The organism is Okeanomitos corallinicola TIOX110 (assembly GCF_038050375.1).
Taxonomy (GTDB): Bacteria; Cyanobacteriota; Cyanobacteriia; order Cyanobacteriales; family Nostocaceae; genus Okeanomitos; species Okeanomitos corallinicola.
Genome location: NZ_CP150887.1, coordinates 57,672 through 115,342, shown reverse-complemented (window position 1 = coordinate 115,342; position 57,671 = coordinate 57,672). Strand labels below are relative to the sequence as shown.

General features: G+C 36.5%; 48 protein-coding genes and 2 CRISPR repeat arrays (2 of these 50 cut by a window edge). Of the genes, 25 read left to right on the top strand and 23 right to left on the bottom strand.

What is annotated here, in order from left to right:
- Both WJM97_RS23350 and WJM97_RS23345 read right to left on the bottom strand, forming a co-directional pair.
- A protein-coding gene (locus WJM97_RS23350) for a CRISPR-associated protein (protein ID WP_353933272.1) crosses the window boundary here: on the bottom strand, positions 1–193 show its start. Its footprint begins 899 nt before the window's first position; only the first 193 of its 1,092 coding nucleotides appear in the window; its start codon is at positions 191–193; its stop codon lies beyond the left edge, outside the window.
- Positions 178–1,815 (bottom strand): type III-B CRISPR-associated protein Cas10/Cmr2, encoded by a 1,638-nt coding sequence (locus tag WJM97_RS23345; RefSeq protein ID WP_353933271.1) that lies wholly within the window; start codon positions 1,813–1,815, stop codon positions 178–180. Before WJM97_RS23345 ends, WJM97_RS23350 begins: the two co-directional genes overlap by 16 nt.
- A gap of 796 nt (positions 1,816–2,611) precedes the next feature.
- On the opposite strand from WJM97_RS23345, the gene WJM97_RS23340 reads away from it, so the two are divergent.
- Together WJM97_RS23340 and WJM97_RS23335 are read left to right on the top strand one after the other, a co-directional pair.
- Positions 2,612–3,277 carry a hypothetical protein gene (locus tag WJM97_RS23340; RefSeq protein WP_353933270.1) on the top strand — a complete coding sequence of 222 codons (666 nt, stop codon included), beginning with the start codon at positions 2,612–2,614 and terminating at the stop codon, positions 3,275–3,277.
- 363 nt (positions 3,278–3,640) lie between these two features.
- A complete protein-coding gene (locus WJM97_RS23335) occupies positions 3,641–4,501 on the top strand; it encodes an Rpn family recombination-promoting nuclease/putative transposase (protein ID WP_353933269.1) in 861 nt (286 codons plus the stop codon).
- Positions 4,502–4,639: 138 nt separating this feature from the next.
- Here WJM97_RS23335 and WJM97_RS23330 read toward each other — a convergent pair whose 3' ends face one another.
- On the bottom strand, positions 4,640–4,999 hold the full coding sequence (locus WJM97_RS23330; RefSeq protein ID WP_353933268.1) for a hypothetical protein: 360 nt from the start codon (positions 4,997–4,999) through the stop codon (positions 4,640–4,642).
- Positions 5,000–5,005: 6 nt separating this feature from the next.
- A CRISPR array of direct repeats spans positions 5,006–5,710; the repeat unit is 36 nt; unit sequence GTTTCCAATTATTCCGAATTAACCCAATCGGTGGGG.
- Positions 5,711–6,210: 500 nt separating this feature from the next.
- Here WJM97_RS23330 and WJM97_RS23325 point away from each other — a divergent pair.
- The gene (locus tag WJM97_RS23325; RefSeq protein ID WP_353933267.1) at positions 6,211–8,460 is read left to right on the top strand and encodes a WYL domain-containing protein; all 2,250 of its coding nucleotides are present in this window, start codon (positions 6,211–6,213) and stop codon (positions 8,458–8,460) included.
- A gap of 750 nt (positions 8,461–9,210) precedes the next feature.
- On the opposite strand, the gene WJM97_RS23320 is transcribed toward WJM97_RS23325, so the two are convergent.
- On the bottom strand, positions 9,211–10,176 hold the full coding sequence (locus tag WJM97_RS23320; RefSeq protein WP_353933266.1) for a tyrosine-type recombinase/integrase: 966 nt from the start codon (positions 10,174–10,176) through the stop codon (positions 9,211–9,213).
- A 170-nt stretch (positions 10,177–10,346) separates the two neighbouring features.
- Between WJM97_RS23320 and WJM97_RS23315 the strand changes: the two genes are divergently transcribed.
- The 9 genes from WJM97_RS23315 to WJM97_RS23275 all read left to right on the top strand — a co-directional run bounded on the left by WJM97_RS23315 (position 10,347) and on the right by WJM97_RS23275 (position 24,345).
- Entirely contained in the window at positions 10,347–10,757 is a 411-nt protein-coding gene (locus WJM97_RS23315; protein ID WP_353933265.1) for a four helix bundle protein, read from the top strand.
- Between the two features lie 320 nt (positions 10,758–11,077).
- Positions 11,078–11,626 (top strand): hypothetical protein, encoded by a 549-nt coding sequence (locus tag WJM97_RS23310; protein ID WP_353933264.1) that lies wholly within the window; start codon positions 11,078–11,080, stop codon positions 11,624–11,626.
- A gap of 48 nt (positions 11,627–11,674) precedes the next feature.
- Positions 11,675–12,325, top strand: a complete 651-nt coding sequence (locus tag WJM97_RS23305; protein ID WP_353933263.1) for a site-specific integrase — start codon at positions 11,675–11,677, stop codon at positions 12,323–12,325.
- Positions 12,326–13,035: 710 nt separating this feature from the next.
- On the top strand, positions 13,036–15,006 hold the full coding sequence (locus WJM97_RS23300; RefSeq protein WP_353933262.1) for a hypothetical protein: 1,971 nt from the start codon (positions 13,036–13,038) through the stop codon (positions 15,004–15,006).
- A 208-nt stretch (positions 15,007–15,214) separates the two neighbouring features.
- Complete coding sequence (locus tag WJM97_RS23295; RefSeq protein ID WP_353933261.1) at positions 15,215–16,075, top strand: hypothetical protein; 861 nt, start codon at positions 15,215–15,217, stop codon at positions 16,073–16,075.
- 8 nt (positions 16,076–16,083) lie between these two features.
- Positions 16,084–21,819, top strand: a complete 5,736-nt coding sequence (locus WJM97_RS23290; protein ID WP_353933260.1) for a DEAD/DEAH box helicase — start codon at positions 16,084–16,086, stop codon at positions 21,817–21,819.
- 439 nt (positions 21,820–22,258) lie between these two features.
- Positions 22,259–22,738, top strand: a complete 480-nt coding sequence (locus WJM97_RS23285) for a type II toxin-antitoxin system antitoxin SocA domain-containing protein (protein ID WP_168645796.1) — start codon at positions 22,259–22,261, stop codon at positions 22,736–22,738.
- Between the two features lies 1 nt (position 22,739).
- Positions 22,740–23,342, top strand: a complete 603-nt coding sequence (locus WJM97_RS23280; protein WP_353933259.1) for a type II toxin-antitoxin system PemK/MazF family toxin — start codon at positions 22,740–22,742, stop codon at positions 23,340–23,342.
- A 55-nt stretch (positions 23,343–23,397) separates the two neighbouring features.
- The gene (locus WJM97_RS23275; RefSeq protein ID WP_353929831.1) at positions 23,398–24,345 is read left to right on the top strand and encodes an IS630 family transposase; all 948 of its coding nucleotides are present in this window, start codon (positions 23,398–23,400) and stop codon (positions 24,343–24,345) included.
- On the opposite strand, the gene WJM97_RS23270 is transcribed toward WJM97_RS23275, so the two are convergent.
- Complete coding sequence (locus WJM97_RS23270; protein ID WP_353933258.1) at positions 24,340–25,476, bottom strand: DEAD/DEAH box helicase family protein; 1,137 nt, start codon at positions 25,474–25,476, stop codon at positions 24,340–24,342. The genes WJM97_RS23275 and WJM97_RS23270 overlap by 6 nt on opposite strands.
- A gap of 294 nt (positions 25,477–25,770) precedes the next feature.
- On the opposite strand from WJM97_RS23270, the gene WJM97_RS23265 reads away from it, so the two are divergent.
- From WJM97_RS23265 to WJM97_RS23250, 4 genes are read left to right on the top strand one after another with little or no spacing between them, the layout of a single operon-like run.
- The gene (locus WJM97_RS23265; RefSeq protein WP_353933390.1) at positions 25,771–26,685 is read left to right on the top strand and encodes a PD-(D/E)XK nuclease family protein; all 915 of its coding nucleotides are present in this window, start codon (positions 25,771–25,773) and stop codon (positions 26,683–26,685) included.
- Positions 26,682–29,066, top strand: a complete 2,385-nt coding sequence (locus tag WJM97_RS23260; RefSeq protein ID WP_353933389.1) for a hypothetical protein — start codon at positions 26,682–26,684, stop codon at positions 29,064–29,066. The genes WJM97_RS23265 and WJM97_RS23260 overlap by 4 nt, the downstream gene beginning before the upstream one ends.
- 20 nt (positions 29,067–29,086) lie before the next feature.
- Positions 29,087–29,524, top strand: a complete 438-nt coding sequence (locus WJM97_RS23255; RefSeq protein ID WP_353933388.1) for a hypothetical protein — start codon at positions 29,087–29,089, stop codon at positions 29,522–29,524.
- A gap of 9 nt (positions 29,525–29,533) precedes the next feature.
- Positions 29,534–30,679, top strand: coding sequence for a hypothetical protein (locus WJM97_RS23250; RefSeq protein WP_353933387.1), 1,146 nt, complete (start codon positions 29,534–29,536; stop codon positions 30,677–30,679).
- Positions 30,680–30,950: 271 nt separating this feature from the next.
- On the opposite strand, the gene WJM97_RS23245 is transcribed toward WJM97_RS23250, so the two are convergent.
- The 5 genes from WJM97_RS23245 to WJM97_RS23225 form a co-directional block, all read right to left on the bottom strand.
- The gene (locus tag WJM97_RS23245; protein ID WP_353933386.1) at positions 30,951–31,088 is read right to left on the bottom strand and encodes a hypothetical protein; all 138 of its coding nucleotides are present in this window, start codon (positions 31,086–31,088) and stop codon (positions 30,951–30,953) included.
- Between the two features lie 211 nt (positions 31,089–31,299).
- The gene (locus WJM97_RS23240) at positions 31,300–32,169 is read right to left on the bottom strand and encodes a tyrosine-type recombinase/integrase (protein WP_353933385.1); all 870 of its coding nucleotides are present in this window, start codon (positions 32,167–32,169) and stop codon (positions 31,300–31,302) included.
- A 405-nt stretch (positions 32,170–32,574) separates the two neighbouring features.
- A complete protein-coding gene (locus WJM97_RS23235; protein WP_353933384.1) occupies positions 32,575–32,865 on the bottom strand; it encodes an HNH endonuclease in 291 nt (96 codons plus the stop codon).
- Positions 32,866–33,110: 245 nt separating this feature from the next.
- Entirely contained in the window at positions 33,111–33,608 is a 498-nt protein-coding gene (locus tag WJM97_RS23230) for a hypothetical protein (protein ID WP_353933383.1), read from the bottom strand.
- A gap of 71 nt (positions 33,609–33,679) precedes the next feature.
- Complete coding sequence (locus WJM97_RS23225; protein WP_353933382.1) at positions 33,680–34,342, bottom strand: acetoacetate decarboxylase family protein; 663 nt, start codon at positions 34,340–34,342, stop codon at positions 33,680–33,682.
- Positions 34,343–34,901: 559 nt separating this feature from the next.
- Here WJM97_RS23225 and WJM97_RS23220 point away from each other — a divergent pair.
- A complete protein-coding gene (locus WJM97_RS23220; RefSeq protein ID WP_353933381.1) occupies positions 34,902–36,299 on the top strand; it encodes an AAA family ATPase in 1,398 nt (465 codons plus the stop codon).
- Between the two features lie 444 nt (positions 36,300–36,743).
- On the opposite strand, the gene WJM97_RS23215 is transcribed toward WJM97_RS23220, so the two are convergent.
- Positions 36,744–37,418: an SAM-dependent methyltransferase gene (locus tag WJM97_RS23215; protein WP_353933380.1), complete on the bottom strand. Its 675-nt coding sequence runs from the start codon at positions 37,416–37,418 to the stop codon at positions 36,744–36,746.
- A gap of 568 nt (positions 37,419–37,986) precedes the next feature.
- Here WJM97_RS23215 and dnaN point away from each other — a divergent pair.
- Positions 37,987–39,807 carry a DNA polymerase III subunit beta gene (gene dnaN / locus WJM97_RS23210; protein ID WP_353933379.1) on the top strand — a complete coding sequence of 607 codons (1,821 nt, stop codon included), beginning with the start codon at positions 37,987–37,989 and terminating at the stop codon, positions 39,805–39,807.
- A 135-nt stretch (positions 39,808–39,942) separates the two neighbouring features.
- On the opposite strand, the gene WJM97_RS23205 is transcribed toward dnaN, so the two are convergent.
- From WJM97_RS23205 to WJM97_RS23190, 4 genes are all read right to left on the bottom strand, one after another.
- Positions 39,943–40,737: an Rpn family recombination-promoting nuclease/putative transposase gene (locus tag WJM97_RS23205; RefSeq protein WP_353933378.1), complete on the bottom strand. Its 795-nt coding sequence runs from the start codon at positions 40,735–40,737 to the stop codon at positions 39,943–39,945.
- A 223-nt stretch (positions 40,738–40,960) separates the two neighbouring features.
- On the bottom strand, positions 40,961–41,635 hold the full coding sequence (locus WJM97_RS23200) for a hypothetical protein (protein ID WP_353933377.1): 675 nt from the start codon (positions 41,633–41,635) through the stop codon (positions 40,961–40,963).
- On the bottom strand, positions 41,625–41,789 hold the full coding sequence (locus tag WJM97_RS23195) for a hypothetical protein (protein WP_353933376.1): 165 nt from the start codon (positions 41,787–41,789) through the stop codon (positions 41,625–41,627). Before WJM97_RS23195 ends, WJM97_RS23200 begins: the two co-directional genes overlap by 11 nt.
- The gene (locus WJM97_RS23190) at positions 41,782–42,006 is read right to left on the bottom strand and encodes a helix-turn-helix transcriptional regulator (RefSeq protein ID WP_353933375.1); all 225 of its coding nucleotides are present in this window, start codon (positions 42,004–42,006) and stop codon (positions 41,782–41,784) included. Before WJM97_RS23190 ends, WJM97_RS23195 begins: the two co-directional genes overlap by 8 nt.
- A gap of 703 nt (positions 42,007–42,709) precedes the next feature.
- On the opposite strand from WJM97_RS23190, the gene dnaX reads away from it, so the two are divergent.
- Together dnaX and holA are read left to right on the top strand one after the other, a co-directional pair.
- Positions 42,710–44,260, top strand: a complete 1,551-nt coding sequence (gene dnaX, locus WJM97_RS23185; protein ID WP_353933374.1) for a DNA polymerase III subunit gamma/tau — start codon at positions 42,710–42,712, stop codon at positions 44,258–44,260.
- Positions 44,257–45,252 (top strand): DNA polymerase III subunit delta, encoded by a 996-nt coding sequence (gene holA, locus WJM97_RS23180; RefSeq protein WP_353933373.1) that lies wholly within the window; start codon positions 44,257–44,259, stop codon positions 45,250–45,252. The genes dnaX and holA overlap by 4 nt, the downstream gene beginning before the upstream one ends.
- Positions 45,253–45,657: 405 nt before the next feature.
- Here the strand turns inward: holA and WJM97_RS23175 are convergent, their stop codons facing one another.
- The 8 genes from WJM97_RS23175 to cas2 form a co-directional block, all read right to left on the bottom strand.
- A complete protein-coding gene (locus WJM97_RS23175) occupies positions 45,658–46,830 on the bottom strand; it encodes a type III-B CRISPR module-associated Cmr3 family protein (protein ID WP_353933372.1) in 1,173 nt (390 codons plus the stop codon).
- Positions 46,831–46,951: 121 nt separating this feature from the next.
- Entirely contained in the window at positions 46,952–48,739 is a 1,788-nt protein-coding gene (locus tag WJM97_RS23170) for a type III-B CRISPR-associated protein Cas10/Cmr2 (RefSeq protein ID WP_353933371.1), read from the bottom strand.
- A gap of 369 nt (positions 48,740–49,108) precedes the next feature.
- Positions 49,109–50,458 (bottom strand): ThiF family adenylyltransferase, encoded by a 1,350-nt coding sequence (locus WJM97_RS23165; protein ID WP_353933370.1) that lies wholly within the window; start codon positions 50,456–50,458, stop codon positions 49,109–49,111.
- Positions 50,459–50,762: 304 nt separating this feature from the next.
- Positions 50,763–51,248 carry a hypothetical protein gene (locus WJM97_RS23160; protein WP_353933369.1) on the bottom strand — a complete coding sequence of 162 codons (486 nt, stop codon included), beginning with the start codon at positions 51,246–51,248 and terminating at the stop codon, positions 50,763–50,765.
- Between the two features lie 94 nt (positions 51,249–51,342).
- Positions 51,343–51,540: a hypothetical protein gene (locus WJM97_RS23155; protein WP_353933368.1), complete on the bottom strand. Its 198-nt coding sequence runs from the start codon at positions 51,538–51,540 to the stop codon at positions 51,343–51,345.
- A gap of 155 nt (positions 51,541–51,695) precedes the next feature.
- The gene (locus tag WJM97_RS23150) at positions 51,696–52,160 is read right to left on the bottom strand and encodes a hypothetical protein (protein ID WP_353933367.1); all 465 of its coding nucleotides are present in this window, start codon (positions 52,158–52,160) and stop codon (positions 51,696–51,698) included.
- Between the two features lie 125 nt (positions 52,161–52,285).
- A complete protein-coding gene (locus tag WJM97_RS23145; protein ID WP_353933366.1) occupies positions 52,286–52,858 on the bottom strand; it encodes an NYN domain-containing protein in 573 nt (190 codons plus the stop codon).
- A gap of 239 nt (positions 52,859–53,097) precedes the next feature.
- Positions 53,098–53,491: a CRISPR direct-repeat array (repeat unit 36 nt; unit sequence GTTTCCAACTAATCCGATTTGAGTTAATCGGTAAAG).
- Positions 53,492–53,698: 207 nt separating this feature from the next.
- A complete protein-coding gene (gene cas2, locus WJM97_RS23140) occupies positions 53,699–53,974 on the bottom strand; it encodes a CRISPR-associated endonuclease Cas2 (RefSeq protein WP_353933365.1) in 276 nt (91 codons plus the stop codon).
- 199 nt (positions 53,975–54,173) lie between these two features.
- Between cas2 and WJM97_RS23135 the strand changes: the two genes are divergently transcribed.
- The 5 genes from WJM97_RS23135 to WJM97_RS23115 form a co-directional block, all read left to right on the top strand.
- Positions 54,174–55,249, top strand: a protein-coding gene (locus tag WJM97_RS23135) for an ISKra4 family transposase (protein WP_353933364.1) whose coding sequence is annotated in 2 segments (ribosomal slippage) — positions 54,174–54,329 and positions 54,332–55,249 — 1,074 coding nt in all. Because the reading frame shifts where the segments join, the coding sequence is not laid out codon by codon here.
- Positions 55,250–55,323: 74 nt separating this feature from the next.
- The gene (locus WJM97_RS23130) at positions 55,324–55,734 is read left to right on the top strand and encodes a transposase (protein ID WP_353933363.1); all 411 of its coding nucleotides are present in this window, start codon (positions 55,324–55,326) and stop codon (positions 55,732–55,734) included.
- 67 nt (positions 55,735–55,801) lie between these two features.
- Entirely contained in the window at positions 55,802–56,218 is a 417-nt protein-coding gene (locus WJM97_RS23125; protein ID WP_353933362.1) for a hypothetical protein, read from the top strand.
- A 220-nt stretch (positions 56,219–56,438) separates the two neighbouring features.
- A complete protein-coding gene (locus WJM97_RS23120) occupies positions 56,439–57,053 on the top strand; it encodes a hypothetical protein (RefSeq protein ID WP_353933361.1) in 615 nt (204 codons plus the stop codon).
- Positions 57,054–57,276: 223 nt separating this feature from the next.
- Positions 57,277–57,671, top strand: the 5' portion of a protein-coding gene (locus WJM97_RS23115) for a hypothetical protein (RefSeq protein WP_353933360.1). The gene runs 178 nt beyond the window's last position; only the first 395 of its 573 coding nucleotides appear in the window; the start codon lies at positions 57,277–57,279; its stop codon lies beyond the right edge, outside the window.

Below are 57,671 nucleotides of genomic sequence, written 5' to 3'. Positions count from 1 at the left end.
GTAATTTTTTTAATTCTTCATGGTCAATAAAAGGTTCGGTTTTATTAGCAGCAAAAAACAAACCAGATAATGTATAAGCATCAGGAGGAAATTTCGCTCCAGAACGTCCTACTAAATTGTCTGGTGATAAAAATGCACCTGCACTACCATACAGAAATCCGAGAGGATTAATAATTATTAAATATCTGTACATAATTTCCAACCTACATTAATTAAATCATTAATCCAAGAAACTATCTCTAAAGATGAATCATTATTAACAATATGTAAGGCATTCATTGTTAAAAAATCGCCTTGGTCAAAATAAATATTAAACAAAGCTATAGCGATATCATATATGTCATTAACTTTGCCTCCTTGAGATTTAACATCAATGTTCAAATCAATAGCATGACGGGCTTTTAGTTGAGATAAATCGCTATAAATATGATTCCAATTGGGTTTATATTTTTCATTTCTACCACTACTTTCCCACTTTTCGTAGGTATTACCATTTCTGTCTTGGTATTTTTTCAAAATATGCAAATAGTTCCAAGGACAAGTCCATTGCACATATTGACCACTGTTGAATAAAACTCGAATTGTAATGCGATCGCGTCCCAGAGATTTTGCTAATTTTTCAGCTTCCCGACAATGTTGTAATACATCTCGTTGAGGAACACTCCCCGCAACCCAGACAAATCCTACACTGAGAGTTATCGGTTGTTGGTGTTGTTCCCATCTCTCATTCAATGTCATCAACCACTCATAAGCAGTAAAAGCAGGAATTCGATATTCTGGTTTTTCCGGTTTAGGACTGTAAATAACTCCCAGAAAATCATCACCTCCCGCATAAATAACTCGTCCCCTTATTTTGGGAACATTATTAGTGAAATTGTCGGTAAAATCATGTCCCCAATTCCGCATTGCTTCGCTAAATAGTTTCAGTCCAATGTCACCTTGAGTTTCTGCAATAGTTTGGAGATGTTTTCCAACTTTATCTCCATCCCCCATAAACCAACCTGTCCACTGTCCAGGTGTATTTGTTTCTGGTTCTGGTTTACGCTGGATTTCCTGAAATCCTTTAGTTAAAGAAGACATCCCAAAACGTTTAGCAATATCGGGATGAGTGACTAAACGTTTAGTCAGTTCAGGAATACTCAGTTTTTCCTTTGGGTCAATAAATTTACCTTCAACTTCTGGTGTTGTCGTGCTTTCGGTTATTTTTGCTAGTTCTGTATAAAATTCTTCAATTTTTTCTTTTTCATCTCTATAACTAATATTCATGGGGTTGCGTTCTATTCCACCCAATCCCGGAAATGCTATCCCATCAGTACCTGTCAGACTGGAACTTTCACCAATCCAATTGATCGCCATCCAATCACGAGCAAGTTTATTATTTTCTAATTCTCTCATTACAGATGTAGGAGAATCTGCTTGCGCCCAAAATATTTCCCAACTATGATTAGCCCAACGATTCCAGTCATCATCCCAATAATAAGGCCCCAAATGTCGTAGATTATCATTTAGCCATTGTTTACAGTGGTCAATTACTTGTTTCCAAGCTAATAAAATAGTGTCTCTTACTTGCTTTTCTGGGAAATTACCTTTGAGAAGAATCCGATTAGGTGTTCCCTGTTCAATATTAGGACTACCAGGTGAAATCACTTCTTCTACACCAGGTATTTCCTTTGCAGCATCAATTATTTTTTTACTTAAATAAGAAAGAAGTTCCGACGCACCATATAAATCCCGCAACTTCCGTGATTTTTCGATAAATCCCTGTACAGGTGCAAAGGTAATAGCTGTGTATATGTCTTTTGTTTCATCAATCATACTTTTATTTCAAAATGTAAATAATTTGACCTATAGCCACAACTACCGAGATTAGAACTTAAACATCGTACAGCCGTTTTGAGGTAAATGAGGTACAAATCAGAATCATAAAAACCTTGTGGGATGGGTATCTTACCCGCTAAAAGTGTACCTTATTCAAATCAAATATGCTGTAATTCGTAGGGATTTGGATTTTGCTTTACCCTTAACAATCGTTACAACAATGGATTATCTCCTAACTATTTGGACTACAGCTATACAATAGCTGGCACTAAACAATCGTATAATGAGCAACTTAAAAGCTACCCAAAATAACTGATTTTCTTTATCTATGTAACAATACGTAACTTAACAAGGCTTATGTGTTCATCCTCAATCAAACTCTCACAGTACCAAGTGTTACATACATAACTTAGATATCAACCTTATTTCATGCGAACGACGAAAAACCTAGTGGGAGATTGCTTCCTTGCGTCGCAATGACAGAAGGGAAGAGTAGGTTGTGTGTCAATCCTGAGATTTATATGAGTAGGTGAACAGAAAAAAACGAAGTATGTAACGAAAAGTAAAATATCCCAAAATCTCTTCTCTGTTCCCTGTTCCCTGTTCCCTGTCTTCACGACAAGACTTTTTCAGCAACCCCTACTTAGATAAAGATTTGGTCGTTCGCATCTTATGTATTGTTCTTCATTTTCATCAGTGTTATTTCTAGTGTAGACAAAAAAATATCACATCTAGATAACAGTCTTAACTGGAATATCTTGATTAATTATCCTAACTTTAAGGACATAAAAAAATGAAGAAATTACTTGCAGGGATTACAGCAATCGGCCTATTTTTAGCTTCTCCAGGAATGGCAAAAGCGCAAGAATTTACAGAGTTTGAACATGAAAATGATACGTATTTTTATCAAACTCTCCAATCCCAAGGCGTTGCTTATTACAAATATAAGATTCCTGCTTTTAGCTTTGGTGTTTTCACACTAAAAAATCACAGTCGTCAATCAGATTTTGATATTTATGTCTATGACAATACCAGAGGTTGGCAATTATTAAATAAAGGAGAAAAGACGGGAATTGCGACAGAGTTAGTGACTACATCAATGATTTCCCAAAACAGATATGCCTATATTAAAATAGTCAATTATGGTTCACAATCATCTCAATATCATTTTTATGCAAATCATGTAACTCCTGCCATGAATTTTGCAATTGCTTTAGCTGAGACTGTTATTATATGTGGTCTGGAGGGAAAAAATATTAACCCTGATATATCTTCTCGCGGAGTTACAGCAGTTTCTTCAATACTTCAAGGTAATAATCTGAAAGGTTTAACTGTAGATATGGCAATTAATGAAGTAACTAACAAAATGAGAGAAGAATTGGGTTATGGTTGTGCAGGTGATTTTGTAGTCAATTTGGCTGCCTCCACAATCAAAGATATTTTCAGAAACTATCCTTAAATTGTAGTTTCTTCAATATCAATACCTGTACCTAAATCAAAAATATCTTGATTTTTAGGTTGGGTTAAGGAACGCAACCCAACAAATACTATGAGTTGACGTTGGGTTTCACTTTGTACCCTACAAGAAGCAAGCTAACCAACCTATGGAAAAATGGTTAAGGTAAGTAAGCTGTTGTGCAAAATAAATTTTATATTTGGGAGAGGGAACAGGGAACTCTTAACAGGGAACAGCTAAGGAATACAGACGTTTTTGTTTTCACTCAATATGTTAAATTAATTTTGCTTGGGTACTTATTATGTTATGTAACTCTGTTTTTAATACCGACTTACTTAACATCTAAACAAAAGTGCATCTCGAAAAATGCCGAAACCAGCAGACACCAGCACCAAAAAACTAATCAGTCTTGCACCAGACAATTGGGTAAGATGGGTGACAGATATTCCTGATATTAAAGCCCTGGAAATTTTATCCAGTGAATTTCAATGGATAAGTAGAGAAAGTGATGTATTAATCCGTGCCACCAGTCCGGAAAATGGAGAATTTTTAGTATTAAATGAACTGCAATTGCGCTATAACTCCAAAATGCCCAGACGAATGCGTTGTTATGCAGCACTAGCAGAAGAAAAATATCAATTACCTACTTATCCGGTACTGATTAATATTTTGCCAACCAATGATGTAGAAATACCCAGGAAATTTACATCTAATGTTTCTGGATTAACAGCAACCCAAGATTACCGTGTAATTAATTTGTGGGAAGTTGATGCAAGTATTCCTTTTCAACAATCTTTACCTTCATTACTTCCCTTTGTGCCAATTCTCAAAGGTGGAGGAAATGAGTCTACAATTAGGGAAGCATTGCAAATCTTACGTCGGGATGACGACTTAAATCAACTGGAGACAGTTCTAGCCTTTTTTGCTACTTTTGTATTAGAAAGTGCGTTAATTAAAGAGATTATGAGGTGGGATATGACAGTTTTAAGAGAGTCGCCTTGGTATCAGGAAATACTTAAAGAGGGAGAAATAAAAGGAGAAGCACGGGGAGAAGTACAGGGAATTATATCGAGTATACGGACGAGTTTGGAGGCGAAGTTTGGCAATGAAGCTTTGGAGTTAATGCCTCAAATTTCTCAGATTAATGATTTGTCACAGTTACAAGGGATTTTACGAACTGTGGTTTTAGCTAATAGTTTGGAGGAGTTACGGCAATCTTTTTTATGATTTTTTCTCACGCAGAGTCGCTCCAGTCGCAGAGAGTAGGAGTTTAATTTTCGCAATTTTTCAATTTCATATTTCGATAATGCAAAAAATAATAAGCCCTCATAATTATGGGGGCTTTTTTGTTTCCAATTATTCCAATTAATCAAAGGGTTGGTTTTTTTTATCAAATTCTACTTCTGTAAGTCCTCGAAAGTCCACTGTATTAATACCACCTTCATTATTGGCTTTTACATAACCTACTGTAATAGCTTTTTTTTGGGTAGACTTTAAGCTATTAAAAACTAGGTATCCCCCAACAGAGAAGGGAGTTTTCAGGAAACAATTGTTGTCTACAAAACTATTGTGCTTTACGCGATTACGTTTCCAGGTGATACTAACTGTGGAAAAATTGTCTTTGGTGCAATATATTCGCACTTCTTGAGTTTTTTCTTCTTCTAGTAATGCTGAACAAGAACAAGATAAACAAATAACAGCAAAAAAGAAAATTAAACGCATCATTTTTTGATTTTCTAATTATTCCGAATTAACCCAATCGGTGGGGGCCAACTCATCTCGTCTGGTCGCATTGTGCAGTTTCCAATTATTCCGAATTAACCCAATCGGTGGGGAGTTACGTGTAAAAATCACTTAAGGACTGAACTCATGAAATGCGGTTTCCAATTATTCCGAATTAACCCAATCGGTGGGGAGACAGAGTCCACTAGGACTTGGTTTGATTTTATAAGTTTCCAATTATTCCGAATTAACCCAATCGGTGGGGTGGTTGCGTTTCAAAAGGACAAAACTGGAGAACAAATTTTGTTTCCAATTATTCCGAATTAACCCAATCGGTGGGGCTGACAAAAACGAAAGTTTTCTGTTGCAACTTTTTCAAGTTTCCAATTATTCCGAATTAACCCAATCGGTGGGGCAACAGTCCACGTCCGTGGATTCGAACCGTCAGCAGAATGAAAAGTTTCCAATTATTCCGAATTAACCCAATCGGTGGGGGCGATACAAATCCCACTAGGTGGGTCGTCAAAAAATAGTTTCCAATTATTCCGAATTAACCCAATCGGTGGGGCCAGACGATGAAACGTCACAGATAATAGTTGTAAAGTTTCCAATTATTCCGAATTAACCCAATCGGTGGGGTATAAACTCCCACTCATGGGAGTACGGAAGCAAAGAAAAGTTTCCAATTATTCCGAATTAACCCAATCGGTGGGGAGTTCGTCTAGCAGCCCTTACCCAGTAAGGGTTTTGGACTACAAATCGACACCACTCGTAAAATAGTAACACATTTAGCGAAAAACCGAAACATACACATACCTCAAACCCTTACACAGTAAGCAATCGACACCACTCAACGAAAGAATAGGGGTTTTGGGGATTCTCTGACTGGTGTCGAAAGTCATGATACAAAAACCTCCTCAAATAACCTCAAACCTAAATACAGAAAGACTTTGATAGAAACTTAGATTGACAAAATATCTTCAATTAGTCATTCGCACCAGCAAAGTAAAATTATCATCTATACCCAACTAAGATTAAACACATAAGTAGGTAGACGTTAAAATTTATCGTTATGGCAAGGCAAGAGGCTTTCAGTAATTTTATATTTTGTAACATATCTTGGTTTTTCCAAGTCTACTTACATACCTTAAACATTTAACTCGATTTGCATCCTTAAATAAATTAGTAAAACCACCATAAAATTATACCTGAATATGTCAACATCCCGACGCAAAACTCAACAGGCAGCTAAAACCGACTCCAAAACAATCATCGCTCATTTTCTCATCGGCACACCAGGAAGCGGTAAATCAACCTTTGCAAAACTCCTATCCAGCACAGAAAATTGCCAAATAATATCCACTGACGACATCCGCCAAGAATTGTACAGTGATGCAGCAATTCAAGGAGAATGGCACAAAATCGAAACCACCGCCATTAACCGTATTTGTACTGCTATTAGTCTACAAAAAAGTGTTATTTACGACGCTACTAATTGTAAACGTTCCTTTCGCATGGACTTTTTACTCAAAGTCAACACTCAATTAGCAGAATGGAAATTAACCCAACCTAATTGGATTGGTTGGTACTTACAAACTCCTTTATCAACTTGCATTCAGTGGAATCAACAACGCCAACGCCAAGTTCCTACTCCTATTATTGAGAGTATGTATAAAATAGTGCAGAATTTCCCGCCTATAACTGGGGAAGGATTCGCCGCTATCCATAAAATTGATGTGACTGCACCTAAATTTACCGGAGATAAAATTGCTAAATTGATTACGGATATTCCCCGTAAAATTGTCAGTTCCCAAAATCGTCGTGCAAATATCACACCCCATCCTTACAGTAATTTACTGGATTTTGAGCGGTTGATGTATTTGATATTTTTAATTATTAATTATCCTGGAATTGGTGAATTTCATATCAACAACCCGAAGTTATTAGAAAATATCCTGGGTTATCTTCCTAATGTGACTAATTCCCTAGCAGAAATTACTGCTATTATGGCTAAACTGCGGGGTGGGGTTTATGCAAATAAAGATGCCATAGCGGCTGATTTAGAATGGCTGGAAACTCAAGGAATTATCAATGCAACTTTCCCTATAATTAATCAAAATACTCAAGAATTTAAAAATGATGAATTGATATCAAATCCAGACAATCACTTATCACATAAATCATTGGTTAGTCTTTTTCCAATTACCAATCACCAATCACCAATTACCAGCCTCAACAGATATGATGAGTATGCAACTGGACATGAATTGATATCTTTAACTGGATTCCACTCTTATTCAGATAAACAAGTTTTTGAGCGGTTAATTGGCACGATTCGCTTTATTATCCACTATCCTTTTTTAGCTAACGCAGGTGGTGGTAGTTTGGAAACTCTGACTAAATCTTTAGCACAAGTTGGGGTAATTTACAACCCGAATAGTGAGAAAGCTACAATTCGTAAAGATATCGAAAAAGTTTTGAAACCCTATCAAATTTTATCTGATTTTCCTATGCGTAATGGTTATTTTGCTGGTACTGGCATTCTTTCTAAACCAGAATTAATCAAAGTGTTTGATATGATTCAATCCCAGGCTAAAAGTTTAAATGATCCCCAGGCTTTAGCAATTTATGAAATGTTTAGAGAACGATTGTTACAAACACATACAATTGAAAATACCGAAAAAATTTATCCGGTGAGGGCGATCGCTAATACTTCTATTGTAGACCCCAAATATCTCCATAGTAGTGCTTTAACTAATAATCTCACTCAGCTAGAAACAGCTATTTTAGAAGGCAGACTTTTAGAGTTACAAAAGTTTACAGGTGTAGGGAGATACACAGGAGATGAAAAAGACTTTTTCTTAGCCTATCCATTACAGATAGTATTTTCTAACTTTGCTTGGTATTTGGGTTATGAATGTGTGAGTGGTGAAACATCTGGTTTATTGCGGTTTGAACGTCTGGATAGACTATTTTTAGGTAGGCCACAAAGCCAACAACGCAACCCAGAATTACAAGAAAAGTCACTACAAAAGTTACAGCAATTATTTCAAGCTGGTGCGGGAATGCACTTAGGAATTAGCTATGCTGATCAAAAAATGTTTCTCAGTACAGATCCAAAAAAACGAATGCAAGTTTGTGTGGTGATGGAACTGTGGTTTAATGACCAGATTTATCCCTTTATTACTGAGGGAACAAAACGGTTTGCACAGATGAAAATGTCGCCACCAATTCAGAAGACAACGAGTAATTTACCCAAGTCGCTATTTTGTTTGGATAGGACTGATGATATTCATTTTCCCCATCGTTTTCAAGCTACTTTTCCCCAGTGGACTTTAAATGATTTTGATTTGTTGAGATGGATTGTTGGTTTTGGTGGAAGTGTGAAGGTGGTAACACCGCAAAAGTTGGTAGATAGGATTAGAGAAATAGGTGAAGGAATTGTAGGTAATTATGAAATTTAGAATTTAGGAGTCATATCGTTTCCGGGTGCATCGGTATTATTTATTGAATATCTCCCGTTGCAATATCAATAGCTTTGGGGAAAACATATCATTCCGATGCTACCGGATTTGATATCAGGAGTCAGGAGTAAAACTGGCTTGATGTCTAGGTTTCACTTTTGATTTTGTACCTTGTTTACATGGTTGGGGCATCAACCATTGGGTTAGGTGATGTGAGACTGGCAACAGCCAGCAATTGCTGTTTGATCCCAGAATCCCTGCCCTTGTAGGGCGGGGAGTATGTCAAACCAAATCTGCTGTAAATGTCCCCAATAGACATCTCCGAAAAAGAATCTGAAACTTTTAACCTGTCTAGCTGAAAACCTGGGAGCATCCCAATTTTGCAAAAATAACCGCAGCAACACCAGAAACTCTCTTCTTCCTTCTTACCTACCCTGCGGGAACACCTCCGGTGAACGTGTCCTTCGCTCCTACCCTGCGGGAACACCTACTCTATCCCTATGGTCCCGTAAGGGATACGAGAACAGCTTCGCTGAACGGTGAACTTGGTTCATTCATTTCGCGTCTTTACCTCGCAAAAATAAACTTACACATTTGGGATGCTCCCGAAAACCTAATTTCCGGAGAGGTCTAATAAGTACCCAAGCAAAATTAATTTAACATATTGAGTGAAAACAAAAACGTCTGTATTCCTTAGCTGTTCCCTCTCCCAAATATAAAATTTATTTTGCACGACTACTTAAATATAATTCAAACCAAATCTTCCAACAAAGCAGTAATTTTCCCCTGGGCTTTAGTTCTGTTATCATCATAAATCATCAAAGTATTCAGATTGGCATGACGGCTCAACTTCTGCACACTCCTGACATCTCCACCACTAGCATCCAAAGCCGCCGTCACCGATGAATGTCTAATTTTATGGGGACTAACAACTTTAGAAATCCCCGCCACACTAGCAATCTTCACCACAATCTTGCGAATACCATCCCCCGTCAGCCGATGTCCGTAGTGAGGCCGCAGAGAAATAAACAATGGTTGCTTGATATCTAATTCATTCCTTGTCCACAACCAATCTTGTAAAGCATCGCAAGTTTTGGGATGCAAATCAACATTTTCCTTTTGCGTCCCCTTACCCTTACCCAAAATACTCAAAGTCCGTAATTCCAGATCCAAATCCTCAATATTACAGTGAGAAACTTCCTCCCGTCGCAGAGCATTAGCCCACAATAACCGCAGCAGTGCATAATCCCGTTTACCTTTAATAGTTTCCCGGTCTGGTATCGACAGCATTTTTCTAAAAGCTTCAGGAGTAATACCCGAAGTATCTCGGTAAGGTTGAATTTTCTCGCTCTTGATATCAGCTAACGTCCACTCACACTTACCCACCTTATAAGCATAGTTAACTAACGCCTTAATTGCAGCCAAGCGGCGGTTAACAGTAGCTTCCTTCAAACCCAAATCAACCAACTCTGCCTTGTACCGCAAAACCAAAGTCACAGCCGAGTACCTATCCATTTGTAGAAACTGCCCCACCAAAAGAGGTGTTGGTTGTTGACCGCACACAGACAGGAAAAATTTATTTAAATCTTTAGCGTATTCATGACGGGTATTTTTATTACGCTTGCCCACCAACAATTCTGCCAACAAATCGCGTTCAGCGGTAATGGCAAAGGGGTTTACCTTAGCGAGTGAATTTGACTCTTGGGGTGGCTGCATATAATTATCGAAAATGAGTCTTTTCGATAATTACTTTAGCATTGATCTGCACCACCTGACCGCCCAGCCAGTTTCCCCAACCTGGCGTGGGAAGTAACGCAAAAAAGTGAGATGATGGTGAAGAGAGCAGGGGAGGCAGGGGAGGCAGGGGAGGCAGGGGAGGTAAAACAATGAATAAAGAAGCAATCAAAGATCATAAAGATTTGGGAATTTACAAAATTGCCTTTGAAGCAGCAATGAAAATTTTTGAGCTATCAAAGAAGTTCCCTGTAGAGGAGAGATATTCGTTAACTGATCAAATTCGTAGATCCTCACGTTCTGTTTGTGCCAATTTAGCTGAAGCATGGAGAAAAAGGCGTTATGAAGCAGCTTTCATTGCTAAACTAAATGACTGTGTTCGCGTAGCGTCTCCGAAGGAGTTAGCTGAAGCCGCCGAAACACAGACTTGGATTGAATTTGCTGTCAAATGCAACTACATGAATGTAGAAGTAGGACGAGAAATTTATTCAAGCTACAACCAAGTTTTATCAGGTTTGGTGAATATGATTAATAATCCATCACCTTGGTTGCGAAATCACTAATCCCCCCCTGCATCCCCTGCATCCCCTGCATCCCCTGCTCCCCCTGCTCCCCCTGCTGTCTTAGCATCAGCTGTTAAGCAGCTTTTATAATTCTCATGTCGAGAGCGGGCATCTTTCCGCTAGGTTTATACAAATTAAATGCACAACAGCTTCAACTTAGTACAGCAGAAAAATTTACGTTGGCAAAATGTCGGTTCGCAGACTAATTGAAAAAATTTCAACGGAATAATCAGGGTTCTAACTTACCTTGTCGCAGACAAAAATACAAGCAAAGAAATTTACCATTTCCGTTACAATATTCGATATCAAGCACAGATATCATGACTATCAATAAAACCCCGCCCAGCGAGATGATCCGCGTGCCTACTGTACTAATTTCTGTAGTACGGCAACTATCAAAAATCCACCGCAAAGGACACACAACGGCGTTACTGCAAGGACTTCAGGAAGTGATAGCGCAGTTTGATAGCAGTGTGGAATTACCAGTTACCGAGTTACAGGAAGTGGAGAAGAAGCTAGAATCACTCTCTACTCACCTTTCTCAACAAGATGAACTGCTGGCCAGTAAATTAGAAACTTTAGCTAGGCACTTGGAGAAAATAGAGCGATCGCTTGCTTCTGGCAGATACAGTGGTGGTAACTCTAGACCCCGGCGTTCAGCGTATCCATACCAATATCAGCAAGCAGTAGAAATCAAAGAATTTGCACCGGAGAACTTAGCCATGCGGTTAGGGGTGACACAACAGAGTTTAATGAATGAATGGGAAACCAAGAGCGAAAAAGAATTTATTAGCTGGTCCAGGAATCGTGACCCCAGTAGTTTAGGGTGGAAATTTCAAGATGGCTTGTATTATCCAGTGAGGCAGTAGGGGAATAAAAAGTGCTACGATGATCAACCATCGGGGGTAGACACAAATGTGAAAATTGACCGCCACGGCAAAGCCAAAGTTCTTACCCAACAAGAAATTCAGCGATTATTTACAGAAGGATTAACCACTGCTAGAGATCGCACCCTTTGTGCTGTCATGCTCTACACAGGTTGCCGTGTTAACGAAGCTGTCACCCTAAAAATAGCCGATGTCTACGACAAAAAAGGCAGAATTCGCCCAGAACTCATCCTCCGCAAAGGTAACACCAAGGGGAAACTAGCTACCCGCACTATTCCCGTTCTAGATGACTTAAGGCACTTCCTAGAACAGTATAATCCTCCAACTACCAGTGACGGGTTTCTGTTTCCCGGTCGCTGGGGACGGGGACATCTGCACTCGGACTCAGCCAGTATTATCTTTAGAGAAGGTTGTCAGCAAGTTGATATCGAAGGAGCAAGTACCCACAGCTTCCGCCGCACTGCTCTAACATTGATGAGCAACGCTGGTATCCCCCTGCGGGTAATTCAAGAAATTTCCGGTCATCGTAATTTGGAGCAATTGCAAAACTACCTTGAGGTAGAAACGTCACAAGTTCGCGGAGCGATCGCCTCCTTGTCCATGCTCACCCCAGTAGCAGCAGAGAGTCATACCACCCTAGACATAAGTAGCACCAGTGACATGGTGAAAACTGACGGATAGAGCGACTCCTAGATCGGTAAATAGGGTTATTCCGATCTATGGACGATAGTAGACACGTCAACAGTTTTGACTCTCAAGAGGGTTTTTATGCTGTTAAGCTTTTAGGGGCATCTCCCTCATCCTTACTAGAATGCAAAGTATACAGTTACAGATCCCAAATTGGAAAATTTGAAGTACCACCGAGTACCGAGTCGATTGCGATGCCTTCGGCGTATCCCTGACGGGACCGAAGGAATAGAGAGCGTAGCGATCGCATCTAGCAGTGCCTGTTGGTGTTGAGTTAATTAATCGTTTACTCAGAGGAAATGGTGAGAATAGCCTGCTTTTATCTAGCTGAATCGTACTTTTCCCGGTTTGGTACGGTGATGCCTTATATGAAGTTGATGAGATGGTTGAAAATCTTAACAATTTCATATAAGTACGATTTATAATCGTAACAACAGCATTTTCACTATGTTCAAAATACTTAAACAAAGTGTAAAATTTTTCAAATAAGGAAAACATCAATAAACGTGTCCACAAAAGAGGATTAAATCCTTGTGCTGTAAGGGCTAATATCTAATTTCTGGATAAGTCTAATAGCAAATCAGTAAGTAATCTATGACAGTCGCCCTTATACATAAATGAAAAGCTTAAATCGAATTATAACAACTTCTACGAATTATTCAGAGTGGAATGATAAGATAACGCAGCATTTTTTCAACCCCAAAATGGCTGGGCGTAATGTTTATCTTTACGTCACAGAGGATTTAATTAATTCATTAGGTACGTCCAAAGAGTCTACTTGTCAAGATTTTATCCAAACAGTAAAAAATACACTTGGTATAAATAGTATATGTAAAAAAGCTTCAGACAGTAATAAGAGGTGGCGACATCAAAGGCAAGGTTATCCTCCCTACATAGGCTATTTAGCTTTATTTGTTTTGGCAGCAGGTACTGAAGGTGATTTTTCTCCTAACGCCTACTATCCCCGCTTAAGGGAATTGTTGGGAGAAAAGCCCACATCCGGACAATATCCCGACTTTGATGAGATGCAAACACTCTGGAAAGATTTAGAAAAATGGGCAAATGTTGATAAATCAAGTGAACTGGGCATTTTCAAAGCCAATATTACTGGCAGGTGGGTTCATGTTGGTATACCCATCGCCCAAACACTTTTAACTGAAAAGGAACTGAAGGCACTACCCATTATTTTTGCAGAGGCAGGTTTAGAAACAATTTCTCTTCCTTCCGAAAGACACATAGCATCTTTGTTAGTAAGATATGGGCGTAGCTATCTGCGAAGACGAACGCTGCAATTGTTGGAAAAAACTAACGAAGGTAATGAATTATGTCAGGCACTGATTGAAAGAATTGTAGATGAGTTATGCACTTGGGATGGAAGCACAGAATTACAATCTGAGGGGAGAAAGCAGATTTACGGAGTCTTAAGACTGTGTTGCAAACTCGACTTGACTGCTAAACGTGCTAACTTTACCTTACGTTGTACGACAAAGTATGATTTTCCTGAAGAAGGTCTGATTTTAAATTTTAATAACAATTTTTATTCCTGTGATGAATATGGTAATGGTTGGTCTTCACCCATATTAAACAGTAGAAATTTTGATGCTTCCATGCTGGATTGGCGTGACGGTTATCGAATGGAATCTACTGATAATAAATGGTGTTTTAAGCTTCCAAATTCCCCAATTCGAGTATTTGTTGAAGGCAGAAGTCTAGGATTACCAGGAATTGTAGAAGTAGGCCGACTTCCTAAAGGTTCGCCATTTTATTTAGCAGTTCATCAAGAGTGCTGTACTTTGCTAGAAAAATGGGGAACATCCAGTTGTGAAGGTTTTGAGAAGTTGCATATTGTTAAGGGACTACCAACTGGATGGCACTTATTTAAAGTGACTGCTGCCCATAGTGATGAAATAGTAAAAAACGAATATCCTATATTATCATTTTCTACTAGTATCAGACTTGATTTAGAAGGTGGTTTACGCCTTGGTAAAGGAAATTGGTTCTTTAGGTTCGCACCACCAAAATTAGTTTTACAATGCAGTGATGGAATAGCAAAATTATATTGCAATGGCAGACTTTTAGAAGATAGCTCTGGACAAGGGATTTATGAACTACCTCCAGATATTCCAGCAGATACAAATATTAAAATTGAAGCCCGTAATGGGGAGAATGTTATTAAATATTTATCTTTATTATTAGTAGAGGATTTTCCTTTAGTTACAAGCATCAAAACGCCATACATTGACAGTTTTGGTTTAGTTACAACTACTAAAGATGAACAGTCTCCAAAAGTGATGGGCGCATTAGTAAGGGGAGTTGATTGTCCTGTTTTTAACTTCAATACTCTCCTACCAATTCAAGGCAAGCAGCGGATTGTTTTTGTAGGGAAAGAACCAGGAGAAGTTGCAATTTATCCAGAAGAATCAATACCTATTGATTGGTATCCAGTTTGGGCTATTGCTAAAGGAAGTCTTTTTGATAGAGCTATGTTTTGTGGCACAAGTTTAAAAGAATGTGACCCTAAACTCTCGAAACTATCACCTTGTAAGGATAGAAAAAAACTGGATTCATGGAAAAAAATCTTGTTAGATAACCACAAGCGAACTTTGCCTCCTCTCGGCGATATTCGCCTGAAAAAATTATGGGTAGAATTCCAAAAAGAGGCAAAACGTGTATAGGAATAGCGATGAATTAATCTATGTAATTTCTGCGAAGAAGGAAATGTCTTGGTTATCGTTTAAACAGACATTTAATTATCTTCATAGTCTTAGCAGGACTCCTAACAGTGATCAGGGAGATGATATAAAAAACAAAATATTATCAACCGTTCGTGTCCTCAATTCACTCGGTCACTGTGAATTTGATTTCACTGATAATAATAGAAGAGTGTATATCGCACCCCCTGTATTAATAAGATTACCTAGTGGTGGGTTTCCCCAAGCTATTTTAGCAGGAGTTAGAACACCGAATACTATAGATAAATTAAGGAATGCTTGTCAATCTGTTGGACAACACATAAATATTGATGTGACCGAACAAAGTAGTGAATTAATATTAGTACCTAAGCGGATAGTAGTACAAACTGAGGATGTATCAGAATTACAGGAAATTGCCGCTCAATTAGCCATAGATTTTATAGAAATACCATCTTCTTGGTCACTTTTACATTTTTCTGCCTCCCTTGAAGATTATTTAATTAATTGTCAATGGTCTAATGAGCCAGAACTAAACTGGAAAAGTAAAACATTTGATGAAAATATTTTACGCTTTATCTTCTCTCCCTCATCAATCGAAGATAATTCGGGAAAGAGGAAGCCGGATCTCCGCCTCAGCCAATATAAACGCCCCCATCAGAATACCAAGATATATTATCTTTGGCAAGAAGAAAGATGTACTCAAGTTGAACGTGACTGGGGACGATATGCTGTTATTAAAGCTGCTAAGATTCAAGTTCTTATTTATGACAAACATCGATTTATTATGGCAGTTCCAGTTGGTGCTAAACTGCCACAACTCCTAGAAAGAGCTTTAACTTTATGCTCAGGATATGCACCTATGTTTATAGAAGAGTTACCATTACAACAACGTGCCATCAACTCCTCTATCTCAAAAGAGAAGGTAGTAGTTACTAATTTGAATGTTACAGGGTTCAATCTATTTCGAGATGTTCCCCCTCAAATAGCAGAAATGACTGCGGTTAAGTTAGAGCAAACCATGTTAATTAAATCTTTAGATATCAAATTTTGAGGTAAACGATGATTGATCCAATTGGTGCTTTTGATAAAATCCGCGATAACTTAATTCTCTACATTAAGACTGCTTTCAGTACCCAGTTTCCAGAAATTGAGAAGGAACGGGAAAGACATCTGCTAAACCCTGGGGTATTTTACCAAGAACCTTGGATTGAGCCATTGCCCAGTTATCAATTATCTGGCAAGACAATCAATAATCTAGAGGTTTCAGATGTTCCTGGTTTTAATGAAGCTTCTCTTGCAGATTTCAAAAGTTTAGCCGCTTGTGGACTTGTTGGTGATTATCCATTATATAGCCACCAAGTTGCAATGCTTCGTCAGGCATTATTAGGTGAAAATGTAGTAGTAACCGCTGGCACAGGTTCAGGTAAAACTGAATCTTTTTTGTTGCCACTTTTTGCTTACCTAGCCCAAGAATCGCAAACTTGGAAAGCACCGTTAACTGAGCCAAATTACCTTAATGATTGGTGGAAAAATAAGGACTGGCAAAATAAATGTAACCCAATGGTAGAGAAAAGACGCAGTTTTAAGCGTTCTTATCGCGTACCTCAAAGAAACCATGAAACCAGAGATCCTGCTGTGAGGGCGCTAATTTTATATCCGATGAATGCACTAGTTGAAGACCAGCTTACCAGACTGCGTCGCGCTTTAGATTCTGAACAGGCACGAGATTGGTTTAAAAGTCGTAGGAATGGTAATCGAATCTATTTTGGTAGATATAACGGTGTGACACCAGTACCAGGACAAGAGTATAAACAGAATGGGAAACCTAATGGGAAAAAAATAGAAGAACTTGTCAAACAAATGAGGAATATGCAGGAAGCTGCTGATGCAGCTAGTCAGCATATTGTTAAACCTGACGAAGAAGATGTGAGATTCTTTTTCCCTCGTTTAGATGGGTCAGAAATGCGGTGTCGTTGGGATATGCAAGATGCCCCACCAGATATTTTAATTACTAATTATTCTATGCTCAGTATTATGCTGATGCGGGATATAGATAAAAATATTTTTGAGAAAACACGGGAATGGTTAAAGAAAGATGGCAGTATTTTTCACTTAATTGTTGATGAATTGCACCTTTATCGTGGTACGGCTGGTACAGAAGTTGCATACTTAATTCGACTATTGCTTGAAAGATTGGGACTTTATCCTGGTCATCCTCAACTAAGAATTCTTGCTTCTAGCGCATCTCTGGAACCAAATGATCCACAAAGCCGAGAATTTCTGTCTCAGTTCTTTGGTAAAGAATGGCATTCTGAGCAGATTATCCCTGGACATCTTCAGCAAGTTATGGCAGTTGAAAGTCAAGATTTTTTACCTAGTGAACCGTTTATCGCTTTAGCAAGAACAGCAGTTGGAAATCAAGATTTTTTACCTAGTGAATCGTTTATCGCTTTAGCAAGAACACCAGAGGTAAAAAATCTATATGAAACCTGCCGTCAAATGTTGGAATCAGAAAGTGCTGCTGTTGCTGCTAAAATGATCAATGCTTGTACAGATGCTGAAAAAAATCGTCGTGCAGTATCTTTAAAGAAATTTTCTCAGGTACTTTTTGGTGATAATTTAACAGATGAAAACCGCAACTTGGCAGCAAGAGGACTACTCATAACTCGGAGTTTATGTGAAAATAAGTTTTTACCTTCTTTCAGGTTGCACTGGTTTTTTAGAAATATTAATGGGCTTTGGGCTTGCACAAAGCCTAACTACGACTGTCATGGGGATGAAAGCGGGAAAAATAGACCAGTTGGTAAACTATTTGCCGAAAATCCCCCAATAGTTCATCAAAATTATCGAGTATTGGAATTGCTTTACTGCGAACAATGTGGGACTGTATTTTTTGGTGGAAATCGCCTAGTTTTAAACAATAATGAAGGCTGGGAACTTCTACCGACAGAACCAAATATTGAAGGCATTCCTGACCGTCAAGCGGGGAGTTTGCTGGAGCGCCGAACTTACCGCGAATATGCTATCTTTTGGCCTTTAAGAGATATTCATGAAGATGTCCCAAAGGACTGGAATCAACCAAAAAGACAGGGTAGCGGCACAGAAAAAGCTTGGTGGGATAAAGCTTCTTTAGATACTTGTAGCGGTCGCGTTACTCTTGGAAACCCAGAAATACCCGGTGAACAGTGGGTTAACGGTTATGTTTTTCACTTGCGAAATACAGAACCTGAAAATCAAGAATTTATCCGAGCGCAACCCTCTATTTGTCCTTGCTGCGCTACAGATTACAGCAAGAGAAAGACGAGACAATCTTCAATTAGAGGGTTTCGTACTGGTTTTTCTCGATTAAGTCAACTGCTTTCTAAAGAGATATTTTATCAGTTACCAAAAGACCCCAAATCACGCAAATTAGTAGTATTTTCTGATAGTCGTGAAAATGCAGCCTCTATATCTAATGGTATTGAACGTACACATTATTATGACATTGTCCGTGGGGCTATATATGATGAACTTAAACAATTGGCTATTGGTCAACTATACCTACTACAAGATATTCAACAACATGGTCAACCATGCCGCACTGAAGCAATAGAATTTTCTAAACAAAATCCTGGTTTTATTGAAAAGTTTCAAAAAGCCGTAAAAAATGCTAATAAACCTGTGCCAGAAAATCTTGATGAAGATGATTTAGAACTATATAACAATCGGCAAAATCAAGCTCGAAATTTGATTAATCAAATTCAAGAAACAGGCAATACACGTATTATTCCCCTCAAAGTTCTGTTTGAAGGTGAGAATGAAGTTCCTGGTGTGTTAATCAAGAGATTAGCGGAATTAGGCATCAATCCTGCTGGACATGATAGAGATGATCAAAAATATTACTATGACGATAATCAGCATCATTGGACAAGATTTTTTGACTTTGAATCTCTATCTTTAAAATGGCAGTCTGACTTATCTAATGCAGCTAAAGATAAGCGAACTCTTCTGGTTTCTAAGGTAATATTTGAGGTTTCTGATGCTTTTTTTAGTCGTTTATTTTATAATTTTGAAAGTGCTGGATTGGGCTATATTTGCCTAAATTTACCCCAAGAACGGTTAGAGGAATTAGCAACACAATGTAATACCTCAGCCGCAGTATTTAGAGATATATGCAATGGATGCTTGCGTGTAATTGGTGATTTGTACCGTTATCCTAAGTATCGTCCAGATGACTGGAATAGCTGGAATGATGCTAAAGCTAGATTAAAAAAATATGTTAATAAATGTATAACACACAATAACCTTTCAGAAAAAAAACTATTTCAAGCATTGTGGTCAGCTATTTGTGAAGATGGTAAACATGACCATTTAAAAATTAGTCCTCTGCATTTATGGGTACGGGTAGCAGTTGCTAATGACCCTGTGTGGCAATGTGAATCATGTGGTCGTTCTCACTTATACAATGCGGGGGGAATCTGTACTAATTGCCTTGGAGAGTTACCCACATTACCTAATAAAAACTGTACAGATTTATATGAGCGCAATTATTACGCTAAAGAGACAGTTAATAAACGTCAACCCTTGCGGTTACATTGTGAAGAATTGACTGGACAAACTGACGATCAAGCCGAAAGACAGCGACATTTTCGCAATATTATGGTTAACATAGGCGAACAAGAAAGAGATTTTATTCCAGTTGTAGATATTATCGATATCTTGAGTGTGACTACCACAATGGAGGTAGGAATTGACATTGGTAGCCTAATGGCTGTAGTGATGGCAAATATGCCACCAATGCGATTTAACTATCAACAGCGGGCTGGTCGGGCTGGTCGTCGCGGTCAAGCTTTTGCAATTGTGCTAACTCTTTGTAGAGGTAATAGTCACGACGAATTTTATTATCAGCATCCTGAAAAAATCACAGGTGATCCGCCACCTGTTCCCTTTCTCTCTATGTCGCAAGTTGAAATTGTTCAGCGTCTTTTAGCAAAAGAATGTTTACGACGTGCATTTATTGCTGCTGATGTCAGGTGGTGGGATAGTCCAATACCACCTGATAGTCATGGGGAATTCGGCAAAGTTCAGGACTGGAATCATAACGAATCTCGTCGTGAGAAAGTTCGCACTTGGCTAAAGACTTCATCTGAAGTAACTGAGGTAGTAAATGCTTTGCTGATTGGTGTGAAAAATATTAATGCAAATGATTTTGAAATCTATGCACGCGAGCATTTATTTAATAAAGTTAATGATTGTGCTAATAATTTAGAATTAGCTGGAAAAGGATTAGCAGAAATTCTAGCTGAAGGTGGTATTTTACCCATGTATGGGATGCCTTCAAGAGTGCGAGATTTGTACCACAATAATCCCTTGAAAAACAGTAATTTGCCTACTATAAACCGTGATTTAGACTTGGCTATTACAGAATTTGCTCCTGGTGCAGAAAAAACTAAGGATAAATGTATTTACACTTCTATTGGTTTTACTGCACCATTACTGCCAGATAGTAAACATGGTTTGGTGCCTGCTGAGAATGATCCACTTTCTCAGCGAAAATGGATGTTGAGATGTCAGCGTTGTCAACATACAGAAACCTCTATTAATAAGTTTGAAAAATTAATCTGTCCAAAATGTAAAGCGACGGTTGAGCAAGGACTTCGAGCTTTCCCTTGGGCTGTGCCTTTAGCTTTTCGCACAAGCCTCAATCCTGGGGCTGATGCTAAGGATGAATATGAGGTGTTAGTTACAGGTGCAGCTAGTGTGGCTGAATCACAACTACGTCAAAAATTTGACGTAGTTGTTGGTACGAATACAACAAAAGCATTTTCTGCGTCTGGTCGTGTTTTCCGTGTTAATGATAATAACGGACAATTATTCAAGGGGGCAGTGGGTAAAGCTTCTTTTGGACGGGGTGATAAACTGTTAGAATTTCAGTGGATTAATGAGCGATTTCAGAATAAACCTGATGGAGTAAAGTTTAAAGATCCGGGTGAAACGGAAACATTAGCTATTGTTGCACCAAAAATAACTGGCGTTCTTTGTATTCAACCTACTAGCGTACCAAATGGATTATGCCTAGATCCAATTAAAGCAGATTCGGCAATTAAAGCAGCTTTTTATTCTGCGGCTTTTATTATTCGTGCTGTGGCATCTCAGGAATTAGATATCGATCCAGAAGAATTAGATATCAGTGGTTTACGGCAGGTTGAACTAGAGATAACTGGTGAAAAAGTAGGTGAAATTGTGATTAGCGATCGCCTAGCCAATGGTTCTGGTTTTACAGACTGGCTTTCTCAACATTGGCAAGAAATTCTCATAGAAAAAATTCTAAATACTCGAAATACTTTTGCTGATGCTATGATGTCAGCGAAACATCGTCATGAATGCGATTCTTCTTGTTATAATTGTTTGCAAAATTATCGAAATCAAAATTATCACGGGTTACTCGATTGGCGATTGGGTCTAAATTTACTTAGGGCATTAGCTGATAAGAATTTTTGTTGCGGCTTGCACGGCGACTTTTCCGCTCCAGACTTAGAAAATTGGCTACAAACAGCAAGTACACTTCGAGATGCTTTTTGTGCATCTTTTAGTAGTTGTTCTCCTCAAGATATGGGAGGACTGCCTGGTTTTACAGTGGATGATAAAACAGTGATTATTGCTCATCCATTATGGAACCTTAATAACCCCATTGGCTTATTAACTGATGCTGTTGCTAACGTAGTACCAGATAACCGAATTCATTACATTAATACGTTTAATCTTTTGCGCCGTCCTAGCTGGTGTTATCAGTCATTGGTATCGTCGCAGACATAGATTATTTGATACAACATTTTACAACGTAGTCATAAGGATTTCAGGCTACAAAAACTAGAGGCGTTCAAATGGTACAGTTTTATCCCTGTCAATTAGGCTGTTAGCAGCAGGTCATCAAGTCCTTATCGTAGCTTTCTGCATGGCTGCTCATTTGACCCCGTAGTTACCAATACTCAAAAAAAGGTGTAGGGTGATCTTGTCTCAACAATTGTGTAGCTAACTGTAATTACATAATCAAATATGATATTATGGTACATTAGAACTATTTGCAGGACAACTAGTTGAAAAATTGTCAGTAATTTAGATAAAAACAAACTATAATTAGGCGATCTAAACTTATAAAAAGTCTATTGCAGAGCTAACTGTAGCAGAAAAATTATGTATTTTATCAAAGGAAATTAATTAGAGTATCTTATGCAAAACAGGAGAGAGAAGGGTTATGTTGGATAAACTCATAAAATATTTTGTCTACGCGACAAAAGGGTATATTACTAAAACACAGCTTATTAAGTTTTTGTATTTAGCTGATCTTTACTCTGTTAAGTGGACAGGAAAGCAACTGACTGATCTTGATTGGTGTTATTATCAATTTGGTCCTTGGAATGAGGGTATAGATACTGCTTTAAATCAAATGAATGGAAAAGAGATTATTCAAGAATCTCAAGAAAATGCAACATATATTAGACCTGTCAATGAAACTGCTCAAGTAGATGATTTGCAAATACCTCTAAGCATTAAGTTGGTGCTGGATAATATTCGGAGAGAATGGGCTGGTGCAGATAAACTGAATCAGTTACTAGAGTATGTATATAGCACTGCTCCAATGCTGGAAGTAAAAAATACTCATCGCTCAGAAGAAAAAGTTAAACTTAACTTACAAGCAGAAAAAGAAAAATTAGTCAGTGAATTAGGATTGTAAAGTGGCTGGACAAAAACCTAGACAGGGTTGGATTTATTGGATTAATCCTTACAGGGTATCTATTCGTTGCAAACTGGGTCATGTTCATATTTATAATTTAGATGAGCCAGGAGAAGTAGAATGTCAAACTTGTAAGGAGAATATTAATTCAAGTAGGGTTTTTAGAGGAACACATCCCTATATCATCTGGACAAGTGATCAATTTCAAGATGAATCTGGATATATAGCAACTTTTTCTGTGATTCCTCTAACTTCACAAACAACATTTAATGGTTTACCAACCACCTATCCAATTAACTCTACAAGTAGAAATGGTCTTGATAAAAATTCTTATGCTTTAGTTCATCAAATATGTACTGTTGATGCTAATTGCTTCAAAGACTCATCAGAAAATTGGTTAAATCGAATTGGACAATTAGATAAATCAGATAGAGAAGCTATAGAAGAACGGTTAAGGTATTTTTTGAATATTCAAGATAATCCTAGTGAAGACTGGTTTGCTCAAAATGCGTCTCCAGAACTTTTGAAAAAGGTATTTGATTATCTACCTGAAGATACAAAGAATTTAGCGATAGAAGAATTAATTAACAATTTAGGTTTATAATACAGCACTTCCGGCTGTAATGAGGTACACTAGATTAAAATACAAATGCTTTTAAATGAAATCATACTCTGTGGATCTTCGAGAAAAAATAGTTGCTGCGCATATTCAAAAAAACATATCAATCAGGAAAGTAGCTAATATATTTTCTGTGTCAAAAAGTTTAGTACAAAAGCTGGTAAAACAACAAAAAATTGATGGAGATTTACAACCCAAGAAGCGAGGAAAACCACAATTTAGTCATCTGACAAATGCGGACATAGATTTAAGAGAATTGGTTGAAGCAAATTCGGATGCAACATTGATAGAATTGTGTGAATTATTTGCAGATAAAACTGGTAATTGGGTAGGTCGAAGTGCAATGTGTTCTGCATTACAGAAATTAGGATTAAATCGTAAAAAAAAAACAACGCGGAGTACCCAAGCAGGAACAGAAAGAGTTCTGAATTTAAGATTAGATTATTGGGATCAGGTCAAAAATATAGAGCCAGAAAATTTAGTATTTCTGGACGAAACTGGTATCCTACTTGGCTTAACGAGGACTCATGCCCGCTCACAACTAGGAGCAAGAGCTTACTCTGTCAAACCCTTTTATCGAGGCTCAAAGGTTACAGTAATTGGAGCTATTAGTATTAAAAAAGTAGTTGCATTAATGACAATGAATGATTCAATGGATGGCAACGCTTTTGAAGTATTTGTTGAAAAGTTTTTAGTGCCACAGTTATGGTCGGGAGCAGTGGTAGTAATGGATAATTTATCCGCACATAAACGAGATTCAATTGTGTCAATGATTGAAGCTGTTGGTGCTTCAGTTCTTTGTTTATCCTCATACTCTCCTGATTTTAATCCAATTGAATTATGGTGGTCACAACTCAAATCTTTCTTACGTAGCTTTACTCCAACCACAACAGAAATGGTTGATAAGCTAATCTCAGTTGCACTCGACTTAATAAATCCTCAACATTTAAGAAACTGGTTTGCTAGTTGCTGCTACTGTACCTCATAACAGCCGGAAGTGCTGTAGGCGGTTACTCGCCTCATTTGTCCATTTGCGTTCAAAGGCTGCTGGATCATAATAGACATCATCAACTTCAGCACCTTCGGCAATAATTTCAGTGATGCCAGTAGCGAACCGATAGGGGACAAGATACTTTTGTTCAAATGCTGTTTGAATAGGGTAACTAAAATCTGGCTGCTCATTACGGCAGTTGTAAAAATCAAAAGTATTGCGTTCAATATAGGCTGCTGGTGTGGCAGTTAATCCAATATGGAAAGCATCAAAATGAGTCAGTGCCGTTTGCCAAATCCCATAAATTGAACGATGACATTCATCAGCTACAACTACATCAAAATAGCCGCTAGTAAACTCCTGATAACGGCTAATCATGGTTTGGAGTAGGCAAACTGTAATTTGCTGCTCTTGCCGGATTACACTTGGTTTGAGCCAGTAGCTACCATACTGATTTAAAACATCTTGAATTGCTTCTAATGCCTGTTTTGCTAATTGTTCTCTATCTACTAAAAACAGGATTTTTTCAGCATATCCAGATTGAATTAGGCGTTTTAATTGCAAGCAAATTAAATCTGTTTTACCTGTGCCTGTGGGCAATTCCAGTAAAAATCGCCGTTTGCCCAATTCAACGGCATGATCCATAGCTTGCATAGTTTCCTTTTGATAAGGACGGACGAAGCGAGTTTCTCCTTGTCGAGTGTAATATTCAGGAATTTCAATAGTAGCAAGGGGTTGACGAGTTGAGCGCATTTCCACTAATCGCTCTAAATCCCGCCGTGAGAAAAAAGAATTAACAATCCGGGCATCATCATTTTGATAATCCCAGAAATAAATTAGTTCACCATTACTGAGAAAAATAAACGGTGCTTGCAAGTTTTGGGCGTAGGGAAGTGCTTGATTTTTAGCAACATAAGGCTCAATAGCCCGTTTCTTAGCTTCAATTACTGCCAAATGACGACCCCTTTGATCAAGCAGTACATAATCGGCTCTACCTCTCCCACCATCTGCCATTTGAGCCGAAACCTCAGTCATTACCTGAGATTTATCAGCCGGATTCCATCCTGCTTGGCGGAGAAGGTCATCAATATTAATCCGTGCGTCTGTCTCTTTGCTAAAGTCGCTCATCAATTCACTCCTGTCTTACCAAAATTAGCACGAAGTCCTGAGATTAAATACTTTTTCTGCTTGATTCAGCAAGATTTAGCTGGTGTGCTAACCGTTGATAAATTTTGTCTAACCACACGGGAATTATAGGTTTACCTTGATCTAGGGTGGTGTCATCAGTGCTTTACACCTTTTGTATACATGGTATAACATTAGAAGAAAATTTAGGATATTGAGAGCGATCGCTTGTCTTTGTCTTGTCAATTCAGCCTAAATAATTGAGAATAATAAAATCAGAACTTTACCCCCTGGAAAATGAAGTGGTCTATATCTACCCATAATTGCGTTCGCAGGTGTCAAAAACAGTATTTTTTCAGCCAAAGAATGGCATCTCACAGTGCTAAAGATACTCTTCGTCGGGAAGCATTTATATTTAAACAGTTAAGCAGCCTTGATGAATGGCGAGGATCTCTAGTTCACAAAGCTCTTGAAAAATATCTAGTTCCATCTTTAAAACAGCGCCAACTCATTTCTCTTGATGAACTCAATGAGCAAACAGTTTCTTTAGCAAAAAAGCAATTTGAGTTTTCACAGCAAAAAAAATATAGAGATCCTAAGATCACTAAAACAGCCGCAGGTGATTCATATTTGGCTTTACGAAACCATGAATATGGTCTTGAAATTCCCCAAATATCAATTGATAATTTATATAAAGAAATTAAACATTGTTATCAATACCTGTATTCCGAAAAGCAATTTATTGAAATGTTACAGAAAGGAAATGAGTATTTTGAAGAGTATTTAATAAACTTTAAAGTTCATAACTGTTCAGTCTCAGCTAAATTAGACTTAATAATGAGTTATGGTAGAGATAAATTGTACATTATTGACTGGAAAATAAGCCGTAGCAAAACCAGTGACTATTCTCGGCAATTAAATCTATATGCTCTTGCAGTTTTAGATAATTGGAGATGGAGAAAATATAAACCAGAGGAATTGTTATTAATTGAAGCAAATCTTTTACAAGGTAAAATAATAGAACATTATGTTAATCAAGAAAACATAAATAGTATAGATAATTTTATTTATCAAAGCATTTCACAAATAAAAGCTTTATCTGGTGATAGCAAATATAATCTCGATAGCTTAGAAGATTATGATTATGCAAATAGTCCTTTATCTTGTGAATATTGTAATTTTCAACAAATGTGTGTGAGGCTAACTTCATGACTAATCATCTTCTAAATTTATTTGCCATTAAAAATTTATCTGAACTATCCTGTAAGTACAGATTGCTGGAAGTCACTAAACTTCCAGAGAAAAATAAAAACTACCTTGAAAATCTTCATCGATTAGCTGGAATGGTTGCATCTTCATTATGTAAACCTGTTTGTCTATATTGGCAAGGAAACAAAGTCTACCTTGCCACTACTGAGCTTACAAAGAATATAAAAAAAGAATGGCGTTTAATCCCGCACGTAGCAGTTCTTTTACCAGATGCCAACATCTATGAACTGAACTTTAGTGATATTGCTCCTCATCAAATCAAGTTAGCACTTAGACTTTTGAGCTATAATATCCGCTCCGCTTTAATGAAAGTGCCAGAACTTTGGAATGATAGCTATGGCTCATTTTATTTTCGAGAACCTATCAATTCAGGAGATCATAGCCAAGTAGATGTATTACAAGGATTTGTTTATCGTCTCCATTATTTAGCAGATAAAAATATTTATATATCCTTAGATACAACAATTCGTTATGTAGATAGAATATCTCTCTGGGAACGTATAACTCATGGTGAAGATTTCAACCATTATAAAATGCAACATTTCTTATATAAATTTGGTAATCAATGGTATCGAATACAGATGTTAGCTTCTACTGATTACTCTATTAGTGAACAAATATTTTATTCTGACAGAGATAATAAAAATTATAATGTGTATGATTACACCAAAAAATTTGCTAATGCTTCTCATTGGAAGATTACGACACAAATAGACCCAAATTCAATAGCTATTATTTACCAATATCCTTATAAAAACATAGAAAGATATGGAGCATCTGATTTGTGCTATAAAACCTATAAGACTAATGATCAGAAAGTTGCAAAATTGCATTCGCATTCTATTTTAAAGCCAACAGACAGATTAGATAAAAGCAAGAAACTGATAGATAAATACTTTCAGGATATTGACTGTGGTAATAATGTAAAATTAGTAATACCCGCAGATCCTTTAGAAAAAAGTATAGATAAATTTGAAATACCTGATTTAATTTTTGGAAATCATAAAATTTTACATATTAATAGAAATGGTGAACAAACAGGAGTAAATATTCAAGACTATGGAAAAACTAGGCTAAAATTATTACAAGATAAAGAAGTTGGATTGTTAACTAGAGATTCACTTCAAATTCAATATATATTTATACCTCAATCTTTACATCGCTCTATTGCTCAAAAGTTCCAAGAGGATTTTGAGGATCAAATGGGCAAATTTATTCACCATTCTTACAAATTTAAAAAAATAATTTACGATGACCAAAAAGCCAAGAACTTGCGCCAGCAAGTAGAGGTTATTAAAGGAGAAGTAGAGAAAAATGAAATTGATAGAGGTTGTGCCTTATTAATAATACCGGAAAATGCACACTCTGATTTTCATAATTTTATCAAAAGAGAATTGTATGAAACTTTGCAGTTTCAATGTGTGGATGCAGGTAATGTAAAAAAATTCTTTACACCAAAAAATCATGAATATCAAATAAATGAAAATCAAAAATACAAACAAAGATATTACTCTTATATACGGTTTACAGCATTAGGAATGTTGTTGGTTAATCGTCAATGGCCTTTTGCTCTTAAAAATCCTCTCCATTATGAAGTATATATAGGAATTGATGTACTCAATAATTTTGCAGGATTTACTTATCTATACAATGGAGGGAAAGACTGCTATTTTCGACCATATCCATCTGTTCAGGGAGAAAAACTTACCGAAAGACAAATTCTGAGCATACTAAAGAAAGATTTACAAAAAGATATTAACTCGTTAGCTTTGCACCCAAAGTCCATTATTATTCATCGAGATGGGCGAAGTTATATCGAAGAATATGATGGATTTCTCAAGGCAATTAACACTTTGCAAAGAGAAGGCTTTTTAGCAGAAGATGTTCAGGTGGGAGTAATAGAAATTCACAAAACTAGTTCATCGCGTTTACGGTTGTACTACGAGGAAACCAACGAGCCAAGTAATGCCATAGAAAATCCTAGTATGGGTGACTACTTTGTAATTGATAATACAGAAGGTATTGTTTGTACAACTGGGTGGCCATTTAATTTTTCAGGGACAGCGAATCCATTACATATTAGAATTGCATATAGTAATTTAGATTTAGATATAACAAAAGCACTAAATGATGTCTTTAGCCTATCACAACTAGGTGCTTGGGCTGCCCCCGACAAATCTGCTCGATTTCCAGCTACTATAAAATTAGGAGATACTTTTCTTGAACCTATAGCCAGTGAGTCTGATGATGAAGCTGCTCTTTATAGTGAAGATGAGCCTGATGAAGAGGAAAGAGGTGTGTACTTAACTGATGAAGATGAATAAAACAAACGAGGTGAGAGACTATGAGCGGAATTGGAATAATTTCTCAAGAATACAAAAGTACCGCTAATTTGTTCAAAAATCTTAATGATTATATTATTCTGCTAAAAAAGCACCATTTTAAGCTAAAAAGTGGAGAAAATATAACCTCTCAAGAAATTATTAGCGCACGAAATTATCTGTCTAATATCTTAGGACAAATAGTTACACAACTAGGTGATAGCAATGGGGTAGGAGAAGGCGAACAAAATCTTCCTAAAGTACCACCTTTTTTTATCAAGCGTCTACAGGAACAACATAAAGGAGATATATCTTGGTATAAAAATGATCTAGAAGAAGTTCAGCAGAGTCTAGTTGGTAATGAACCTCTTACAGACAAATTTATTGATCATCTTGATGAACTATGTGAACAACTTGACGCTGAAACTACAAGGCTATATCGCAAATTGCGAAGAAGGTAGGTAAATTTTATGATGTCACAATTTTTCTGCGGACAAGTAATGTTATTACTTAAACGTTGTCATACATTAATTGAACACTTGAAAGATTTAAACAATTTACCAGAAGAGTTGAAATTACATATTAACAATGTATCTACAGAGTTAGAGAAATTAGCTTATGATATACAAGAAATTATTAATGATCCAGATTTTGGTGTAGAAATTCTACTAAAAAATCAAATTAACTCATATAGACGTTATGCAGAATATGTAAATATTTTAGAAACATCTAAACTCACTCTATTATATCATTTCAATAAAAAAGATTACTATTTTTATAAATTTGGTAAACTCTTTTGTGAGCAAGTAAATTACTCTTGTGAAGAGTATCCGTTAATCAGCACTCACAGTTCAGATTATTTCTCTGCTCTTCCTGTAGAAAATATAATTAATATTCCTTTATGTGAAGATAATTTCTTACTAGCTATACCAGATTTTGTACATGAGTTAGGGCATTTGTTATATAACTATTACGAAACTGAAATTACTCAACCGTTTTCAACGATTTTATGTAAGTACATTAAGGAACAAAGAGATATCCTTAAAAATAAAAATCCCTCAAAAGCTTATCCAAATTATTTTAAGTTATTAGAGCAAACATGGTTACAAGAATATATAGTAGAGTTTTCTTGTGATATCTGTGCCACTTACTTAGTAGGTTCTGCGTATGGCTGGTCTCATTTAAGATTATTGCTTGAATCTGATCCAGAAATTTACTATCCAAGTTTTGGACAAGAAGGAAGTCATCCTGCTGACGAAGCAAGAATGAGAGCAATTTTATTAACACTACAGGAACTTGGAGAATCAGAAAAAGTAGAAAATATAATCCAAAAATGGGAAGAATTTAAGTTAATTCTAGTAGATTCTCCTGATGGAGAATATGAATATTGTTACCCAAATGAAATTTTACGGCAACTAGCTAAACAAGTAATAAAGGTATGTGAAGAAGTTGGATTAATTCCTTACTATAAACAACCTGATAGTAATGATAATCTACCATCACTAATGCAAAAAGCATGGAAACAATTTCATAATGACCCGACAAAGTATGGTGAATGGGAAAATAATACAGTGAAACATTTAAAATCATTTCTATTACGAGAAGCAAGTTTTTAGCTGCCCAATCTTCTCCGAAAGTGTGCGAATCACAGACTAAAGTGGATCATCTAAATTTTCTGGTTCAATGGTAAATATTACCGCAGTCATTTATTATCTTTAGCCACTAAGTTAAACACCTTGGCATGAAAAACTATTTTCTCAGCGATGCGATTGACTTAAGCTATATTTTCTTAGTTTAGTTAAGCTTTTAGTTTTTCTTCTAACCCCTTATAAATAACATCTAATCACACAGGAATAACAGATTTACCTTCATCTAGGGACGCGATCGCTACCTTGGTAACTGACTTACTAACCCCTGATAAATAACATCTAGCCACACAGGAATCACAACTTTACCTTCATCTAGGGATGCGATCGCTACCTTGGTAACTGACTTACTAACCCCTGATAAATAACATCTAGCCACACAGGAATAACGGGTTTACCTTCATCTAGGGATGCGATAGCGAAGCACTCCGTAGGAATCGCTCTTTTCCTGTCAAATTCTAGCAAAGAAAGCGAATTATGCCGTAATAACAACAACATAAACTACTTACCGTGACCAAAAATAAACAACTCCAATTGTACTCCAACCGGGTTTTGTGAAAGAAAACTCTAGAACCATTGCTCCTCAACGCTTACCCCAAATATAAACTACTGCAATCAGATGGTTTAGCGTGTAAATACCGTGAAGTAGTAGCGACGCTGGCATGACCTAAGCTTTGACTAACCAGGTGAATAGGTGCGCCCCTATCTAAACTATGACTAGCGTGGCCATGTCGTAACCAGTGGGGACTAGGTGCGGGTAAACCTATTCTCAGTGAAGCTTTTTTGACAATCTCCCAAATCATAGCACGGGTTAAAAAACCTGTTCCCTGCCTTGACCTAAACACCGGCTCGGCTTTACCAGCATCACCCCTTAACTCTTGCAGTTCCTTATACAAGTTACCGGGAATAATAACTACACGGGTTTTACTACCCTTACCATATATAGTGGCTTGACCGTTCCCATCACCCCGTTCTGACAAATCACCCCATCTCAAACTGCTTAACTCAGTAGCACGTAACCCGCAGTAGTAAAGCATTTTTAAAATTAGCTTATTCCGTTGGTTAGTTTCTGAGTGTATCAGTATAGTTATCTCCTGTTCAGTTAGTATCCGTTCCGTGAGTGCATCTTTAGGTTTGGGAGTCTTCACCACCTTACCAACGTTATACTGTGTAATTCCTAACTTGTGAGTAAATGTAAGCAGTGACTTAACTATATTGATATAAGTTTTTCTGGTGTTATCGCTGGCAGATGGTAAGCTATCAATCCACTGCTGAATATCATCTAAACCAATATTAATAAGTGGTTTATTCACAAAAGCTAAGAACTTTATAGCAGTACGCTTGTAACTGTCTTGAGTAGACTGACTCTTACTATGTAGCCACATATTAAGTAATACATCAATAGATTTATTTGCATATTGGTTAATTTCAGGTGGTTGTGCAACAGCTAAAGCGTTCATTTTGATAGTACCTTTGTTCTATTATTTAAATTTTTGAGATTGACATAATTCAGGTTATGTCAAACTGGCGGGTTTTCAGCATAATCTTTTTCTAGCGCCTTGTCTAGTATTGACAAATTTTATAAATATCTAATTATGTATATATCATACTAAGCAGAAAGCTATATGTAGATTTATAATAACATTAGTTTAAAAATTACTTAATGATAACAAAGTAGTTAGCTGTCATATAACATAATTGTATTTTCTGTATAAAATATATGTTAGCTTATTAGGCTTGATACAGCGTGTTTTGTTTTAATATTAGTTATGAAAGCGTAATTTACCCTTTCTATATATGCTCAGAGTCAGCAAGAGCAGTAAGAGGTTATCAAACATCCACCTACCTACACCATTTGATCATCGCTAAAATTGGGAAATATCAAACAAGCTCAACTGCCCCACCGAAATATTACCCCTACCCCCACGATGGTAACTAAGATGACAAGATGAACAAACGGGTATAAGATTTTCAAGGCGATTATCCGTAGGTATCATATTGTGGTGGTGGACTTGGAGGTTGTACGCACGGGGTTTAATATTGTCAGGAGGTTTTTCACCGGGACGCAAACAAACACGCCCACATTTTTGACAACGCCAATCAGCTTTTTCCTTGATATCTCTAGCTAATTCTTTCCAGTGCTTTGGATATCCCATAAGAACTATTCAATCTTAATATCTGCATTTTATTATCAATAAATTATAGCATTTTTACGGTAATACTTTGGTAAGGATGCAGCTATCAGTAATCTAGATTTAATAAAGCTTTGATAATCTGTCCGAGAAATCCAGGTTCAGGCAGATAAAATATAGCAGTAGATAGGGTGTATAGAAATCAATTGATAATTAAACTACCACTAAAAAGGGATTTTACTCCTGAATCCTGAATCCTGAATCCTGCTTTACTCAGTTTCCAACAAAGTTGAAGCTACAGAAATATCATATCTTTGTCCAGATTGTGTCACATCAAAATCCATAATCAGCCGTTTAATATGGGAAAAATGCTGGCGTTTTCTAGCAATTAATTCAGCAATAATTTCTCTGGTTTCCCGTTGGGTTTCTGGATCACATACAAGCAACTGCTGTTGTACAAAAGCATCAAGAACTTCTTTTTTATCTGATTCAGGTATCACTGCCGCATTCCAGGCGATCGCAGCCAAACTAAAAAAAGCCTTTAATTCTTTTAAATTGTCTATGGAATCCATATAGGGTGCTATAAAATCTTTCATAACTTCCGACATTTTGATTGCACCCTTGGGTTCTATCGGCATATTTGCAGCCAGTTCCCCAAAAACACCCTCTGACATCTTATTTCTGAGTGCTTCCAGATTTTTCCGTTTCTTCTGAGAACTCTGTTTTTCTTGCATCAAATCCTTGAAATCTCTGGACTTTCTGGCCATAATTACACCCTTTTGGTATTTCTAAAATTTTTATTCAAATAAGATAGAGGTTTCAATTTCCGTATGAACAATCAATTATAACTCAAATTAATGACTTCATTACCAAGTAATTTGGGTACACCAGCCAATAATTCTAAGTTTTGTAATTTTACAGTTAACCAAGGCTGACCTAAACCTAAAGAAGCAAAAGGGCTGTGTTGGGGAATTTCTAAATTAGATTTTAATAAGTTAATTTGGGACTTAAAATCATTTTGAAAATATAGCAACTCAGAACCTAAACCGCCGAAAGCATTACCTCTCAATTCTTGTTTCCACCATGTAGATAAGCTCAACCAGTCTTTTTTATAAGACAGTTGGTATAACTCTCTTTGATTTTGTTTAACACTAACTATACCATCCTTATCCCAACTAAATTCAGCCATTTCTTTGGGTAATCCCCAAATTTCCCTACCTCCAGCTACAGAATCTTCATTATCTACATAAATATGGGAAATCCAAGCACCAATATATCCTTGATAGCGTACAAAAGCCGGAACTACAATTAATTCATTGTATTCCAATAAAGAACCAGCTTCATAGGAAGATACATAAGTTCCTGCCAAAGTTTTACCGGGTAAAAGGGAAACAATCTCTAATTCGGAAGGAACAAAAGGAACAGCTTGCTTTATATCAACTAAGTGCAAGGTTTGAATCGCATAGCCTTCAAGTTTCCAAGGAGCAGTTGGATATGTCATCTTTCTGGAAAATGCTTACGTCTTTTATTTTAATCTCTGATGCCACTTCATCTCTATTTCCCAGGTATCATATCATGACCGATTAAATACTTATTATCATTAAGGAACCGCATGGGGCAAGATGCAGGGGGAAAAAGAATTTTTGGATTTCTGCACAAACAATTTATATCGCAATTGCTGAAGGGGAGACATGATAAGTAGTCGTGCAAAATTAATTTCACAAGTGGAGGCAGGCAAAAGGCAAAAGTAAAGAAATTTGTGTAATTTATTCTGCCTAGTTACTTATCACTCCCCAAATTAATTGCTTCAGAAAGACTTACCTCTAACTGCCACGGCTGTTTCATTCTAAAATTTGACATTTTATGTATTTACGATAATGCTTTATTTTAACCTTCAGGGATTCTATCTCACGACGGCTGAGAATACCTATATTTCGTTGCTTAAATCTAGAATGAAATAACCTTGCTATGACTGCTCTTATACCCCTAATAAATATTTGATACTAAAAGGAGTATAGTTTTGAATTAACCAAACAGCTAACGCTGCATTGAGTGGATCAATGAATGGAATTAACGAAGCAACTATGCTAGAAACACTTCCTAATTTCCTGACCACAAATTCTTTCCCATTTCAATTTACTCAACAGCAGCAAAAAGCCTTAGATAAAATGTGGACATTTGTTCAACCAACCGTCACTGCTGCTTTATTTCTGTTAGTAGGATTTGCTGGAACAGGAAAATCAACAATAGTTTTTCAACTTGTAAAAGTGCTGGTAGCCACAGGTAAAAAAGTTGTATTAACTGCACCCACAAATAAAGCAGTAGGTGTACTACGACGGATGGCAGCAGAAAATGGAATAACTAACGTAGAATTCTTTACAATTCACCAATTACTAGGATTAGGAATGGTGACTAGAGGTAAAGAGAAAATACTGGAGCAGATAGGACCATCATACATCAATTTATTTGATGTTGTCTTTATTGATGAATGTTCCATGATTGGTAAACAACTGTGGCACTGGATTGAAAACGTTGCTAATCAAGCATCACCCTGGACAAAAATCAAAATTATTCTCATGGGCGACCCCGCACAATTAAATCCAGTTAATGAAAGAAAATCTCTGAGTTTTCAAGTAGCAAATAAAGCAGTATTAACTCAAGTTGTCCGTCAAGGAATTGATAGTCCTTTATTAGAGTTTGTTACTGCTGCTCGCTATGCAGTTACTAAAAGTAAACTACCATTTAATCCCTTTGCTAAATATTTACCTGATAAAAGCAACGGTTCGCTCATGGTAAAACGTCAAACTTTGCTGCGGTATGCGTGCAAAAAGATGTCTAAAGAATTTGTGCATAATCCAGATTGTTTCCGTATTTTATCATGGACTAATGCCCAAGTTGACTTTTATAATCAACAAATTCGGACATATTTGTATGGGAGGAATGCTAGTAGATTTATTCCTGGGGAAAGATTGATTACTAGAGATCCGGTGATAGCTCCTGATGGTAAAACTGCCATTCTTTCAACATCTACAGAATTTAATGTTGTGGATGTGTTGGCAGAACGTTATAACAACTATGATGCTTGGAGATTGAAAGTAGAAACAGATGAAGGAATTGTGCGTCAAATCTACGTTTTACATGAAGATGAAGAGAAACGATTTAAACAAGAAACTCAACGGTTGCTCAGAAGTGCCAAACGTAATCCTTTTCTGTGGAAGCAATACTATAAACATTTAGAACAGTTTGCTAATATCAGAAATTGCTTTGCATTGACTGTGCATAATAGTCAAGGTAGCACTTTCTTAGAAGCAGGTATTGATGGACAAGATTTAAGTAAGCGATTGAATCCAGAACGGGGAGAAGATAATAAATCAATTCTAGCTAAAATTAAGGAGTTTAATCGTTTGTATTATGTTGCTAGTTCACGAGCTAGACAGCGTATTTTGGTAATCCGGTAATCTATAAACGGCTAAGAATCCTCAACTAAAATATAGCATTTACCAGTCTAAGCAGGGGAAACGCATCTAAATTTTATTGACAAAATACCGTTTTAATGTATGAACCAATAAATCCCAATTTATCGTTTGATTGATTTTTTCAGGGTCATAGTGATGGATTAAATTATTGTCAATAAGAGGTTGTTAATGCGAATATTTTGGTCATTATTGAGATTTAATCGTCCTTATTGATAAGATGCGTTTCCCCTGCCAGTCTAAGGAAGTACACACCAATTTATTAACTGTTCCCTGATTCTTGATGTTCACTAAAACAAAAAACTTTGTACCTCACGCTTCTTGGGAACGGCTATAACCACATTTTGTAATGGGAGAGGAGCGCAATAAAGGTATTGCTTCTCTCCATTAAGTTATAGTTGCAACGATGTTTTTTTGCGTAATTCCTGATTATCTATTTATTTTTAACATTTGATTTCCCCCTTTTTGAAATTCATAACCAACAGGTTGTATTTGGATATTAAACTGTTGACTAGAAAAGAGATTAAATACTGGATCAAGATAAGGTGATGGTTCACAATCAAGTTTCAATAAGGGAAAAATCCTCACTTCTTTTGCGATTCTCAAGAGTTCATAAATAGATGCAATGTGAAAATCGAGAGATAGTTGTTCAGAATAAAGAAAGAGTAAATGAGAACAAACGCATAATTCAAATTGATTATCAGCAAATTCTAATCTTGGTAAAGATTGTGATAAATAACGTCCTGCTGTTTTACCAGTTTCATAGTCCAGTAAAAACTTATTCATTGCCGCCAAACGAGCGTCACCAAGTTGTTGTGCATCATGAAAATTATTCCAAACATAGCGGTCTGCATTTTGTTTTACCTGGGATATAATTGGTTCATAAGTTTCTTGAACTCGTTGTCTAATTTGGTCTTCAGAAAACTCATAAATGGGGTCAATAGAGACAACTGAATATCCCAGTTCTGTCATTTCAGCGTTGAAGCTGGCTGGACCATCACCACAGCCCAGAATTTTCTTGTTCAGGTCTATTTCTGATAAATTAAACATTAGCTTATACTCTTGCAATGTTCTACCCCAAGGCACAACTTCATTTAATTTCATAATTTTTCGGATTTAGTTATATTTAGGAGTTTATCCTAGTCTACTATAGCAATCGTATCCCAACCGTGAGAAACACCTGAGATAAAAATCCTTATTTTATAACTATTTAAAGCTGGTTGAACTTTAAGTTGCTTGAACTTTTACTTGGCATTTAGGATTACTAGAGTTACAGCATTTTTAAATTAACTGAGGTACACCAATTTCAGAAGGTAATTATAACACCTAAAGTTCAATCATTTACTGTACCTCATCAACCTCGAATCTGCTGTAAATTATTGGTTATGTTTATATAGCAATCCTAAATATTTCATGAGAAATTGCGTAGTTCAAGGAAAATATTTTTAATACCCTATAAAATTTTGTTTGGTGGTTTAAGTGCTATATTTAGCGTAATTCATGGAAAGATTATTAGTTATATAAAACACACAAATTAATACCGTGTTTTCTCACATTTCAATTACGATTGCTATAGATTAAATGATTGCTTGAAAAAGTGATTTATAGATTCATAAAATTTGTTTCTGCTACCGCAGTCTTATAGTAATGATGCAATCAGAGATAAAGGATCATGACTCAAACAGCGCAAAAACAAAAGGTAAAAACTGCAAAGCAGACAAAACAAACAAGTGCTGCTACTACTGAAACAGAAAAGGCAAAACAAACAAATACTGTTGTTACTCAAATAGAAAAAACAAAAACTAAAAATGCTGCTAATACTGAAATAGAAGATGGAGTATCAACAAATAGCACAGAAATACCTGTGCGTAAAAAGAAAAAATCTACCTCTATAAATTCTGACAACTCAGATAAAACAACTCAAAAGCAAAGTAACAACATCAATTCTGATAATTCAGATAAAACAACTCAAAAGCAGAAGAATAATATCAATTTTGATAATTCAGATGAAATAACTCAAAATCAGAGAAGTAATATCGGTTCTGATAATTTAGAGGAAACCAATCAAAAGCAGAAGAATAATATTACTTCTGATACTTCTGAGAAAACAGTTACAAAGCAGAGGAGTAATATCGGTTCTGATAATTCAGATGAAGCAATTACAAAGCAAAGAAATAATATCAATCCAGATACTTCAGATGGAACAATTCAAAAGCAGAAGTCCAAGAAAAAATCTTCCAAAAAGGAATCAACTCCTCAACCAATGGTAGAATTAGGGATGGAAGTGATTTGTGAACAAACTAACTTTTACAATGCGCTGTTTTTAGTCCATTGTGCTACACCAGCTAAACCTAGTCATCCTATTCTTGCCAATGTCCTGATTATTGCTGATGTTGAAACACAACAAATACATCTCACTGTCACAGATTTAGCATTAACAATTCAAGCGAGTTTTGCAGCGCAGGTGTTATTAAAGGGTGAAATTACTGTACCAGTGCAAATGTTATTTGAGATAGTCAAACATTGTCCTCATGGTAATATTTCTCTGAATAGTAAAACTCAAATGACACAGCTTACAGAAGAGGATCAGTCAACAAAGATATATTCTCTCAGTATATCTGATACCGATGGTAAATATGAAATTAAAGGTATCGGTGCTGAGGAGTTTCCACCTACTAATATCATTGATACTACTCCTGTTTCTTTGCCAACAATCGTTTTCAAAGATGGTTTAAAAAGTGTGCTTTATGCAGTTAGCACTGATGAAAATAAATATATTGTGACTGGAGTTCATGTTCAACTTACACAGGAGAAATTAAAGTTGATAGGTACTGATGGACATCGAGTTGCTATTACTGAAGTTTCAACACAAGGAATCGGTAGAAAACCACGTCAACAAGTTACATCTGACGAGATGATTAAATTTACTCTTCCTGGTCGTGTGGTGAGAGAAATAGCACGAAATTTAGGTGATGATGTAGAATCAATAAATATGCTGTATGATGCCCAAAGTAATCGTTTGGGTTTGGCTTGGCAAGATGTTATTCTTAGCTGTCCAGTTCTAGAAGGAATTTATCCTGATTGTGAACAATTGTTAGCTCAATTTAGTTTTGAAAAAGAGGTAATTTTAGAAAAAGCACCGTTGGTTAAAGCACTGGAAAGATTAGCTGTACTAACGGATAAGAAAGCACAAGGAATTTATTTGCAATTTGATGGCAGTTTGCAGCAATTACGGTTATCTATTGAACGGGAATTTGGTAAAGGTGATCTGGTGATTGTTGCTAATTTACCATCAGAAATGATGTTGAATATTCAGTTTAATCTCAAGTATTTGATAGAAGCTGCTAAAGCTATTCCTAGTACGAGTATCAAAATGCACTTGCAGCAATCCGATCATCCGGCTATGTTAGTTCCTTATGGAGATAGACCAAATCCAGATGTGGAAATGTCTATGCGTCATTTCTTGCTACCACTTTATATTCCAAAAGCTTAATAACTAACTGTTAACACTAAATTCTTCAAGGCTTATGGGCTAGTCATCTTTTGCTTTGCAAGAATTAGCTTACAAACCTACACTGACTTGAATACAGGTACAGTGTAGGTAGTTGGCGTTGGATACGATTTGTACTCAATTACCTGAGTTTTCTGCTTCTGTAGTTTGTAATTCTTGCACCTGTTCAACTGTTAAACCAGTTACTTTGGCAACTACTTCAATAGACATACCCTCCTTGAGCATATTGACAGCAACAAGTCGAACAGTTTCTGAGCGTCCTTCTTCTCGTCCTTCTTCCCGTCCTTCTTCTACCAATAATTGATAAGTGACTGACTCACGCATAATATCTCTCCGCAGCAAACGCTGAATCACTTCTTTTTCTAATACTAACCCAGCTAAGATAAATGCAGATGCCGCTAGGTTACTTTGCATCTGTTTGTCGGTGATGTTATCAATGACAGTTGCCACTTCCTGCAAAGTGTTGACTTTATTATCAGTGTTGCTTAAAACAGCAAAAGGCAATAAACCGGGGGTTTGCAAAAATGTTTCAGTCGGTTGTTCCCATAAGCGGATTACCTGGAAACGATGAAATGTTTCTTCTAAAGTAAATGTGGTTTGCTGAACCAGTTCTGAATCAGTCTTTTGCAAGTAAACTACTACTTGACGCATTTGCTTGTTAGGAAAGCGGCGATACCCCCGCAAACGGTAATCTGTCATGCGAAAAGGAATGTTCTTGTCTGGTTGAGTCTGAAACTCAATATGTAAGACTATTTCTGCTGATTGTCGAAGAATAAGAGCATCAGCGCGAATTGGTTCTAAGGATAGTTCTTTTGGACTTAACTCAGTTAGGACTATGGATTCACCTAATAACCAAGTAGCAAAGTCGCTAGAAAAGTTTTCTACAAGAAATTTACACAGATTGTCAAACATCAAATAATTTTACCAGAATTTTGGAGAAATTAAAAATGTGGTTTGAAAAACTTAAAACATCCTCCTAGATATCAGCAGATAAATCGCATATATGGCTAGACAGGACTAAATTTGATAGAGAAAAGGTGTGATTTCTGGTATCAGTAAATTTGGCTAAAAACGGTTGGATAAATCAGTCTATTTTACTTAAAACTTTATATGGTTAATGCTAACATCTGAATGCTTACAATTCTACACCCAAGACTTGCAAAATGTCTTTAACCGGTGCTTTCTGTTGTTCTAACTGCTCAACTCGATGTATGAACCGCTTAGGGATGTACTTAGAAGATTTGATCAAGCGATTGCCCTGAGTCCAAAACTCAAAATGATAATAAGCCTGTGGGTAATCTTTGCCATTTTTGCTGATCGTGCGCCAGTGGATGTTACCGCTACCCTCTCCTTTATGCCGTCGCATTTTACTAGGGCTGTCATTACTAGGGGAGAAGTCAGAATTACTAGGGCTTGATGGGATATCCCCTAGTAAATTACTAGGGCTTTGATTACTAGGGGAGAAGTCGGAATTACTAGGGTTTAATGAGATATCCCCTAGTAAATTACTAGGGCTTTGATTACTAGGGGTGACAGAAAAGCCTAAGATAAGTAGAATTTCTTTGACTGGACGTTTAGCAGCTTCAGCTTCTTGAATATCCCCCAGTAATTTTTTGGGTATATATCTGGTCTTTTTCTGACCGTTTTCTTTCCAGTGATAATAAGCCTGTTGGTAATCTTTACCATTTTTGGTGATGGTGCGCCAATAAATAAACCCATTACCATCACCCTTTCTTCGTCGCTTTTTACTAGGGCTGTTACTAGGAGATATCTGTGACTGTTCCCTATTTTTACTAGGGTTATCGTTCATATACTCTAGTAAAATGCCATAACCTGTGCATATTCAGGGGTTTGGCGATTCCCCCTGGCACTCTTTCAAAGGTGATTACATTGGTTAACAGCGATCGCTCTGGTTGATGAGCAATAACACAGGTGATAAAATTAATAGGTAAAAAGTTAATCATCCTCCTTGACTCTTTGCGCTTCAAACAAATCCTCAATAGTGCAATCTAGTGTTTTGCAAAGTTTGGCCAGTTTAACGAAGGTTTCTATCCCTCCTCGCTCTCGCTCCCAGTTACGCACAGTTGAAGGATCAACTCCAACTAAATCAGCTAGTTGGCGCTGAGTTAGATTTTTTTGTTTTCGCAGTTGCGCGACTTTTGAGATGTAAATGTTTTTCATAAATTAATTGCTATCATTAATATAGCATGAGATTATTAACGCTAGTTAGTTAACACTGCCAAAAATTGAACAGACAAAAGGCAACCATAAACCCCTTGATATCATGTTTGTTGCCAGAAAGACCGCATATTAAGGCTATAGGGGATAAAGAAAGTTGAAAAGAGAAAAGTAGATTAAATTGTCAAATTCTTTGTTAAACTTCTTTATCAGTAAAGTTGACTAAGTTTAATTAGGTTTAAATAATACAGCAGATTTGAGGTAAATGAGTTACAAATTTTATTAACAAAGATTTATGCTAAAATATTTTATACTTGTTTTATGTTAAAAGTTCTCTATTCCTGATTGTATCAATTCTGTACGAATTATTTTTACTATTTTGTCAGCTAAAATCTCATATAAGATTCGATTCGATTTGATATTGAATTTATAACAAAATATGTTAAAAAATAGACAATTAACAATTGAGTTTTCCTGAAAATAAGACGGTTGAAAAGCATAAGAAATTTATTTTCTCTCTTAAAAGGGAATGTATTAAACATTGAAATCAACAATTGTTAACTGATAAATTAATAAATTACATTAGTTGAAACAACTTTATCAACTTTTTTCTGTACCTCATTAATCGCAAATAATCTATAAATTTCAACTAATATCCTATCCCCTTAACAGGGGCAAGGGCGACGAATTAAGATGAATAAATCCTATGTCTACAGTCGCCCTACATCAAAAATATCGTCCCCAAACTTTAGCAGAATTAGTGGGACAACCTTACATCAAAACTGCTTTAACTAATGCTGTCAAACACTCACAAATTGCCCCAGCTTATTTGTTCACAGGTTCTAGAGGTACTGGTAAAACTTCGACTGCACGCATATTTGCTAAATCTCTCAATTGTCTCAACAGCAAAAAACCAACTGATAAACCTTGTGGAATTTGTCAATCTTGTCGTTCAATTGAAACTAGCAATAGTCTAGACGTGAGTGAAATTGATGCTGCTTCTAATAATGGTGTAGATGATGCTCGTGCTTTAATTGAACGCTGTACTTTAGCACCAGTCGCAGGACGTTATCGAATTTTTATTCTTGATGAATCGCATCAACTCACAACCCAGTCCCAAAATGCTTTACTCAAATGTATTGAAGAACCGCCTCCTCATGTGGTTTTCATTCTTTGCACCACAGAACAGCACAAGGTTTTACCTACTATTATCAGCCGTTGTCAGGTGTTTAATTTCCGCACTTTATCAATTAAAACTATTGTGCAGCATCTCCGTATTATAGCAGATGCGGAATCTATTGCTGTTGATGATGAGGGGTTAAGTGCGATCGCTCGACTCAGTGATGGTGGTTTACGAGATGCGCTGCAATTACTCGGTCAAGCTGGTCTTTTGCATACAGATATCACTGCCCATCATATCATGGAAATTGCTGGGGGTGTGACAGAAGCCGAGTTAATGGCTATTTTACAGGCTATCTCTACTAACAACACTTTTAATTTGCTGCAAGTTGCTAGAGAATTGGTAGACTCTGGGAAAACGCCCAAATTGATTATCTCAAATTTACTGCAAACATATCGAGATTTGTTGATTATCAAATCTGCACCGAAGGAACAAACTTTATTAACTGGTTGTGTCAATTATACCCAACTCAAAGCTTTTGCTAAACACTGGAATTTTGAGACTCTGAATTTGTCTTTAGCGGAGTTACAAAAAGCTGAAAATTATCTGCGGTATACGGTAAATGCGGGCGTGTGGCTGGAGGTTTGTTTACTCAATTTATTGCCTGGTTTATTGGCTGTGGAGACAACGAAAACCAATGTTAAACCAGGGCATGATAACAAATTGTTACCAACATTCGGTACGTACACCGTCAACAAGAGAAGTGAGAAACCTGGAGATGGGGGTGAGGATAGTTTGTTACCAGCAGTTGTCACCAATACTGCTAATACTACTGACCTACTTAATAGCGATAACACTGCTAATTTGGCGCAAATTTGGCAACAGGTGATGGATAAGGCTAAACCCAATCATCAAAAGCTGTTGGCTCATGGTCATTTGGTGAAATTGCAAGGGTCTAAGGCAATTTTAGAGGTGACACCAGCTTATCAGAAAAAGTTTGAGAGTGGTAAAGAGGCGATAGCGAAGCGCTCCGTAGGAATCGCTAAAATGCTGCAACGAGCTACTCAAAGTCCAAAACCCCTGACTGTGTTGATTAAAACTGCCAATCTCAGTAATAATGGGAGGGTCAGAGGATGATTGTTTTGCTAACTGGTGATGACGAATACGCGATTCAGTCACAGCTAAACCAGTACAAAGCAGAGATTGATTTTCAATGGCTGAGTTTATCTTATCACCGATTTTCAGATAATCAGCTTGATAAGGCTTTGAGTGTGGCTCGTACTCGTTCCCTGACTGATGGTAAAAAACTGGTAATTGTGGAAAATTGCCACCTCAAGCAGTGGGGTGATCCTGAGTTGGCAACTTTGCAACAGTTGGTGCAATTGCCTAATTCAACAATTTTGGTGTTTGTGGCTAATAATGTGGATAAGCGGCTAAAGGTTTACAAACATTTGGTTAAGTATGCCAAGTTGTTAGAGTTTTCGTTGATACCACCTTGGCGGTATGATTTGATTGAACAGGCGATAGTTTCTCTTGCTGTAAAACTCTACACGAACCCCACTGATAATGCTGTTACAGCTAAGAAAATTAAACTGCTGTTGTCAGAGGATGCGGTGACATATTTAGCACAAGCTATTGGTAATGATATGACTCGTGCAGCTTCTGAGTTACGCAAATTGTCTATTTATGCTCAGGGTAGAAAATTGGAGCTTGGGGAGGTACAGGAGTTAGTGCCATGTCAAACTCAGAATAGCCTACAATTGGCTGCGGCTATGCGTGAAGGAAAAAGCCATAAAGTTTTGCAATTGTTGGATGATTTACTGTCTCGTTCTGAGCCTTTTATGGTGATTATCAGCACTCTTTTAACGCAGTTTAGAACTTGGTTATGGGTGAAGTCTGCCATTGTTTCTGGGGTGAAGAAGGATGGTGAATTAGCTCAAGTTTGTAATATCAGTAATCCTCATCGTATTTACTATTTGCGTCAGGAGGTAGCAAATACAAATATCAATGCTTTGGCTGGGGCGGTAACGATGATTTTGGATTTGGAGATGTCTATTAAGAGGGGTGCTGATGGTAGGGATTTGTTGGTGGTGATTCTTGGTGTTTGTAGGTTGTTTCAGGTAGTTTAATTAGGAGGATGTTGAGGGATAATTTTGGATTTTGGGGTGAGTGATCAATTTAATAGACATCAAGTGTAAAAAATGTAGAGATGAGAATACCTTAGTCTAAACTCCAGTTACTAAGTAAGTCGGCTCGAAAAAACCAAGGTATGTAACAAAATGTAAAATCGCTGAAAGTCTCTTCCCTTGCCATGACGACAATTTTCAACGCCTACCTACTTAGCATTTAAGTAGGTGGGCGAAAAAATTTACAGCTATGTAACGAAAAGTAAGTTCAGTGTTGACCTTATCAATAGGTTATTTCACCGTTTTTACAAAACTAAACATATATCGGTTTTATCCTGCCTACCTACTTAGTATAAGATTTTTGATACATTGATATTTCTCCTATTTCATACAAAGGTTAAAAGGTTTTTAGCTATTTGAACTACAAACATTTTCTAAAGGTAAAGCTAAACCACAACCCCACCGTTTTAATGATGGTCCCTCTTTGGGAAACCAGTCCTCTGGCCATTCTTGCCAAGATTGGTTAATTTCTGTTTCTAAAACATACACTGTTCCCGCAGGTACAGCATACCTTCCACGAGATAATAATTTAGGAGTATGGGGTTTATGTTGGGGTTGATTTTGATTATTTTGATTGTTTCCTAAACGATAACGAAAAGGTATAGCACGTTCTGTCATTAAAGTTTCCACATGCCAATTTGTGATTTCGGTTTTTTCAGGATCTTCTTGTTGATATTTTTCAAGATTACCTGTTTCTAAATTAATAGGTTGTCTTTGAGATAAACGGTTAGAACCCCAGACTCCAGGAGTGATTAAAGCAAAGTTTTTTCCTACTGGTTGATTTAGTAATTCTTGAGTTTCTGTAGATAATGGTTCACAGGTAATTTCTACTATGTGACTTTCTCCTCCAAAGCGATACCAACCGTCTTTTATAGGTGTGTTGGATAGGTAAATTAAACAAATATCTGGAGCTAATTGTACGGCATTTTCTAAAAATAAACTACCCTGTGATACATCTTTATTAACTGTGCGTTGTTCTGTATCCATTCTGGGGTGTAAATGGGGTAAAAATCGCCAAGGTTCATAATTATTGCTGTGGTTATTATCATCATCATCTTCTTCTGATTTCATCCACACTGTTTTATTTAACCAGTTGAAATTATGCCAATCACTAATATTTGTCCATGTACCTTTAGGAAATTTCCCTGTGATTTGTTCACCTTGTTGGTTTAACCATTCTGTACCATTCCAGGTTAATAAATCACTAATTTGATTTGTTCCTTTTTTCACTAAACAGTTAAAAGGTGTGGGAACATAAAAATTTTGAGGTTTGTTATTTTCTGCCCAAAATGGTCCAGCAAGATGCAGTAAATTTAGATTAAAGGTATCTTGATTTTGTTGATGGTAATATGCAAAGACACCGGATAATACTGCACTACTGGGAGGAAAGCTAGTTCCTGAACGTCCTACTAAATTTTCTGGCGAAAGAAATTTACCTGCACTACCATATAAAAAACCTAAAGGTTGAATGATAATGAGATGGGTAAACTTTACAGATTTATTTTTTATGATTATTGACATATATTAAAAGACAGAAAGCTAGGGTAAAATATTGATTCTTCTTCCTAAAACGAAAAGACTTTGTAACTCACGCTTCTTGGGAACGGCTATAAACAGGTTCATGAGGTTATAAACATATTTACTACGAGCATAAATGAAATCCTATTTTAGCAAGATTAATTACCCAATTATTGATAGCTTGATTAATTTTTTGTTGATCTAATTGGTTGGTGGTATTATCTATAGTGTAGTTTGTGCGATCGCCTAAAATTCCTCCTGTTTCTAAAATTTCATCTTTATTTAGTTTATTCCACCAGTTATTTTCATCTCTAATCTTTTCTGCATAACTGGGAAAATAGATATCTATTAAAGCTAATGCTATCTCTCTACTTTCCTTTTTAGTTTTACCGAAAGCATGACGAGATTCTAAAGTTGCAATATCATTATAGATATGTGTCCAGTTGGGTTTTGCTAGACGGCGTTTGTGAATCAAGGAATAAAAATACAAATCTAATAATTGTAAATATTCTTCATGCAATAGTTTAGCAATAGCTAACAAATATAAAACATACCAAAAATCAGCAAAATTGGGTTGCGTTTTATTCCTGTCTTCATAACTATTTAATATTTCCAAAAACTCCCAAGGACAAACCCATTCTATATAATTACCATTGTTAAATAAAACTCTCATGGCTATTCTATCTCGTCCATGACTTTTGGCTGATTTTTCCGCTTCTCGACAATGTTGTAAAACGTCTCTTTGGGGAACACCTGCACCAGTCCACACAAAACCCACACTAGCACAGATATCTTTTTTTTCGGGTTTGTGCCAATAATCTTCTTTAAATTTAATAAATTCCTGAATACATAAATAAGGATTTAATTGTTTTCCTGTTTTGATATCATAGAAAATCCCAAAAAAATCATCACCACCTGCATAAACTACCCGACAATTTTCGGGAGGATCATCTTTAAAATTTTTACCCCAGTGTCGCATTGTTTCACTAAATTCTTTGGTTTTATCTGGATATTTTTTTAAAAACTTTCCTGCTTCATCACCATCACCCATAAACCAACCAGTCCAATAGTTATTTTCATGGCGGTTTAATTCTTTAAATGTATCAATATTCAAGTCTTTTGCTAACTGCTGAATATCCTTAAATAATTCATAAAAATCATTTTCTGTGTGTAGAAAGTATTTTTTTACTTTCTCAATTAATCTGTTAGAAACATCCTGATGAGTAATTATTCTTTTCACTAATTCTGGTAAACTTAATTCTTCTCTGCTATCAATAAATGATTCTCCAAATTTTTGTTGAATTGCCTGATAAAATTGACCAATTGATGCTTTTTGTTCTTGATAATTATATTGTCGTGGATCTGCTATTTGATCCATTTGTGGATAGGCGATCGCATCAGCACCAGAAAGAGTAGAACTTTCACCTTGCCAGTTAATACCTGTCCAATCTCTTTGATATTTACAGTTATTTAATAATTGACGTGCTTCGTCTATTGTACTATTTTCCTTTTGTACCCAGAAAAATTCCCAAGTGTGATTAATCCAGAGTTGCCAAACCCGATTCCAAAGTTTATAATTACGTGGGATTTGATAACAGTCTTCTAACCATTCTTGACAGGCTTTTGTCACACATTTCCAAGCTAGATTTAAAGTATTTCTAGCAGCATTTTCAGGAAAATCACCATCTATAATAATTTGGTTTGGTGTACCTTGAATAACGTTAATTAAAGCAGGTGAAATTACCTGACATTGATATTGTACTTCGGCGGTTTTACATAGCATCCAAGCTAGATAAGAAATGAGAAATGAACTACCATATAAATCGCGGAGTTTGCGGGATTTTTCAATAAAACCTTGCACCGGTGCAAAGGTAATAACAGTAATCTTGGCGTATTTTTTGGGCTTTTCCATTAATAGATTTTACCTCTAGGTTGCCTGTGATTATTTATGAAACATAATATCTTTTTAGGATGTATAAAAAGTATATCTTTGGTATTTTTTTAGATTTATGATGTAAAACTTCACACAAATAATTGTAGGTTGGGTTGAGGACACGAAACCCAACACCAGCATAATTTTAAGTATAATTTTCAAGATGTTGAGTTTCCCTATTGATAATTAAAACACCAGGAGGAAAAGGCATTTTCCTGGGAAAAAAGATCCCCGACTTCTTTGATAAATTAATCATTGATTTTGAAGGTTGAAAATAGAAGTCGGGGATCTAAATACTATTTTCTTACCCCTTGCCTTTTGCCTTACTGGATATAATTTACCCATTACTTAACTACAAAAATAACAATCATCGTTGTGTAAATACTCAGTATCGGTTTTGCGCCATTCGCTACCAGGAAAGTCATAAATCCAGTCAATACCAGAATCTACATTCATAAAACCGCTTACCATACCATGAATAATACCTACAGCCGTACTAGCACAAATACTATTTAACCAGAATACAGCCGGATCATTTACACCTTCTAAATAACCTGCACTAGCAGCTATATTATGAATTTCATTAGGTGCAGATTCTAAAGCAGCGCGTTGTAAGTTAATAATGTTACCGCACATTAAGCACCAACCACCACCTAAAGGGGGAATGGTAATTCTGCAATACATTCGCGGAGTATTGTCTGATTTTACATCAATATGAGTACCCAAACATACAAAGGGACGCATATATTTTAATGCTATTTCTTGGGCAGTTTTCCGGGAAAGGTGGTTATCTGTAGCCACAACAATTAAATCACAACTGGCTATTTCTTGTTGAGCTAATTCTGTTTCAATGGTTGCAGAGATGGTTTTTACCGATGAACCTTGGGGATAGATTTTTTTAATCAAATGTTTCACATAATGGACTTTATACCATTGTTGTTGTACCATTTCTGGTGTTGCCCCTGGCATTCGATTTAGGTTGACGGTTTCTAATTTATCTGGGTCAATTAATACCCAATTTTTGACACCTAATCTTCCTAATAATTCAGTAAATATTGCACCAATACCACCACAACCAATTAATCCTAATTTTAATTGATTGAGAAGTTTTTGATTACCTTCACCAAATATTTTTTGACGGTTAAACATCAAGTCATCAATCAAATTATTATCTGTGTTTTTGGGATGATAAGCAATATCAAATAATAAATTACAGAATTTTAACTCTTGAAATTTTCTGCCTTTTTTATCCCAGATGCGGAATTGATAAGATTGTAAATTTTGATCAAATACTCCAGAAATTAACCGATGTTTTTTACTGAAATTAGAGGAAATAAATTGAGCATATTCTGATTCATGTCTATCATCAACATAAGAGAAATCTGGTATACCATAACCGACATGAGTATGAATGTGAACTATATCTAATTCTGGTTCTAAATGGTTTTCTAACAGATAGGTATGAAAATCCTGTTTTAATACTAATCCGCTAGAGGTTTGATATTCATAACAGTCAGCGCTGGGAACTACCCAAGTTTTGGGAATGTAGCGGGTTTCATGCTTGGATATTTGTTGTCTTTGACAGAAAATGACACAAAATACTTCTTCATTACCTCGACGAGATTTTAAGAGATAATCTTTAATTTCTGCCCACATTTGGGGTGGGATATGTAGGGAGTTTTTGGTGGTGGTTTTCATGTTTTTAGATTGTGTTTTATGTGGAGAAAAAGATCCCCGACTTATTTGATAAATTAATCATTGGTTTTGAAGGTTGAAAATAGAAGTTGGGGATCTGGTAAGTTGGAGAAAAAGATCCCCGACTTATTTGATAAATTAATCATTGGTTTTGAAGGTTGAAAATAGAAGTTGGGGATCTGGTAAGTTGGAGAAAAAGATCCCCGACTTCTTTGATAAATTAATCATTGGTTTTGAAGATTGAAAATAGAAGTTGGGGATCTAAATACTATTTTCTTACCTCTTGCCTCTTGCCTTTTGCCTTCACTTAATTCTCACTATTAATAGCGTGACGGGCGGTAACAAATAAGGTGGCTAAATTATGCCCTTTTTCTACATTATTACTAGGTCGCCAAGAGTTTAACCACACATCATGATTAAATCCACCACCTAACCCTACACAGTACCAATACCATCCTTCTTCACTTAAAAATGGTGCGCCATAATAGCTTTGTCTGGTGAAGTGATGATCTCCTTCACCTACCGTACTCCAAGGATAGTTAAGATAACAACCAATAGGAGGAAGACGGGGGTATTCTGGTGGTAATAAAAACAGAATATCAGTATTAGAAACTTTGAATTTTTTGGAAGATAATGGCATTCCTTTAATGAGGATGGCTGTATATTTGATATTGCCAATAGTTTTACAACCAACGATGGCATTTTTGGCGACTCTTTCTAATATTTTGAGTTCTTCAATAATTCTATCACTAGGTAAAAATCCTAGTTTATCTTCGTTAATGATTATTGCCATGATTTTAGATTTTTTGATGTGGAAATGATTCAAAAAAGAAAAAAATGAATCTGAAAATTGACTAAAATTATTTTACCTTTTGCCTCTTGCCTTTTTACCCTTTGACAATTTTGGGAACTGACCAAACTTTTGATCCTTCCTTTAGTGCTTCATTATTATTCAAAGGACGAGTACCAGAAAAACCTTCTTCCATAACATCATCTTGACCGATTTCTGGTAGTCTTCTTCTTAAATCTTCTACGGTTGCACCTTCAGGAAGGTCTACTAATTTACCATTAACTATTGCTCTCATCGCTTTACCTTTTTGTTTTTTGTTGATGTTTAATGACTGATTTAATGATATGATTGTAGTAATTCAAGTTAGGACATAATTAGTCCTAAAAACCTAATAATAACTAGGTTTTAACTCTTACCTTTTGCCTCTTGCCTTTTGCCTCTTGCCTCTCCCTAAACAATCAACATCATATTAATTTGAGATCGTCTAAAATTGCGGTGTTTTGAGTTGTCTTGTTGATGGTTAGTAAAAATTAACCACAAGCTAACTAAACCAATAATGGTGATCAATTTAAAAATCATTAATTGTTTGGCTTGTTTCTGGGTTTGTGTTTCTAAATCGGTAATTTTTTGATCTATTTCTTGCAGGTGGGTTTTGACAGTGTTTACTTCTTGTCTGACTTGTCTCAAGGAAGTAGAAGTGTTATTTATCTCCAGGTAAGCTTTTTGCAGATAGGTGGTAACTGTGGTTACTTCTTGGTTGACTTTTTGGAAGTATTGGCTGTAGTTTTGTTTATTTATTTCTGTGACTTGTGTTTCTAGGTTGTCACAGCGATATGTAATATTAGTGGTGATGTCTGTCAGTTCTTGTAACTGTTGCAGTTCTTCACTAATTAATTTACCGTTGATGGTTTTCATGAATATTTCTTGTGGTAAATAAGTCGGCTAAAAAAACCCAGGTATGTAAAAAATCTAAAATCTCTGAAAGTTTTTTCACTCTTGCCTTTTGCCCCTTGACTTTTGCCTTGATACCAGTGTATTTTTTAATCAAAAATGTTGTTATGTCCTATGCGATGGTAATTTTGGTTAACATCATGTTGATCAAATTGATCAAAAACTTCGGTTAAGTCAACAATGCTATTAGCGGCGTTTTTTAATTCACTACCTAATGATTGTTCTACGGAAGCTACTTCTACTCTGATTCCTCTCCTTCTGAGTTTTTCGGCTAAATATGCAAAATCAGAGTCGCCGGTGACTAATACAACGATGTCTGGTTTAACTTCTAATGCTAGTTCTATGGCATCCATCGCCATGACAACATCAACGTTATTTTCATAGTCATCACCTTTGGCTTTTCCTTCTTTAGCTACTACTAAAAAGCCGTTACTTTTTGCCCAATATATAAATCTTTCTTTGGCTTTTCTTTGTTCTTCAAATCTATCTTTTGCTGGTGGTAAGCCTAAATAAATGACTATTTCTATTAGTTCTCTCCCTTCTTTGGGATCTGCTAAATAGTCTCTGAGTTTGTGCCAGTTGATTTTGCGGTTAAAGTTTTGAGCAGCCATGAAAGCGTTATCGCCATCTGCGAGTATCATGACTCGGCGTGGATTCATCATACATTTTTACTGTTGATTTTGGGTGTTTGGTTTTGTTTATTGCTATGTTTATTATTAAAGCTGTAGGTTGAAAAGGCGTTTTCCTTTGGTTTGGGTTTTGGGTAAAACTCTTGTGTTGTAGGGTTTTTGATGAGATGGTTTTTTTGGGCGATCGCTATCTGGTTAATTTTTTAAATATTCACACCTGCATAAATGTAGGGGTTTAGCACTGCTAAACCCTTACTCGAGCATGATTTAGGGTTTCCAACTAATCCGATTTGAGGTAATCGGTAAAGCCGAAAATTCAATAGCAAACGGAGGAACAAGCAAGGTTTCCAACTAATCCGATTTGAGTTAATCGGTAAAGTTTTTTTAAGGAGACCGTCGTGACTAATTCTGACCAAGTTTCCAACTAATCCGATTTGAGTTAATCGGTAAAGACGAAAAAGAATCTGCGTTTGATTTTGTAATAAAGAGTTTCCAACTAATCCGATTTGAGTTAATCGGTAAAGGTATTTATGAGCAACACTACTGAAGTTAAGACTGTAGGTTTCCAACTAATCCGATTTGAGTTAATCGGTAAAGGCCGCAGCCATAGCCGTCGCCGGAAACAAAAAGGTTTCCAACTAATCCGATTTGAGTTAATCGGTAAAGAGTTCGTCTAGGAAGCCTTACCCAGTAAAGGTTTCAGCCGCCGATTCGACGCATCTCCAAAAAACATCATATATCTTGAACAAAATTGACCAAAACACATACCTAAAACCCGCTCCCAGTAAGCAATCGACGCATCTCAACGAAAAATATAGGGTTTCAGGGATTTGGCGAGATGCGTCGAAGATGATGATACAAAATCCGTCAAACCTAGATAACGTAATACTTTGGCGGTGGTTGGGGAGATTCGCCACCGATAGTTAACACCCTACTAACAGCCTCCTGAGATATCCAATAAAACCGCACATTATCTTCAGCAGGTTTAACCAGCTTTTTCACCCGTTCATAAAGTTCTCCCATTTCATCTAAATTAAGGAAACATTCAAACACAGAAAACTGTACTCGGCGGCCATAACCTTCTAAAAAATTAGATAACTTAGTCCGCCTTTTATCATTAGGAATATCATACACTACTAGAACTAACATTTATGTGGCTCTTAAAAAAGATTCATAAATAATTCCCGATAATAAAAATCGTTTGTATCGGGAGCATCCCAATTTTGCAAAAAGATAGGGAGAAGGCAAGAATATTCGCGAGTTTGTCTCGCGAATAAAGTGGGGGACTGTACATGAACACAAAAATTCGCGACAATTGAAAAGTGTTCCATCCCTATGAGAAAGGCCAATGACCCCAGAAGAAAAAAAAGAACTAGATGCACACGTAAAAGCCATCGCCAAAATCCTGTATAAAAACACGCCACCAGAAAAAATAGAAACCTTTGAAGGAATCGAAACAGCCGTCAGAGACCAAGTATTAGAACACGTCAGCCCGAAAATAGCCTTTTTTTTGTCGGAGAAAAGACGGGAACAACAAGAGGACGCAGCCGAACCATAAGAAGTTGTCTGGGGAAAATAATCATCACCAAACAACAAGCCGCAAGAATGGGAATTGAGCCATATAGAAGGTTTAGCCCATTACTAGAAAAGTGCTGTTTATTACTAGCAGCCAACGAATCATTCCAAAATGCAGAACAAGACCTCAAGGTAATGACCGGAATAGAAGTAGGTCATAGCACCTATCATCGTCAAGTGCAGAAATTGGATACATCCCCACCGAATGTCAAACAGAAATTAACAGAAGTCTGTCTAGATGGCGGAAAAGTCAGAATCCGCTCACAAGAGAAAGGAAAACCTGCGTACTGGAAAGAGTATAAAACGGGCAGATTACAGGGAATATATTACGGAGCATTCTTTCAGGATAATCTCTCCCTCACCAATTGGGTTAATAGTCAAAACATCGCAAAAACACTTTACTGTTTAGGAGATGGACATGATGGTATTTGGAATTTATTTGCAGAAATAGCCGACACCGATAGAAGACAAGAAATTTTAGACTGGTATCATTTGAAAGAAAACCTGTATAAAATACAAGCCACAAAAAAATTCTTAGTAGATATTGAAGCCGAACTGTGGCACGGACAAGTAGAAGCAGCAATCACCAAGCTGAACAAATGTAAATATGTGGGAGCAACCCAGTTCATCAACTATCTACGTAAACACCGAAGTAGATTAGTAAACTATATGTACTTCCAAGCGGAACAATTAAGCTCCATTGGTTCTGGAGCAGTGGAGTCAGCAGTGAAACAAATAGATAAACGACTGAAAATTGTGGGAGCGCAGTGGAAGTACGAAAATATACCATCAATCTTGTCTCTGCGTTGTTCCTACCTCAATGGTTTCCTAGCACCCGCCTGGGGATAGGTACTTAATCGCACAATCTCTGTTCACTCTGCGCTTCGCGAGTTATGATCGCGAATAGATTTGTGTGTCTGTGTATGCCAAGACCAAAAATAAACGATACTGAACAAGATAAAATTGCTCGATTTGAGAGGATAAGCAAAGCAATTACAGCTTTGGAAAAACAACAAGCACAGATATTAAAGCAGGGAACACTTGCTCCCCCAGGAGCTTGGGTAGCTCGTTACCAAGTCCGTCAAAACCTGAAGAAATACTGGTACTACAAATTACAAGCGTCTGCTCCTTGCTTCCAGAGCGCCACATCTTCAAAACTGAGTAAATATAAACATTTAGGCAAAGCTGGTACTACTGAGCATATTGATGCTGTGATGTCGGTTTTTCGACGCTCTGTTTGGGAAGAATTACAGAGAATCATTGATACTCTGGATGAGTGTCTTCTCGATATTCGTTCTGGGTTGGAACAGGAGGAGGAAGAGTCGCAAGATTAAGTCCCCCTGTTTATTCGCGAGAATTAATCGCGAATTCTTTTTCTCTCTCTATTTTTGCAAAATTGGGATGCTCCCAGAAGATGCAGCTTTAGCCATAGAATTTTGTACTAACAATCCTGTTCGCATAGGAAATCCACCAAAACTATGTAACTCATCTCAAGTTACAAATTATCAAGCTGTTGGTTATATTAATAACCAAGGAAAACCGAAAAATATTACCGCAGGTGATGTTGCAGACATGACAGCAGATGAATACAGAAATGGTGGTAATTTAACTTCAGAAAGTGTCATATCTTCAGCACAAAATATTTTACTGGCGGATGCTAGTGGTTCTTTTCTCCAAGCTCGCAGAATACCCGCTTTTAACTTAATTATCCGTCATAAAAGAACCGGAAAACTCACTATAGTTAGACAAGTAAATGCGAATGCTTTTTGTCGTGATGTTCTCAACTCTTTCTTAAATGGTAGAGTAAGGAGAGCTTAAAATAATAACGCCTTAAAAAATCGCCTCTCCTTCAAGGAGAGGTAAAAGCGTAAGAAGTTAGTATTCAGAATATTTGATGAATCGGTGATTATCAAAAGTAATTTTCGGACTAATCCTTAAAAAGCTGTTAGCGTGGCAATTTGTTGTTAACTAATATCTGAATGCTTACGCACTGGACTTTAATTTAGATTAAAAAAACACAAGTTTGGTTTATTAAATCATGAATAACAGAAATTTAATTTACACAATATCAATCGGAATAGGAGCAGGTTTTGCTTCTGTTTGTTTTGCTCAGTTATCTGATGTTCAGAGTATCGCTAACCGAAATATATTGGTAGTGGGTTCAGTAAATAGTATTATCTCCCAACAACAAGAAAATAACCCCGCAAATAATTCTCAACCAAATTCTCAACCACAAACAACTATTAATAATGAAAGCAAATTAAGAGAAAGTATTAATCAAGTTTATCAAGCAATAGGAAAAATGCCAGAAAACGCTGCTTTAGCAATACCATTTACATCTACTAATGGAGCATCAGACATCAGTCATTTAGAAGTTGTAGGATTTATTAATACACAAGGACAACATAAAAATATCACTCCCAAAGATGTAAAAGATATGCTGGATCACAGAGTTAAAAATATGGAAATTACAGATGTTACTGCTGCATTAAATCAAAATAATAACCTTCAAAATCGCAGAGTCCCAACTTTAAACCTAATTATCCATAATCGCAAAACAAGTAAAAGATATATAGTTAAACGAGTCAATGCTAATGCGTTTTTCCGTGATACTTTTTATGCTTTCTTAAAAGGTACAGTTAGACAGATGTAAACATGACTTTAATTCATGATTGTAGAGATAATTTTATCAATTGTTTCTACTTTTTTTCTTTTCAAATCTAATTTTTCAGGGTGCAGTTTACTTATTTCCTGTTTTCTCTGAATGATTAAATCTAGCTGAATTATTTAGCTTAGATGGTTTTTAGAATATGTAAAATCTGAGTCAATTATCATTTTTGCACATTAATATTTGCTTTTTCGGAGATGTAGAAGTGATGAGAATTATAGAAATATCCAAAAAGTTTAAGCAACCAATCCAGTATTTAGGATCATTGTTGCTAATTGTAGGAATTTTCGCCACAAATTCTTTAAATGCTTTAGCAGTTAATTCTTCTAATTCTGCTGAATCTTTGTTTTTACAAGACCTAAAAAATGAACTAATCAGAAATATAGGTAATCGTACAACTTTAGCAGATTTACAAGTGAGTAATTTATCCAATAAAGAACAAGTTCCATCTCTAAAAAAACTCACAAAATTGAGTATCTATCTGAGGGATTTTGCGCGGAATCTTAGCCCTAATTTACCTGTAAAAAATACCATGATTACCACATCACAGAGAAATTACACAATTACTGACATTAAATTACCTAATGGTACTTGGAATACCCT

What these genes read in the sequence shown, in the direction of transcription:
- WJM97_RS23290 (WP_353933260.1), top strand. Translation starts at nt 16,084, where the DNA reads ATGATTGATCCAATTGGTGCTTTTGATAAAATCCGCGATAACTTAATT.
- WJM97_RS23250 (WP_353933387.1), top strand. Translation starts at nt 29,534, where the DNA reads ATGATGTCACAATTTTTCTGCGGACAAGTAATGTTATTACTTAAACGT.
- WJM97_RS23125 (WP_353933362.1), top strand. Translation starts at nt 55,802, where the DNA reads ATGCTCCCAGAAGATGCAGCTTTAGCCATAGAATTTTGTACTAACAAT.
- WJM97_RS23335 (WP_353933269.1), top strand. Translation starts at nt 3,641, where the DNA reads ATGCCGAAACCAGCAGACACCAGCACCAAAAAACTAATCAGTCTTGCA.
- WJM97_RS23215 (WP_353933380.1), bottom strand. Translation starts at nt 37,418, where the DNA reads ATGAAATTAAATGAAGTTGTGCCTTGGGGTAGAACATTGCAAGAGTAT.
- WJM97_RS23240 (WP_353933385.1), bottom strand. Translation starts at nt 32,169, where the DNA reads ATGAACGCTTTAGCTGTTGCACAACCACCTGAAATTAACCAATATGCA.
- WJM97_RS23310 (WP_353933264.1), top strand. Translation starts at nt 11,078, where the DNA reads ATGACTATCAATAAAACCCCGCCCAGCGAGATGATCCGCGTGCCTACT.
- WJM97_RS23160 (WP_353933369.1), bottom strand. Translation starts at nt 51,248, where the DNA reads ATGGCAATAATCATTAACGAAGATAAACTAGGATTTTTACCTAGTGAT.
- WJM97_RS23130 (WP_353933363.1), top strand. Translation starts at nt 55,324, where the DNA reads ATGCCAAGACCAAAAATAAACGATACTGAACAAGATAAAATTGCTCGA.
- WJM97_RS23260 (WP_353933389.1), top strand. Translation starts at nt 26,682, where the DNA reads ATGACTAATCATCTTCTAAATTTATTTGCCATTAAAAATTTATCTGAA.
- WJM97_RS23270 (WP_353933258.1), bottom strand. Translation starts at nt 25,476, where the DNA reads ATGAGCGACTTTAGCAAAGAGACAGACGCACGGATTAATATTGATGAC.
- WJM97_RS23315 (WP_353933265.1), top strand. Translation starts at nt 10,347, where the DNA reads ATGAATAAAGAAGCAATCAAAGATCATAAAGATTTGGGAATTTACAAA.
- dnaX (WP_353933374.1), top strand. Translation starts at nt 42,710, where the DNA reads ATGTCTACAGTCGCCCTACATCAAAAATATCGTCCCCAAACTTTAGCA.
- WJM97_RS23150 (WP_353933367.1), bottom strand. Translation starts at nt 52,160, where the DNA reads ATGAAAACCATCAACGGTAAATTAATTAGTGAAGAACTGCAACAGTTA.
- cas2 (WP_353933365.1), bottom strand. Translation starts at nt 53,974, where the DNA reads ATGTTAGTTCTAGTAGTGTATGATATTCCTAATGATAAAAGGCGGACT.
- WJM97_RS23170 (WP_353933371.1), bottom strand. Translation starts at nt 48,739, where the DNA reads ATGGAAAAGCCCAAAAAATACGCCAAGATTACTGTTATTACCTTTGCA.
- WJM97_RS23120 (WP_353933361.1), top strand. Translation starts at nt 56,439, where the DNA reads ATGAATAACAGAAATTTAATTTACACAATATCAATCGGAATAGGAGCA.
- WJM97_RS23255 (WP_353933388.1), top strand. Translation starts at nt 29,087, where the DNA reads ATGAGCGGAATTGGAATAATTTCTCAAGAATACAAAAGTACCGCTAAT.
- WJM97_RS23175 (WP_353933372.1), bottom strand. Translation starts at nt 46,830, where the DNA reads ATGTCAATAATCATAAAAAATAAATCTGTAAAGTTTACCCATCTCATT.
- WJM97_RS23330 (WP_353933268.1), bottom strand. Translation starts at nt 4,999, where the DNA reads ATGATGCGTTTAATTTTCTTTTTTGCTGTTATTTGTTTATCTTGTTCT.
- WJM97_RS23220 (WP_353933381.1), top strand. Translation starts at nt 34,902, where the DNA reads ATGAATGGAATTAACGAAGCAACTATGCTAGAAACACTTCCTAATTTC.
- WJM97_RS23155 (WP_353933368.1), bottom strand. Translation starts at nt 51,540, where the DNA reads ATGAGAGCAATAGTTAATGGTAAATTAGTAGACCTTCCTGAAGGTGCA.
- WJM97_RS23165 (WP_353933370.1), bottom strand. Translation starts at nt 50,458, where the DNA reads ATGAAAACCACCACCAAAAACTCCCTACATATCCCACCCCAAATGTGG.
- WJM97_RS23300 (WP_353933262.1), top strand. Translation starts at nt 13,036, where the DNA reads ATGGCTGGGCGTAATGTTTATCTTTACGTCACAGAGGATTTAATTAAT.
- WJM97_RS23265 (WP_353933390.1), top strand. Translation starts at nt 25,771, where the DNA reads ATGAAGTGGTCTATATCTACCCATAATTGCGTTCGCAGGTGTCAAAAA.
- WJM97_RS23235 (WP_353933384.1), bottom strand. Translation starts at nt 32,865, where the DNA reads ATGGGATATCCAAAGCACTGGAAAGAATTAGCTAGAGATATCAAGGAA.
- WJM97_RS23345 (WP_353933271.1), bottom strand. Translation starts at nt 1,815, where the DNA reads ATGATTGATGAAACAAAAGACATATACACAGCTATTACCTTTGCACCT.
- WJM97_RS23320 (WP_353933266.1), bottom strand. Translation starts at nt 10,176, where the DNA reads ATGCAGCCACCCCAAGAGTCAAATTCACTCGCTAAGGTAAACCCCTTT.
- WJM97_RS23275 (WP_353929831.1), top strand. Translation starts at nt 23,398, where the DNA reads ATGAAATCATACTCTGTGGATCTTCGAGAAAAAATAGTTGCTGCGCAT.
- WJM97_RS23340 (WP_353933270.1), top strand. Translation starts at nt 2,612, where the DNA reads ATGAAGAAATTACTTGCAGGGATTACAGCAATCGGCCTATTTTTAGCT.
- WJM97_RS23230 (WP_353933383.1), bottom strand. Translation starts at nt 33,608, where the DNA reads ATGGCCAGAAAGTCCAGAGATTTCAAGGATTTGATGCAAGAAAAACAG.
- WJM97_RS23285 (WP_168645796.1), top strand. Translation starts at nt 22,259, where the DNA reads ATGTTGGATAAACTCATAAAATATTTTGTCTACGCGACAAAAGGGTAT.
- WJM97_RS23225 (WP_353933382.1), bottom strand. Translation starts at nt 34,342, where the DNA reads ATGACATATCCAACTGCTCCTTGGAAACTTGAAGGCTATGCGATTCAA.
- dnaN (WP_353933379.1), top strand. Translation starts at nt 37,987, where the DNA reads ATGACTCAAACAGCGCAAAAACAAAAGGTAAAAACTGCAAAGCAGACA.
- WJM97_RS23200 (WP_353933377.1), bottom strand. Translation starts at nt 41,635, where the DNA reads ATGAACGATAACCCTAGTAAAAATAGGGAACAGTCACAGATATCTCCT.
- holA (WP_353933373.1), top strand. Translation starts at nt 44,257, where the DNA reads ATGATTGTTTTGCTAACTGGTGATGACGAATACGCGATTCAGTCACAG.
- WJM97_RS23325 (WP_353933267.1), top strand. Translation starts at nt 6,211, where the DNA reads ATGTCAACATCCCGACGCAAAACTCAACAGGCAGCTAAAACCGACTCC.
- WJM97_RS23190 (WP_353933375.1), bottom strand. Translation starts at nt 42,006, where the DNA reads ATGAAAAACATTTACATCTCAAAAGTCGCGCAACTGCGAAAACAAAAA.
- WJM97_RS23205 (WP_353933378.1), bottom strand. Translation starts at nt 40,737, where the DNA reads ATGTTTGACAATCTGTGTAAATTTCTTGTAGAAAACTTTTCTAGCGAC.
- WJM97_RS23145 (WP_353933366.1), bottom strand. Translation starts at nt 52,858, where the DNA reads ATGATGAATCCACGCCGAGTCATGATACTCGCAGATGGCGATAACGCT.
- WJM97_RS23195 (WP_353933376.1), bottom strand. Translation starts at nt 41,789, where the DNA reads ATGATTAACTTTTTACCTATTAATTTTATCACCTGTGTTATTGCTCAT.